The 47,377-nt window shown below is 61.6% G+C and carries 64 protein-coding genes; 20 read left to right on the forward strand and 44 right to left on the reverse strand.

The genetic code is table 11. The features are described from left to right. Positions 1-339: 339 nt before the first annotated feature. The 40 genes from rpsI to FJ319_05225 form a co-directional block, all read right to left on the reverse strand. Positions 340-735 carry a 30S ribosomal protein S9 gene (gene rpsI, locus FJ319_05030; protein ID MBM3933650.1) on the reverse strand — a complete coding sequence of 132 codons (396 nt, stop codon included), beginning with the start codon at positions 733-735 and terminating at the stop codon, positions 340-342. Between the two features lie 9 nt (positions 736-744). Next, positions 745-1,224, reverse strand: a complete 480-nt coding sequence (rplM, locus tag FJ319_05035) for a 50S ribosomal protein L13 (protein ID MBM3933651.1) — start codon at positions 1,222-1,224, stop codon at positions 745-747. Continuing rightward, positions 1,178-1,987 carry a tRNA pseudouridine(38-40) synthase TruA gene (truA, locus tag FJ319_05040; GenBank protein ID MBM3933652.1) on the reverse strand — a complete coding sequence of 270 codons (810 nt, stop codon included), beginning with the start codon at positions 1,985-1,987 and terminating at the stop codon, positions 1,178-1,180. Before truA ends, rplM begins: the two co-directional genes overlap by 47 nt. A 17-nt stretch (positions 1,988-2,004) precedes the next feature. Then, the gene (locus FJ319_05045) at positions 2,005-2,367 is read right to left on the reverse strand and encodes a 50S ribosomal protein L17 (protein ID MBM3933653.1); all 363 of its coding nucleotides are present in this window, start codon (positions 2,365-2,367) and stop codon (positions 2,005-2,007) included. 55 nt (positions 2,368-2,422) lie between these two features. After that, the gene (locus FJ319_05050; protein MBM3933654.1) at positions 2,423-3,430 is read right to left on the reverse strand and encodes a DNA-directed RNA polymerase subunit alpha; all 1,008 of its coding nucleotides are present in this window, start codon (positions 3,428-3,430) and stop codon (positions 2,423-2,425) included. A 53-nt stretch (positions 3,431-3,483) separates the two neighbouring features. After that, positions 3,484-4,116 carry a 30S ribosomal protein S4 gene (gene rpsD, locus FJ319_05055; GenBank protein MBM3933655.1) on the reverse strand — a complete coding sequence of 211 codons (633 nt, stop codon included), beginning with the start codon at positions 4,114-4,116 and terminating at the stop codon, positions 3,484-3,486. Positions 4,117-4,211: 95 nt separating this feature from the next. Then, positions 4,212-4,925, reverse strand: coding sequence for a hypothetical protein (locus tag FJ319_05060; protein MBM3933656.1), 714 nt, complete (start codon positions 4,923-4,925; stop codon positions 4,212-4,214). 138 nt (positions 4,926-5,063) lie between these two features. Continuing rightward, a complete protein-coding gene (rpsK, locus tag FJ319_05065) occupies positions 5,064-5,450 on the reverse strand; it encodes a 30S ribosomal protein S11 (protein MBM3933657.1) in 387 nt (128 codons plus the stop codon). A gap of 19 nt (positions 5,451-5,469) precedes the next feature. Continuing rightward, positions 5,470-5,850, reverse strand: a complete 381-nt coding sequence (rpsM, locus tag FJ319_05070) for a 30S ribosomal protein S13 (protein MBM3933658.1) — start codon at positions 5,848-5,850, stop codon at positions 5,470-5,472. Positions 5,851-5,879: 29 nt separating this feature from the next. Beyond that, complete coding sequence (gene rpmJ, locus FJ319_05075) at positions 5,880-5,993, reverse strand: 50S ribosomal protein L36 (GenBank protein ID MBM3933659.1); 114 nt, start codon at positions 5,991-5,993, stop codon at positions 5,880-5,882. Positions 5,994-6,072: 79 nt separating this feature from the next. Beyond that, the gene (gene infA / locus FJ319_05080; GenBank protein MBM3933660.1) at positions 6,073-6,291 is read right to left on the reverse strand and encodes a translation initiation factor IF-1; all 219 of its coding nucleotides are present in this window, start codon (positions 6,289-6,291) and stop codon (positions 6,073-6,075) included. A gap of 1 nt (position 6,292) precedes the next feature. Further along, positions 6,293-7,129 (reverse strand): type I methionyl aminopeptidase, encoded by an 837-nt coding sequence (gene map / locus FJ319_05085; GenBank protein MBM3933661.1) that lies wholly within the window; start codon positions 7,127-7,129, stop codon positions 6,293-6,295. 152 nt (positions 7,130-7,281) lie between these two features. Beyond that, a complete protein-coding gene (locus FJ319_05090) occupies positions 7,282-7,926 on the reverse strand; it encodes an adenylate kinase (GenBank protein MBM3933662.1) in 645 nt (214 codons plus the stop codon). Positions 7,927-7,961: 35 nt separating this feature from the next. Then, positions 7,962-9,308: a preprotein translocase subunit SecY gene (gene secY / locus FJ319_05095; protein ID MBM3933663.1), complete on the reverse strand. Its 1,347-nt coding sequence runs from the start codon at positions 9,306-9,308 to the stop codon at positions 7,962-7,964. After that, on the reverse strand, positions 9,308-9,754 hold the full coding sequence (locus FJ319_05100) for a 50S ribosomal protein L15 (protein MBM3933664.1): 447 nt from the start codon (positions 9,752-9,754) through the stop codon (positions 9,308-9,310). The genes secY and FJ319_05100 overlap by 1 nt, the downstream gene beginning before the upstream one ends. 25 nt (positions 9,755-9,779) lie before the next feature. Further along, entirely contained in the window at positions 9,780-9,962 is a 183-nt protein-coding gene (rpmD, locus tag FJ319_05105) for a 50S ribosomal protein L30 (GenBank protein MBM3933665.1), read from the reverse strand. After that, a complete protein-coding gene (locus tag FJ319_05110) occupies positions 9,955-10,560 on the reverse strand; it encodes a 30S ribosomal protein S5 (protein ID MBM3933666.1) in 606 nt (201 codons plus the stop codon). Before FJ319_05110 ends, rpmD begins: the two co-directional genes overlap by 8 nt. Continuing rightward, the gene (locus FJ319_05115; GenBank protein ID MBM3933667.1) at positions 10,560-10,928 is read right to left on the reverse strand and encodes a 50S ribosomal protein L18; all 369 of its coding nucleotides are present in this window, start codon (positions 10,926-10,928) and stop codon (positions 10,560-10,562) included. Before FJ319_05115 ends, FJ319_05110 begins: the two co-directional genes overlap by 1 nt. 2 nt (positions 10,929-10,930) lie before the next feature. Beyond that, positions 10,931-11,476: a 50S ribosomal protein L6 gene (locus tag FJ319_05120; protein ID MBM3933668.1), complete on the reverse strand. Its 546-nt coding sequence runs from the start codon at positions 11,474-11,476 to the stop codon at positions 10,931-10,933. Positions 11,477-11,486: 10 nt separating this feature from the next. Beyond that, entirely contained in the window at positions 11,487-11,891 is a 405-nt protein-coding gene (gene rpsH / locus FJ319_05125) for a 30S ribosomal protein S8 (protein ID MBM3933669.1), read from the reverse strand. A 56-nt stretch (positions 11,892-11,947) separates the two neighbouring features. Then, positions 11,948-12,133 (reverse strand): type Z 30S ribosomal protein S14, encoded by a 186-nt coding sequence (locus FJ319_05130; GenBank protein ID MBM3933670.1) that lies wholly within the window; start codon positions 12,131-12,133, stop codon positions 11,948-11,950. 41 nt (positions 12,134-12,174) lie between these two features. Continuing rightward, positions 12,175-12,987, reverse strand: a complete 813-nt coding sequence (gene rplE, locus FJ319_05135; protein ID MBM3933671.1) for a 50S ribosomal protein L5 — start codon at positions 12,985-12,987, stop codon at positions 12,175-12,177. After that, positions 12,984-13,295, reverse strand: coding sequence for a 50S ribosomal protein L24 (locus tag FJ319_05140; protein MBM3933672.1), 312 nt, complete (start codon positions 13,293-13,295; stop codon positions 12,984-12,986). Before FJ319_05140 ends, rplE begins: the two co-directional genes overlap by 4 nt. 2 nt (positions 13,296-13,297) lie before the next feature. After that, the gene (gene rplN / locus FJ319_05145) at positions 13,298-13,666 is read right to left on the reverse strand and encodes a 50S ribosomal protein L14 (protein MBM3933673.1); all 369 of its coding nucleotides are present in this window, start codon (positions 13,664-13,666) and stop codon (positions 13,298-13,300) included. Positions 13,667-13,693: 27 nt separating this feature from the next. After that, positions 13,694-14,038, reverse strand: a complete 345-nt coding sequence (rpsQ, locus tag FJ319_05150; GenBank protein MBM3933674.1) for a 30S ribosomal protein S17 — start codon at positions 14,036-14,038, stop codon at positions 13,694-13,696. Then, entirely contained in the window at positions 14,035-14,238 is a 204-nt protein-coding gene (locus FJ319_05155) for a 50S ribosomal protein L29 (GenBank protein MBM3933675.1), read from the reverse strand. The genes rpsQ and FJ319_05155 overlap by 4 nt, the downstream gene beginning before the upstream one ends. A 79-nt stretch (positions 14,239-14,317) precedes the next feature. Further along, positions 14,318-14,728, reverse strand: coding sequence for a 50S ribosomal protein L16 (gene rplP, locus FJ319_05160; GenBank protein ID MBM3933676.1), 411 nt, complete (start codon positions 14,726-14,728; stop codon positions 14,318-14,320). Continuing rightward, on the reverse strand, positions 14,706-15,440 hold the full coding sequence (gene rpsC / locus FJ319_05165) for a 30S ribosomal protein S3 (protein MBM3933677.1): 735 nt from the start codon (positions 15,438-15,440) through the stop codon (positions 14,706-14,708). The genes rplP and rpsC overlap by 23 nt, the downstream gene beginning before the upstream one ends. 1 nt (position 15,441) lies before the next feature. Next, positions 15,442-15,780 (reverse strand): 50S ribosomal protein L22, encoded by a 339-nt coding sequence (locus FJ319_05170; GenBank protein ID MBM3933678.1) that lies wholly within the window; start codon positions 15,778-15,780, stop codon positions 15,442-15,444. A gap of 23 nt (positions 15,781-15,803) precedes the next feature. Continuing rightward, positions 15,804-16,088, reverse strand: coding sequence for a 30S ribosomal protein S19 (gene rpsS / locus FJ319_05175; protein MBM3933679.1), 285 nt, complete (start codon positions 16,086-16,088; stop codon positions 15,804-15,806). Positions 16,089-16,112: 24 nt separating this feature from the next. Further along, positions 16,113-16,952 (reverse strand): 50S ribosomal protein L2, encoded by an 840-nt coding sequence (gene rplB / locus FJ319_05180; GenBank protein MBM3933680.1) that lies wholly within the window; start codon positions 16,950-16,952, stop codon positions 16,113-16,115. Continuing rightward, a complete protein-coding gene (locus FJ319_05185; GenBank protein ID MBM3933681.1) occupies positions 16,953-17,237 on the reverse strand; it encodes a 50S ribosomal protein L23 in 285 nt (94 codons plus the stop codon). It abuts the gene before it with no gap. Positions 17,238-17,243: 6 nt separating this feature from the next. Further along, positions 17,244-17,918: a 50S ribosomal protein L4 gene (gene rplD / locus FJ319_05190; protein MBM3933682.1), complete on the reverse strand. Its 675-nt coding sequence runs from the start codon at positions 17,916-17,918 to the stop codon at positions 17,244-17,246. A gap of 6 nt (positions 17,919-17,924) precedes the next feature. After that, positions 17,925-18,566: a 50S ribosomal protein L3 gene (locus FJ319_05195; GenBank protein MBM3933683.1), complete on the reverse strand. Its 642-nt coding sequence runs from the start codon at positions 18,564-18,566 to the stop codon at positions 17,925-17,927. 11 nt (positions 18,567-18,577) lie between these two features. After that, positions 18,578-18,889, reverse strand: coding sequence for a 30S ribosomal protein S10 (gene rpsJ / locus FJ319_05200; GenBank protein ID MBM3933684.1), 312 nt, complete (start codon positions 18,887-18,889; stop codon positions 18,578-18,580). Between the two features lie 29 nt (positions 18,890-18,918). Continuing rightward, the gene (gene fusA, locus FJ319_05205; GenBank protein ID MBM3933685.1) at positions 18,919-20,988 is read right to left on the reverse strand and encodes an elongation factor G; all 2,070 of its coding nucleotides are present in this window, start codon (positions 20,986-20,988) and stop codon (positions 18,919-18,921) included. Positions 20,989-21,051: 63 nt separating this feature from the next. Next, a complete protein-coding gene (gene rpsG / locus FJ319_05210; GenBank protein ID MBM3933686.1) occupies positions 21,052-21,522 on the reverse strand; it encodes a 30S ribosomal protein S7 in 471 nt (156 codons plus the stop codon). Between the two features lie 106 nt (positions 21,523-21,628). Further along, on the reverse strand, positions 21,629-22,054 hold the full coding sequence (locus tag FJ319_05215; protein ID MBM3933687.1) for a 30S ribosomal protein S12: 426 nt from the start codon (positions 22,052-22,054) through the stop codon (positions 21,629-21,631). Between the two features lie 438 nt (positions 22,055-22,492). Continuing rightward, on the reverse strand, positions 22,493-22,840 hold the full coding sequence (locus FJ319_05220) for a PGF-pre-PGF domain-containing protein (GenBank protein ID MBM3933688.1): 348 nt from the start codon (positions 22,838-22,840) through the stop codon (positions 22,493-22,495). Between the two features lie 6 nt (positions 22,841-22,846). Then, positions 22,847-23,230, reverse strand: a complete 384-nt coding sequence (locus tag FJ319_05225) for a hypothetical protein (GenBank protein MBM3933689.1) — start codon at positions 23,228-23,230, stop codon at positions 22,847-22,849. 71 nt (positions 23,231-23,301) lie between these two features. Here FJ319_05225 and FJ319_05230 point away from each other — a divergent pair, with 71 nt between their 5' ends. Together FJ319_05230 and FJ319_05235 are read left to right on the forward strand one after the other, a co-directional pair. Next, a complete protein-coding gene (locus tag FJ319_05230; GenBank protein MBM3933690.1) occupies positions 23,302-23,676 on the forward strand; it encodes a hypothetical protein in 375 nt (124 codons plus the stop codon). Between the two features lie 117 nt (positions 23,677-23,793). Then, positions 23,794-24,699 (forward strand): aldo/keto reductase, encoded by a 906-nt coding sequence (locus FJ319_05235; GenBank protein ID MBM3933691.1) that lies wholly within the window; start codon positions 23,794-23,796, stop codon positions 24,697-24,699. Positions 24,700-24,705: 6 nt separating this feature from the next. Here FJ319_05235 and FJ319_05240 read toward each other — a convergent pair whose 3' ends face one another. Next, positions 24,706-26,787, reverse strand: coding sequence for a hypothetical protein (locus FJ319_05240; protein MBM3933692.1), 2,082 nt, complete (start codon positions 26,785-26,787; stop codon positions 24,706-24,708). Between the two features lie 173 nt (positions 26,788-26,960). Here FJ319_05240 and FJ319_05245 point away from each other — a divergent pair, with 173 nt between their 5' ends. Both FJ319_05245 and FJ319_05250 read left to right on the forward strand, forming a co-directional pair. Next, on the forward strand, positions 26,961-27,728 hold the full coding sequence (locus FJ319_05245) for a phosphocholine cytidylyltransferase family protein (GenBank protein MBM3933693.1): 768 nt from the start codon (positions 26,961-26,963) through the stop codon (positions 27,726-27,728). 27 nt (positions 27,729-27,755) lie between these two features. Beyond that, positions 27,756-28,826: a cobalamin-independent methionine synthase II family protein gene (locus FJ319_05250; GenBank protein MBM3933694.1), complete on the forward strand. Its 1,071-nt coding sequence runs from the start codon at positions 27,756-27,758 to the stop codon at positions 28,824-28,826. A 5-nt stretch (positions 28,827-28,831) separates the two neighbouring features. Here FJ319_05250 and FJ319_05255 read toward each other — a convergent pair whose 3' ends face one another. Further along, positions 28,832-29,044 (reverse strand): hypothetical protein, encoded by a 213-nt coding sequence (locus FJ319_05255; GenBank protein MBM3933695.1) that lies wholly within the window; start codon positions 29,042-29,044, stop codon positions 28,832-28,834. Positions 29,045-29,294: 250 nt separating this feature from the next. Between FJ319_05255 and FJ319_05260 the strand changes: the two genes are divergently transcribed. The 6 genes from FJ319_05260 to FJ319_05285 all read left to right on the forward strand — a co-directional run bounded on the left by FJ319_05260 (position 29,295) and on the right by FJ319_05285 (position 37,223). After that, the gene (locus FJ319_05260; protein MBM3933696.1) at positions 29,295-32,117 is read left to right on the forward strand and encodes an ABC transporter permease; all 2,823 of its coding nucleotides are present in this window, start codon (positions 29,295-29,297) and stop codon (positions 32,115-32,117) included. Further along, positions 31,705-32,265, forward strand: a complete 561-nt coding sequence (locus tag FJ319_05265) for an ABC transporter permease (GenBank protein MBM3933697.1) — start codon at positions 31,705-31,707, stop codon at positions 32,263-32,265. Before FJ319_05260 ends, FJ319_05265 begins: the two co-directional genes overlap by 413 nt. Positions 32,266-32,323: 58 nt before the next feature. Then, positions 32,324-33,421: a DNA-protecting protein DprA gene (dprA, locus tag FJ319_05270; GenBank protein ID MBM3933698.1), complete on the forward strand. Its 1,098-nt coding sequence runs from the start codon at positions 32,324-32,326 to the stop codon at positions 33,419-33,421. Between the two features lie 58 nt (positions 33,422-33,479). After that, positions 33,480-35,636 (forward strand): type I DNA topoisomerase, encoded by a 2,157-nt coding sequence (gene topA / locus FJ319_05275; GenBank protein ID MBM3933699.1) that lies wholly within the window; start codon positions 33,480-33,482, stop codon positions 35,634-35,636. A 30-nt stretch (positions 35,637-35,666) separates the two neighbouring features. Continuing rightward, positions 35,667-36,092, forward strand: a complete 426-nt coding sequence (locus FJ319_05280) for a VOC family protein (GenBank protein MBM3933700.1) — start codon at positions 35,667-35,669, stop codon at positions 36,090-36,092. 102 nt (positions 36,093-36,194) lie between these two features. Further along, positions 36,195-37,223, forward strand: a complete 1,029-nt coding sequence (locus FJ319_05285; protein MBM3933701.1) for a tyrosine recombinase XerC — start codon at positions 36,195-36,197, stop codon at positions 37,221-37,223. Positions 37,224-37,548: 325 nt separating this feature from the next. On the opposite strand, the gene FJ319_05290 is transcribed toward FJ319_05285, so the two are convergent. Next, a complete protein-coding gene (locus FJ319_05290; protein MBM3933702.1) occupies positions 37,549-38,499 on the reverse strand; it encodes a Gfo/Idh/MocA family oxidoreductase in 951 nt (316 codons plus the stop codon). A gap of 377 nt (positions 38,500-38,876) precedes the next feature. Between FJ319_05290 and FJ319_05295 the strand changes: the two genes are divergently transcribed. Together FJ319_05295 and FJ319_05300 are read left to right on the forward strand one after the other, a co-directional pair. Then, positions 38,877-39,413, forward strand: coding sequence for a hypothetical protein (locus FJ319_05295; GenBank protein MBM3933703.1), 537 nt, complete (start codon positions 38,877-38,879; stop codon positions 39,411-39,413). A 22-nt stretch (positions 39,414-39,435) separates the two neighbouring features. Beyond that, positions 39,436-40,005, forward strand: a complete 570-nt coding sequence (locus FJ319_05300; GenBank protein MBM3933704.1) for a DoxX family membrane protein — start codon at positions 39,436-39,438, stop codon at positions 40,003-40,005. Between the two features lie 154 nt (positions 40,006-40,159). Here the strand turns inward: FJ319_05300 and FJ319_05305 are convergent, their stop codons facing one another. After that, positions 40,160-40,354 carry a helix-turn-helix transcriptional regulator gene (locus FJ319_05305; protein ID MBM3933705.1) on the reverse strand — a complete coding sequence of 65 codons (195 nt, stop codon included), beginning with the start codon at positions 40,352-40,354 and terminating at the stop codon, positions 40,160-40,162. Positions 40,355-40,595: 241 nt separating this feature from the next. Here FJ319_05305 and aroQ point away from each other — a divergent pair, with 241 nt between their 5' ends. The 8 genes from aroQ (at position 40,596) to FJ319_05345 (ending at position 46,914) form a co-directional block, all read left to right on the forward strand. After that, complete coding sequence (gene aroQ, locus FJ319_05310) at positions 40,596-41,039, forward strand: type II 3-dehydroquinate dehydratase (GenBank protein MBM3933706.1); 444 nt, start codon at positions 40,596-40,598, stop codon at positions 41,037-41,039. Positions 41,040-41,147: 108 nt separating this feature from the next. After that, a complete protein-coding gene (locus FJ319_05315; GenBank protein MBM3933707.1) occupies positions 41,148-42,224 on the forward strand; it encodes an aminopeptidase P family protein in 1,077 nt (358 codons plus the stop codon). Between the two features lie 28 nt (positions 42,225-42,252). Beyond that, on the forward strand, positions 42,253-42,816 hold the full coding sequence (gene efp / locus FJ319_05320; GenBank protein MBM3933708.1) for an elongation factor P: 564 nt from the start codon (positions 42,253-42,255) through the stop codon (positions 42,814-42,816). 1 nt (position 42,817) lies between these two features. Beyond that, on the forward strand, positions 42,818-44,023 hold the full coding sequence (xseA, locus tag FJ319_05325; GenBank protein MBM3933709.1) for an exodeoxyribonuclease VII large subunit: 1,206 nt from the start codon (positions 42,818-42,820) through the stop codon (positions 44,021-44,023). 27 nt (positions 44,024-44,050) lie between these two features. Next, positions 44,051-44,293, forward strand: coding sequence for an exodeoxyribonuclease VII small subunit (xseB, locus tag FJ319_05330; protein MBM3933710.1), 243 nt, complete (start codon positions 44,051-44,053; stop codon positions 44,291-44,293). Beyond that, entirely contained in the window at positions 44,293-44,973 is a 681-nt protein-coding gene (locus FJ319_05335; protein MBM3933711.1) for a PHP domain-containing protein, read from the forward strand. Before xseB ends, FJ319_05335 begins: the two co-directional genes overlap by 1 nt. Positions 44,974-45,111: 138 nt before the next feature. Next, positions 45,112-46,101, forward strand: coding sequence for a rhomboid family intramembrane serine protease (locus tag FJ319_05340; GenBank protein ID MBM3933712.1), 990 nt, complete (start codon positions 45,112-45,114; stop codon positions 46,099-46,101). Positions 46,102-46,119: 18 nt separating this feature from the next. After that, entirely contained in the window at positions 46,120-46,914 is a 795-nt protein-coding gene (locus tag FJ319_05345; protein MBM3933713.1) for a hypothetical protein, read from the forward strand. Positions 46,915-47,377: the final 463 nt, after the last annotated feature.

Genomic DNA, 47,377 nt, shown 5'->3' on the forward strand with positions numbered 1-47,377 from the left:
CGGACTATGTGACCCTGTACTTCGAAGACGGGACGGACAACCTCTACCACCCTGGCAACAAGTCCAAGAAGTACCGCAGCGTCAGCTTCATAGACCCTGCCTACTGGAACGCTGTAATGGGCCAGTAAGACCGGTTAACGGTGGAATATAACAGGGGCCGCGACTCGCGAGTCGCGGCCCCTGTTGCTTTCCTACGCCAGCGGCACCACGGCAGAGGACCAGAAAAAGGGAACGCTATTGTCCCGGTTTTGTGGGTCCCTGGATAAGAGAAAGGCCCCTTGCACTTTGGTCAAGGGGCCTCAAAATCAGATCAACAAGCAACTGCCTGCTAAGGCCACATCATCGCTTGCTGTACTGCTTGGCCTTGCGGGCGCGCTTCAGACCGTACTTCTTGCTCTCCTTCTCACGAGAATCGCGGGTGATGAAGCCCGCCTTCTTGAGAGATGCGCGGAGGTTGGGGTCTGCCGTCTCGAGAGCGCGGGCGATGCCGTGCCGCAGGGCCCCGGCCTGGCTGACGACGCCGCCGCCGTCTACCTTGGCAACGACCCTGAACTGCCCGACCGTGTCTGTGACTTTGAAAGGGGATGTAATCACGGTCTGCCACTGCTCCCAGGGGAAGGCCTCTTCAAACGGCTTGCCGTTCACAACGATGGGGCCGCGCTCCATATATACCCTAACGCGGGCTACAGCTGTCTTGCGCCGGCCGGTCCCATAATAGTAGCTCTGCTGGTTCACCTGGGCCTCCTAGGATGCCGAAGCCGTGGCAGGCGTCTCGGACGGCTGCGCGGCCTTGTTTGATGCGTTGACCTGGGCGGCGTGCGGGTGCTCGCTGCCGGTGTAGATCTTGACACGTGAGAGCATGTTCTTCCCGACTGCGTTCTTGGGAAGCATTCCCTTGATGGAGTGCTTAAGTACGCGAGCAGGGTACTTGGTATGCAGCTCGGCCAGTGTCTGCGTCTTCAGACCGCCGTGGAAGCCGCTGTGCCGGTAGTAGACCTTCTTGTCCAGCTTGGCGCCGGTGACCTGTATCTTCTCCGCGTTGATCACCACCACGAAGTCGCCGGTGTTCAGGTACGGCACATAGCTTGGCTTGTTCTTGCCCGTGAGCAGCGTTGCGATCTCGGTCGAGAGCCGTCCGAGGTTCTTGCCTGACGCATCCACAACGTGCCACGCAGCCTTAACGTCCGAGACCCGTGTCCAGTGCGGATGTATGTTCGTTGCCATCTGTCTCACCAACCTTTAAGCGGAAATCGTCGTAATTTACCCTGATTAGACAGAGGCCTTCCGGAGGAAGCGCTCGCGCCACGCAATCTACCGGCGTCCTGTCTATCATCGCTTTTAACTGGACCGGGGTGATTTTCCCCAGTCCCACATCCACCAGCGCGCCGGCCATACGGCGCACCTGGTGCGGCAGGAAGGCGTTCCCTTCGACCTCAAAGGTCAGCAGGGGAGGCTGCGTAACCACGCCGGCCTCAAACACTTCCCTGACGGTGCTTGCGTCCCTGCGCGCCAAAGGGGCCGCAAAACCTGCAAAGTCGTGCACACCTTCGAACATCGCCGCCCCAGTCCGCATAGCCCCCACATCCAGCCGGGCTGATACGTGATGCGTGATTCGCCTGAGGAGGGGCGATCTGGCCGCAGCGCAGTATATCACATACCTGTACCTGCGGCTTCGGGCATGCCGCCGCGGATCGAAATCATCCGGAGCGGCGCCCACCCATTTCACTGATATGTCGGCTGGCAGGTAGTGATTAAGCGCCTTTTGGAACGTCGCCAGCCCATGCCGCGACGAGGTGTCGAACGCTACGACCTGGCCCAGGGCGTGTACCCCGGCGTCAGTTCTCCCCGCCCCTTTAACTCTTACAAATTCCCCGGTGAGGTTGTTAATTGCCCTCTCGAGTTGCTGTTGGACCGAGGGGGCTTTCGCCTGGTGCTGGAAACCGCTGTAGGCGGTGCCGTCGTACTCGACTACCAGCGCGAGCCTCATCTCATTAGCCTTGATTTCTACTTGCCTTCCGGCACCAGCTCAAGAATGGCCATCGGCGCGGCATCGCCCTTGCGCGGCTCGGTCTTCATGATGCGGGTGTACCCACCCGGCCGCGTCTTGTAGCGCGGGCCGATCACTTCGAACAGCTTCGTCACTACCTTCTCGTCGGTGATGACCGCAGCGACCATGCGGCGATCGTGCAGCGTGCCACCCTTGCTGCGGGTTATGAGCTTCTCCGCCATGCGGCGGATCTCTTTGGCCTTGGGCTCGGTGGTCTGTATTGACTCGTGCTGAATGAGGGAGGCTACCCCCAGCTTCAGTATTGCAATTCTTTCGTTGGTTGGGCGTCCCAGCTTTCGCCCTGAAAGACCGTGTCTCACGTCTAGTCTCCTGGTTCTACGCCTTGGTTGTCTCTGCGCCGAGCTCCGCCGCGTCTTATTTCTCTTCCTGCTGGTTCTCCGGGTCTATCTCCGCGGGCAGCAGGTTCATCTCGCGCAGCCTGTCATAGAGTTCGTTCAGTGACTTCTCGCCGAAGTTCCTGATCTGGAGGAGCGCTGACCGCTTCATCTCCAGCACCTGCCCCACCTTGTCTATACCTGCGCGCTTCAGGCAGTTCAGAGTCCTGGACGAAAGGTCAAGCCTCTCCACAGGGACGTTGTACTGCTCCGGTGAGATCTTGAGGCGAATGGGTGTGCCCTCTTCGCTGCTTTCGGACGCCTTCTGCGCATTCGCGAACAGGAAGAACTGGTCGACCAGAATCTTACCGGCCTGGCGCAGAGCGTCCACGGGCGCGATCGATCCGTCGGTCCAGATTTCAAGCGTCAGCCGCTCGAAATCAGTGCGATGGCCCACGCGCACCGGCTCAACCTTGTAGTTGACCTTGCGAACGGGGCTGAAGATAGCATCCACCGGCAGGACGCCAATCGGCAGGCCGTCGCCGCGCGAGGCCTCGGAATAGCCTTTGCCGCGCTCTACGTTGAACTCAACGGAGAGATTTGCATCGTCCGAGTCCAGCGTTGCCAGATGAAGCTCCGGGTTAACGATCTCGAACTCGGAGGAGGCCATGATGTCCCCGGCGCTGACCTCGCCTTGCCCCGCAACTTCAAGGCGGAGCTTGCCCCTCCGGTCCACTTCGGACTTCAGGCGAATGCCCTTAACGTTCAGGAGAAAATCGGAGACCTGCTCCTTGACGTGGGGAATGGTGGCGTACTCGTGAAGGACGCTGTCTATCTTCACCCAGGTGATAGCGGTTCCGGGGAGCGAGCTGAACAGCACGCGCCTCAGCGGGGCGCCCAACGTGTTGCCGTAGCCCTGGGGAAGGGGCTCCGCGACAAATTTCCCATACCGGTCGTCGGCATCGACGACCTTGATCTGGGAAACAGGATCGCGTCCCTGTTCCTCGGCCGAAGCATCCTTAAAGGCAAAAGACTGGAAATTTACCATATCGTTAGGAACTCCTGTCAGTCAAAGCCGCGGAGTTGGAGATAAGTTCAAGACTACCGGTTATAGGACTCTACGATCAGGCGCGGCTCAATGCCGGTGTCGTTCTCCGAAACGTCCGGGAGGGAAAGCACTTCACCCTTGAGTGCCGCGGCATCTATCTTGAGCCAGCGGGGAACGGAATGCTTTGCCGTGCCGTCCGTCAACTGCTGGATAAACGCCGGAACGACGCCTTCTTCCACTTCCGCCCAGGCGATAACGTCGCCGGGCCGGACCAGGTAGGACGGGATATCCACCCTGCGACCGTTTACGGTGAAGTGGCCGTGGTTTACCAGCTCCCTCGCCTGCTTGCGGGAGTCCGCGAATGAAAGGCGATAGATGGTGTTGTCCAGCCGTCGCTCCAGGATCTGCAGGAGAATCTCGCCGGTGATACCCGTGTTCTCCCTGGCGTTCTCAAAGTACCGGCGGAACTGCCGCTCAAGAATGCCGTAGGTGAACTTTGCCTTCTGCTTCTCGCGGAGCTGGACGGCCCAGTCGGACGTCCGCCTTCGCTTGGGCTGGTGAGGGCCGGGGGTGCGCTTGCGGCGCTCTACAGCGCACTTGGGCGTGTAGCACCGGGTGCCCTTCAGGAAGAGCTTCTCGCCTATTCGGCGGCACTGACGGCAGGATGGATCAATGTATCGTGCCATATGAGCCTGTTTACAGGACCTCCTCAAAACTCCGGACAGCGGATTCACCGCTTTACGCGCGCTGGCTCGAATGCTCAGGCGCTCTGCTCTCCCGTTTACGTAGAGAGCATTTCGTAATCAAACCCCTCTTTACGCACCCTCAGGTCGTAGTAAACCAGGCTGAGCCCGATCCCGACGACAGGAGGCGCCAACGCAGCGTTCGCCGCCGCCACCACCAGCTCAACCGGCAACGGAAACCCGCCGCCGACGGCGTCTACTCCAACAATCGCCATTGCGGCCATCACCGGAAGCATCAGAACGATGCCTACGCCGATTGCCGCCGCCAGCAGGACAAGTGATGCGGCAAGCAGCCTGAATGCGTTCCCACCGACAAGATGCACGCTGCGCCCGATGGCTGCCGGCGCGGGCAACCCTTCGATGGTCGCTGCCTGGACCGCCGTGACCATGTGTACCGCCAGGACCACAAAGGTCGGAAACAGTACAGCAGCGACAGCGACGGTTGCAGGGAGGGACATCGACGTGCCACCGGCCCTATCGGCCACCAGCAGCGCGCCCTGCACCCCCATCCACAGCAACCAGAATGCCAGAGCCACAAGGACCAGCGGCACCGAATGCCTTACTGCCCGCCGGTAGCTCCAACCGACACTAATGTTGTTAATTGAGTAGCTCTGCCCTACGGCCACCGTCATCGCGGCAAGCGCGAAGACCAGAGCTGCTATCATCCCAAAATTCGCTGCCGCCCCGATTACCGGCCCCCAACCCACGGTGGCGCTCACCACCGTCTGGATGGCTGTAGCCGGGACGAGCACAACGGCGGAAATCCCGAGGAAGGCCCCAAATGACCTGCCATACAGCCTGAACGACTCGTTCAAGATGGCGCTTAGACCCATCGGTCTGACAGCCGTCTTCCCGGCCTCGGCTCCGCCTTCATAGATGCTCAAACCGGTCTAGACGCGGCGGCGCTTGCGGGGCCTGCAGCCGTTGTGCGGCACCGGCGTAAGGTCGCGGATGCTGGTCACGTGGATACCGGATGCCTGGAGCGAGCGGATGGCCGACTCGCGCCCGGCGCCCGGGCCCCTGACGAAGACCTCGACCTGCCGGAGACCCTGCTCCATGCCCTTCTTGGCCGTGGCCTCGGCGGCGCGCTGCGCAGCGAACGCCGTGGACTTCCTGGAGCCCTTGAACCCTACACCGCCGGCACTGCCCCATGCGAGCACATTGCCCTGCGGGTCGGTGAGTGTGATCATTGTGTTGTTAAATGTGGACTGCACGTACGCGCGTCCAACCGGAATCGACTTGCGCTCTTTGCGTCGCGTCCTGGGTGCCCTTGGCATCGTTCGCCTCTTTCAAAAACTACTTGCGAGTTACCTGCTTCTTGCCCGCTACAGGTATGCGGCGGCCGCGCTTGGCCCTGGCGTTCGTCTTGGTCCTCTGCCCACGAACGGGCAGCCCGCGGCGGTGGCGAATACCCCTGTATGCGCCGACCTCGATAAGGCGGCGGATATTCAGGTTGACCTCCCTGCGAAGATCGCCCTCTACCTTCTTGCCGTGGTCGACGATGTCCCTGATGCGGGTGAGCTCAGTCTCCGTCAGGTCCTTGACCCTCGGGTTGTTCTGGATCCCCGCCTTGGAGAGAATATCCAGGGCCTGGTACTCGCCAATGCCGTAGATACTCTGCAAGGCCACATGGACACGCTTGCCGTCAGGTATGTTAACGCCGGATACAATCGCCATTATTTACTCCCAAAGGAAAGCCGGTGAGGCTAACCCTGCCTCTGCTTGTGCTTCAGATTCGTGCAAATAATCATGACGCGGCCGTGCCTCCGGATAACCCGGCACTTGGCGCAACGCGTCTTTACCGAAGCCGAAATCTTCATCGTCATTCTCCATCGGTACCAGTTTCAATAAGCCGGCCTGCGTTCAGGCCCAACTTGTGCGGCAACCCTCGGTATCGGCCTATCGGAATCTATAAGTAATCCTGCCACGGCTGAGGTCGTAAGGCGAGAGCTCAACGAGAACCCTGTCGCCGGGCAGCACCCTTATGTAGTTCATTCGAATCTTGCCAGAGACGTAAGCCAACACTTCGTGGCCATTCGCCAGCTCTACCTTGAAGGTCGCGTCTCGCAGGGACTCCGTTACCCTGCCCTCTACTTCTATCGCTTCCTTCTTTGACATATCACTCCCTGCCGACGACACCCTGCAGGGCCGTCAGCACTTCGACTCCATTCTCTGTAATGGCGACCGTGTCCTCAAAGTGCGCCGAGATGGTCCCGTCGGCGGTCACCACCGTCCAGCCGTCCTTGAGAACTTTTGTCTGCCAACCGCCTATGTTAAGCATCGGCTCGATAGCGAGGACCATCCCGACCTTCAGCAGCGGCCCCCGTCCGGCAATGCCGTAGTTGGGGACCTGCGGGTCCTCGTGCAGGGCGCGGCCGATCCCATGCCCGACGTACTCCCTGACTACTCCGTACCCGCGTGTCTCTGCGTATTCCTGTACCGCGGCGGCGATATCCCCGATGCGGTTCCCGGGCTGCACCTGCGCGATCCCCGCCAGGAGCGAGTCTCTCGTCACGTCCATCAGGCGCTGCGCTTCGGGCGAGACTTTCCCGACCCCTACAGTTACAGCGCTGTCCGAGTGGAACCCACCGACCACGGCGCCGAAGTCCAGGCTGACGACGTCGCCTTCCTTCAGCACCCTGCCGGACGGGATCCCGTGAACGATCTCTTCATTGAAAGATACACAGATCGTGGCAGGAAAACCCCTGTACCCTTTGAACGAGGGTACGGCCCCCATTCGCCGGATCTCTTTCTCCGCGATCTGGTCGAGCTCACGTGACGTGACGCCCGGTCTGACCGCCTGGAGCACCTTCGCCTTCGTTTGGGCGACGACCTTGCCGGCCGCCCGCATCAACTCTATCTCTTTTGGAGACTTTAGCGTGATGCCGTCCGGCTTGGATGCCCCGATTCGTGCTGCGTAATTAATGACACTCTCCCGGACCTGGCCCTTTGACATGAACACGTGCAAAGGCGCCTTCAAAAAAGGCACCGCTATCGATCATAGCACACGCTATCTTCAAAGTCGCGTCTAACTTGCCCGGTACCGCAGCCGGAAACAAAAGTATACATCCTCGGCGCAGGAATGCAACATCTTTGCCGCCGGGGATGTTATCTCTTGACTGCCCCGATGAGGTCCTGTCCGACCTCTTCGATAGACCTTTCGCCGTTGATCTCCCGCAGAACCCCGGCCTTCTTGTAGTACGCCACAAGAGGCGCCGTGTCCTGGAGGTACACCACTTTAATCCGGTGCTTTACCGCCTCGGGCTTATCGTCCTCGCGCTGGTAAAGCTCACCACCGCAGGCATCGCACACTCCCGCCTTCTTAGGCGGGGCCGTGTTAACGTTATAGACTGCCTGACAGGACCTGCATACCCTGCGACCGGACAGGCGACGAACGAGTTCGTCTTCGCTCACCTTTATGTAAAGCACCCGGTTAATCCCGCCCTTGCCCTTGAGTGCCGCATCGAGCGCCTGCGCCTGGGGGAGAGTCCGCGGAAAGCCGTCCAGCAGAAAACCGCCGTTCTTCGCGTTCTTCTCAATCCAGTCCATCACCATCTTGATGGTGACCTCATCCGGGACCAGAGCGCCTTTGTCCATGTAGGACTTCGCGAGCTGGCCCAGTTCAGTGTTCTTTGCCCGATGCTCGCGAAACAGGTCGCCGGAGGCAACCTTCGGAATCTTCAGATGCTCGGCGATTCTTGACGCCTGGGTGCCTTTTCCCGCGCCCGGGGGTCCAACAAGGATGACTTTCAACTGTCCTGTCTCTAATTGGTGTTTGGCTACGGGAACTACTTGATGAACCCTTCGTAGTTCCTCATCAAAAGCTGAGCCTCAAGCTGCCGCATCGTGTCCAGCGCAACTCCCACCATAATGAGCAGGCTCGTGCTGCTCAAGGTGAGCGCGCGAATGTCGGTAATAAGCGTCACAAAGAACGGCATCACCGCGATGATTCCCAGGAACAGCGCGCCTCCCCAGGTGATGCGGAGAATGACCTTATTGAGATAGTCCTGCGTGGGCTCGCCAGGCCGAATGCCCGGTATGAAGCCGCCGTTGCGCTGGAGCGTCTCCGCCAGGTTCTGCTGCTGGAAGATGATTAGCGTGTAGAAGAAGGTAAAGACCACCACCAGGATAAAGACGGCGATCCAGTACACCCCGCCTTGAGGATCGAAGGTGGTCGTAAAGAAGCCCGCCAGCCTCTCGAAGATCGACGGGTTGGCTTCCCCGGGAGCGGCCCTGAAGTAGCTTGCGACCGTCACCGGGAGGATGATGATCGAGAAGGCGAAGATCAGAGGGATCATGCCGGCGGAGTTGACCTTCAATGGGAGGAACGTCGCGCCGCTCTGCCTCTGCATCCTGCCGCCGCGGAAAATGCTGCGCCCGTACTGGACGGGGATGCGCCTGACCGCCTCGGTAAACCATACAATCACAAAGATGAGTGCGAAACCGAACACCGCGAGCATAATGAGACCGCGAGTTTGGCCCGGCTCGAGGAAGCTCTGGCCGATGAGCTGGGGGAACTGCGCGACGATGCCACCGAAGATGATGATCGAGACGCCGTTGCCGAGGCCGCGCTCCGTAATGAGCTCGCCCAGCCATACCAGGAACATTGTGCCCGCAACCAGGGAGGCCATAATCGCCGCCGTCTGCAGGTTAAGTCCGAAGTCCACGCCGGGGAGAACGTTTGACTGCCGCAGGATTGTGAGCTGGCCCCACCCCTGGAACAGCGCGACAGGAACGGCCAGGTAGTGCGTGATCTGGTTTATCCGCTGGCGACCGTATTCGCCCTCCTGGGATATCGCCTTTAGCCTGGGAACAATCGGTATCATAATCTGCACCACGATAGACGCAGTAATATAGGGATAAACGCCAAGCGCGGCGATGCTCAGATTAGAGAGAGCGCCGCCGCTGAACAGGTCCAGGAAGCCCAGTAGCGCCTGCTGCTCAAAGGCCTGGTTGAGCGCCTGAACGTCCACTCCGGGCACAGGAACGTGCGCAACGAAGCGGAAGACCACGAGCATCGCGAGCGTGAACAAAATCTTCGCCCTGAGGTCGGGTATGCGCCACGCGGCCAATACCGACTGCAGGAGCTGCGGCTTTGTTATATCTGACCTGGCAGCCTGGCTCTGGCGTACCACTAGCTGATCTCCCTGACGCTGCCGCCGGCAGCTTCAATCTTCTGTCGTGCGGACCCGGTGAATTTCTGGGCCTCCACCACCAGAGGAACGCTCAACTCCCCACGGCCCAGGACCTTCACCGGCTTTTTGGCATCCTTCAGGATGCCGGCTTCAGCCAGGATCTTCGCGGTAACCTCGACATTGGCGGCAAACCCGCCAAGCTGGTCCACGTTAATCTCGCTGTACTCCACGCGAAACTTGTTTGTAAAGCCGCGCAGGCGGGGCATTGCCTTGATTATGGGGAGCTGGCCGCCCTCGAAGCCGGGCCTCATCTGCCCACCGCTCCGGGCCTTCTGTCCCTTCATGCCGCGGCCGGAGTAGCTGCCGCTACCGCTGCCGTCGCCGCGACCTACGCGCTTTCGGTCTTTCTTTGCGCCCTCTGCGGGCTTGAGATCGTGCAATCGCATCTTGTGTTATTCCAGGGTAGATTGTCTACTCGATCGGCTTGATGTTGACCAGGTGAGCGACCTTTGAGATCGCTCCGCGGATGGCCGGGGTGTCCTCGTGCTCCACCGTCTGGTGAAGCTTTCGAAGGCCCAGGCTCTCCACAGTCCTTCTCTGACCGGCATCGTAGCCGGTCGCGCTTTTGACGTACGTTACAGCGATCTTAGCCATTCTGAGCTGCCACCTGTTGCTGTTGCTGCTGAGGGGGCTGGGCCTGGGGCGGCCTCGGCTTCCTCTGCCCCTGCTTGGGCTGGCGTCGCACCGGCGGGTTCTCCACGAGCTGCCTGCGCTTCGCGAGCACCTCCTGGGGGTCCTTGAGCATCGCCAGCCCGTTGAAAGCGGCCTTGACCGCGTTGACCGGGTTGGTGCTGCCGCGGGCCTTGGTAAGAATGTCCTTCACACCGGCAAGCTCAACCACCGCGCGGACCGCGCCGCCGGCGATAACGCCGGTGCCCGGGCCGGCCGGCTTGAGCATTACCTGGGAGGCGTCCGCGTAAGCTACGACCTCATGCGGAATTGTGCTGCCCTTGAGCGGCACGCGTATCATGTTCTTCTTTGCCTCGACCACGCCCTTGCGCACGGCATCGGGTACGGCGTCTGCCTTGCCCATGCCTACGCCAACGTGGCCGGCGCCGTCGCCGATGACCACCACAGCGCTGAAGCTAAGGTGGCGACCGCCCTTCACAACCTTGGCGACGCGGGAAATCTTCACTACACGCTCTGAGAGGGCCAGTGCCTCCGGATTGATTCTCTCTTGCTGGGTCACCATTAGAAGGAAAGACCTCCCTTGCGCGCCGCGTCCGCGACGGCCTTGATACGGCCATGGTACAGGTACCCGCCGCGGTCGAACACCACCGCCGACACGCCCTGGGCCTTCGCCCTCACGGCGACCAGCTTGCCCACCATCTCAGAGACCTTGACCTTCTTCTGGCCATCGGCCTTGGACTTGACGTCGCCTTCCATGCTGGAAGCTGCTGCCAGCGTCACACCCTTCGTATCGTCGATGACCTGGGCATAGATGTGGTTCAGGCTTCGGAAGACCGCGAGCCTTGGCCTATCGGCCGTGCCCTTTACTTTGCGGCGCACCCTCTGGTGGCGTGCCACCCGTCGCGCCGTGCTGGAACCTTCCCTGGACATTGCTACGCAGCCCTCCTGGCGCTCTTGCCCGGCTTCAGCCGGACCTGCTCGCCAACATATCGGATGCCCTTGCCTGTGTAGGCATTGGGCGGCTTAACTCCACGTATCTTCGCGGCCAGCTGGCCGACTACCTGCCTGTCGATGCCCTTCACGTGCACCTTGGTAGTGCCCTCAACCTCGAGGGTAACGCCGGCGACCGGTTGGACATCAACGGTGTGGCTGTACATCAGGCTCAGGCTGACGCCCTTGCCGGATGGCTGCACTCGATAGCCGACGCCGACAAGCTCCAGCGACTTGGTGTAACCCTGGCTCGCGCCGGTCACCATGTTGGCTATCAGTGCGCGTGTCAGTCCGTGCACCGCCTTGTGGCCTCGCTCATCGGACGGCCGCTGCACTTTGATGGATGCCTTGTCGGCCGTGATCTTCATCTCGGGGTTGAATGACTGGGTGAGAGTGCCCTTCGGCCCCTTCACGGTCACTTCACTGCCCTTCACTGTGGCCTCAACACCCTTTGGGAGTGCGATGGCCAGATTACCTATCCTGGACATTATCGGCTCCTTACCAAACGTAGCAGAGCAGCTCTCCGCCGACGCCTTCGCGCCACGCGGACTTGCCCGTCATCACGCCCTTGGACGTGGAGAGTACGGCTACACCCATGCCGCCGTAGTACCTGGGAATCTCGCCCTTGCGCACGTACACCCGCAGGCCGGGGCGGCTGACCCTTTTGATACCTGTGATTGCGGACTCTTCTTTGCCGCGATAGTGGAGGTACACTTTGATGGCGCCCTGGACGTTCTGGCCCTGGCTCACCTCGAAGTCCTCGATAAAGCCCTCTTCCTTGAGGATCTTGGCCAAAGACGAGTTCATATTGGACGCAGGCACCGTGACCGATTCGTGGCGCACGGCCACGGCGTTACGAATGCGCGTCAGCATATCTGCGATGGGGTCTGTAGCTACTGCCATTGCGTCTCCCTGATCCGCCTGTCACTGTTCGCCGGGCCACGGCCCGGCAGGATTCATTACCAGCTGGCCTTGCGCACTCCAGGAAGCATCCCGGTGAGCGCCATTTCCCTGAAGCATATGCGGCAGAGGCCGGCGTGCCTGATGTAGGCGCGAGGCCTGCCACACCGGTTGCAGCGGTTATGGTACCTTACGGCGAACCGCTGTGGCTTCTTCCACCGTGCTATCTTGGATTCCTTAGCCAAAGTGCGTGCTCCCTGCTAACTTCTCTTGATTGTCAAAATTACTACGCGGCGCGCTTCCCGGAGCCCACGGACTTCTCGAAAGGCATTCCCAGAAGCTCCATGAGCCTGAAGCCTTCGCGGTCCGACGCGGCTGTAGTTACGATCACGATCTGAAGGCCGCGCATCCTGTCGATCGAGTTGTACTCGATCTCCGGGAACATAACCTGCTCCTTGAGTCCGAGGGCGTAATTGCCGCGCCCGTCGAAGGCGTTCCGCGGGACGCCGCGGAAGTCGCGGATTCTCGGCAGCGCGGAGCTGACGAGCCTGTCGTAAAACTCGTACATCCTGCGACCGCGGAGGGTAACGGTGATGCCCATGGGCATCCCCTGCCTGATCTTGAAGGTCGCGATTGACTTGCGGGCGCGAGTCGTTATCGGCTTCTGCCCGGTGATAGTGGTGATGTCCTTCGTCGCAGCCTCAACGGCCTTGGCGTTCGTGATTGCTTCCGCGCCGATGCCAACGTTCACGATGATCTTCTCAAGCCTGGGAATCTGCATCGTGCTGGAGTAGCCGAATTCCTTGAAGAGGGTTGCGGCTACCTCGTCCTTGTACCTGACCGCCAGCCTGGCGGGAGGAAGAGGACCCTTGCGCTCGGGAATGGGCGCCGATTCAGGCTTGGCAGCCCTGGGGGTCTTTGCGCCACCCTTGGCCTGCTCACCCTTCTGCTGGCCCTTCGCGGGGGCCTCTGACTTGGCAGCCTCAGCCTTGGGAGAGTCGGCAGCAGCCTCAGAACGCTTTGCAGCGCCGCCCTTGGCGCCGTCGGACTTTGGAGCCTTCTTGCTCTTGGTGTTATCTGCGTTCTGTTCAGTAGTCACTCGATCACTTCCTTGCACTGTTTGCAGACCCTGGCCTTGGTGCCGTCCGCAAGCTTGCGATGACCAACCCTGGTCGGCTTGCTGCAGTGTGTGCAAACAAGCATAACGTTGGCGGCCAGGAGGGGCATCTCCTTCTGGATGATGCCGGCCTGGCGGACCGTGGCAGACGCCTTGGCGTGCCGGGAAACCATGTTAACGCCCTCAACGAGCACCTTGCCGTGCTTCGGAAGGACCTGCTGCACCTTGCCCTGCTTGCCGCGATCTCGTCCGCGCAGCACCAGGACGGTATCTTCTTTCCTGACGTTCATGTTTACAGGACCTCCGGAGCGAGGGAGACGATCCTCATGAAGTTCTTGTCGCGCAGCTCCCTGGCCACCGGCCCGAAGATGCGCGTGCCGCGAGGCATCAGCTCATCGTTGATGAGCACAGCGGCGTTGTCATCGAACTTGATGTAGGACCCGTCCGGCCTGCGGTATTCCTTGGTGGTCCTCACAATGACGGCCTTCACCACGTCGCCCTCCTTGACGGCGGCGGCGGGCACGGCCTCGCGGACGGAGGCAACGATCACGTCACCAAGGGTGGCGTACACGCGGCCTGAGCCGCCCGGCACGCCGATACACCTGATGACCTTTGCGCCGGAATTATCGGCGACCTTCAATCGGCTATACTGCTGAATCACTTTCGTAGCTCCTGGTGCGCCGTGCCGTTAGGCCTTGGCGGCGCCTTCCGGCGTGGTAGTCGTTGCCTCGACCGGCTGCTCTTGGGGCACTCCGAGCTCGTCCGGCTGTATCTCCGCGATATCGCCCGCGGTCACAACCTCGACGACGCTCCAGCGCTTCGTCTTGGAGAGCGGCCGGGTCTCGCGAATGCGGACGACGTCGCCTGTCTTGGATATCTTGGCCTCATCGTGCGCCTTGAACCGCGTCCTGCGCCGGACGGCCTTCTTGTAGACCGGGTGGACCCTGCGCCACTCGACCTCTACAACGACCGTCTTCTCCATCTTGTCGCTGACGACTGTGCCGACCCTGACTTTGCGTCTTTCAAAGCTCATCTTGCGGTCCTCGCCAGCTCCCTTTCTCGGATCACGGTGTTGATGCGCGCAATCCTCTTGCGGATCTTGCTGATTTCGTGCACGTTGGCCAGCTGCATGGTGGCGGCGCGGAAGCGCAGGTTCATCTGATCCTTGCGCGACTCCACCAGCTCCGTGGCCAGATCGGCATCACCCAATGCTCTGATATCGTCGATTTCCATCTGTATCTCTTCCTCCTCCCCCTGAGGGAGAGGCCTTCGGGGCCTGTGCCGGCCCCGGCATGGTGAGGTCTAGTAAATGCTACTCGTGCGCCGAGACTACCCGGCAGTCCATTGGTAGCTTGTTTGAAGCCAGTTTCAGGGCCTCGCGGGCATCGCTCTCAGGAATGCCGGACACCTCGAACAGCATCCTGCCCGGTAGGACTACTGCAACCCAGTGGTCAACGGCGCCTTTACCGCCGCCCATGCGTGTTTCGGCAGGGCGAGCGGAGACGGACTTGTCCGGAAAGATCCTGATCCAGATCTTGCCGCCCTTGCGGGCGTAGCGGGTGATGACGCGGCGGGCCGCCTCAATCTGCCTGGAGGAAACCCAGGCAGACTCCGTGGCCTTGAGTCCAAACGCACCGAAGTTCATCCCGCTTCCGGCTACCGCGATGCCCTTGCGGCGCCCGCGGTGCTTATTGCGGTATTTAACTCTCTTTGGCTGCAGCATTTGCTGTACCCTCTTGCTCGGTCTTCGCAGGAGCGGAGGTCGCATCGAGCGCCGCGGTGACAGCGTCCACCTGCTTGCGCTGCGGCAGGACCTCTCCCTTGAAAATCCATACTTTCACGCCGATGCGACCGAAACCGGTATGCGCCTCGGCGATCGCGAAATCGATGTCTGCGCGGAGGGTGTGCAGAGGAACCCTGCCCTCCATGGCCTTCTCAGTGCGCGCAATCTCCCCGCCACCGAGGCGGCCGCCCGCGACGACCTTGATGCCCTTCGCCCCGGACTGCATAGTCCTCGTTACGGCCTGCTTGATGGCCCTGCGGAACGCCACGCGCCGCTCGAGCTGGTCTGCGATGTTCCTGGCCACCAGGTAAGCATCCAACTCGGCCTGGCGGATATCCTGAATGTTCAGGCGGATACGCCGGCTGGTGAGCTTTTCGAGCTCCTTGCGCAGCTCTTCAACCTTTTGGCCGCCGCGGCCGATCACGATGCCCGGGCGGGCCGTGTGGATGGTAATCACCACATCGTTCGAGCCCCGCTCGATATCGACCCTGGAAATGCCGGCGTCGTCCTTGTTGGACGTTACGGCCTTCCGGATGGCCATGTCTTCTTTGACAAGCCCGCGGTACTCTTTCTGCTTGTCAGCGAACCACTTGGCCTTCCAATCGGAAGTGATCCCGAGCCGGAACCCTACTGGATGAGTCTTATTTCCCAAGCTACTTGGCCTCCTGGTCAACCACGACCGTGACGTGGCTATTCCTGCGGTGAATTCGGGTGCCGCGGCCGCGGGCGCGAGCACGGAAGCGCACCGTGCGGGGGCCTTCGTTGGCATAGATCTCCACGATCTTCAGGTCTGCCGTCCGAGTGACCATTTCGTTCTCGGCGTTCGCCGTCGCGGACTTCACAACCTTGGCGATCTGGGCGGCGGCGGGAGAGGGGTTGAACGCCAGAATGTTCATGGCGTCCTGGACCTTCTTGCCCCTGACCATGTCGATGATCAGCCCCATCTTGCGGGCCGAAATACCTGTGTTTTTAGCTGTCGCTGTTGCAGCCACTGTCCCTGACCTCTGCCACTTTCCTAGGACGGCGAAGTGGTCTTCTCTGATTTCGAGGAATGCCCGCGGAACGTCCTGGTGGGGGCGAACTCGCCGAGGCGATGGCCAACCATGTTCTCCGTGATGAACAGGGGAACATGGCGGCGGCCGTCATGAATAGCTATCGTAAGGCCAAGCATATCGGGGACGATCATAGATGCCCGGGACCAGGTGCGGATCACAGCCTTGCTGTTCGCGCGCCGGGTGCTCTCCACCTTCTTGGCGAGATTTGCGTCTACGTATGGCCCCTTCTTAACTGACCTGGACATGTAAGTCTCTAGCCTCCAGCTATTCTACCGATTGTGAGTTCTGCGGCTCAATATGTACTTGCTCGTGGACTTGTTCCGGCGCGTCTTCTTGCCGAGAGTAGGCTTGCCCCACGGGCTCTTCGGGCTTGACATGCCTATGGGTGAGCGGCCCTCACCACCGCCGTGCGGGTGAGCATTAGGCGCCATGGCCACACCGCGTACCGACGGCCGGATACCCAGGTGGCGCTTGCGGCCGGCCTTGCCGAGCTTGATGTTCTTGTGGTCCACCGCGCCTACCTGGCCGACGGTGGCGTTGCAGTCCGCCAGGACCCGGCGTACCTCGCCGGAGGGAAGGCGGAGGAGAGCGTAGCCGCCCTCTTTCGCCAGCACCTGGACGCCTGCGCCAGCGCTGCGAGCGAGTTGAGCGCCCTTGCCGGGCTTCAGCTCCACGCTGTGAACGATCGTGCCGGTGGGGATTGCCCTGAGCGGCAACGTGTTACCTGTCTTGATGTCCGCGCCCTCGCCGGTCTCAATCTTGTCGCCGACATTCATGCCGACAGCAGCAACAATGTACCGCCAATCGCCATCGACATACTTGATAAGAGCGAGCCTGGCAGACCGGTTCGGGTCGTACTCGATCGCGTCCACCTGCCCGACTACGCCCGGCTTGTCGCGCCGGTAGTCGACAATGCGGACCTGCCTCTTGTGGCCGCCGCCGCGATGGCGCACAGTCACCCGCCCGGTGTCCGTCGCCCTGCCCGCCCGCTTGGCGTTATTGGCGATGAGCGACTTCTTCTTGGGCTTCGACCGGGTCAGCTCCTCAAACGTCTGGAGGACCGCGCCGCGGCGTCCCGGAGATGTTGGCTTGAATGTCTTTAGTGGCATTTACACACCCTCGAACAGCGTGATCTTATCGCCCTGCTTCAGGGTGACGATCGCCTTTTTCCAAGACTTCGCGTAGCGGATCTTCGGGCCGAACCGCTTGGCCTTGCCGCGCATCGTCACGGTGTTGACCTTGACGACCTTTACGTTGAAGGCCTTCTCCACGGCGGACTCAATATCCAGCTTGGTCGCATGAGAGGCGACCTCAAAGGCATACCGGCCCTGCTCCTGGAGAAGAGTGGACTTCTCAGTAATGATCGGCCTCTTCAGAATCTCAAAGCTCTGCATATGTTCCTATGCCTGTGCGTCCGCAGCGGCGGACTTTTTCTTGCCGCGCACCAGCGGGCCGCCCCATAGCGACTCCACCTTGCGGACAGCGTCAACCGTCATGACAAGCTTCTCGTGCTTCATCAGGTCCAGCGAGTTAAGCTGGGCGGCCGGCAGAAGCTTCACGCCCGCAATATTGTGGGCGGAGCGGATTACCTGTTCGCTGGCACCGTCCCCGACGAAGAGCGTCCTGGAAGACGCGACGCCCAGGGCGCCCAGCACCTTGGCGACCTCTTTGGTCTTGGGCTGCTCGATGGCGAGCGCCTCAACGACGACCAGGTTGCCTTCCTTGACCTTATCGGACAGAGTCATCGTTAAGGCAGCGCGCCTTACCCTCTTGGGAGTGTACTGGCGGTAGCTCCGAGGCGTGGGTCCGAAGACCACTCCGCCGTGCCTCCACTGGGGAGCGCGGATGGAGCCCTGGCGGGCGCCGCCGGTATGCTTCTGCGGGCGCGGCTTCTTGCCGCCGCCGGATACTTCCACCCGGTTCTTGGTCTTGTGCGTCCCCTGGCGTGCGTTGGCCTGGTAGCCGACGATTACCTGGTGAACGAGGTAGGCGTTCATCGGGACCGCGAAAACGTCGTCGCGGACCTCGATCGTCCCTACTTCATTGCCTTCGATATTCTTCAGATTGATTTCCACGCCTGCCTACCCCTTCTTCCGGGTCTTGCGGATGGACTTCCTGATCCTGACGATGCTATTGGTCGCACCAGGAACGCCGCCCCTGACGAAGAGCAGGTTGCGCTCGTTGTCCACGCTGATGACGTACATGTTCTTTACAGTGTGCTTGGAGTCACCCATGTGGCCGGCCATGCGAAGGCCCTTGATGACGTGGCCGGGCCACGTGCCGGAGCCGATCGAACCCGGATGGCGCTGGCGGTCGGACTGACCGTGCGTCCGCGGGCCGCCGTGGAAGCCGTGCCTGCGAACGACGCCCTGGTAGCCGCGGCCCTTGATAAGGCCGATGGCGTCCACCTGGTCGCCCGCCTCGAAGATGTCGACCTTGATCTCCTGCCCAACCTGGTACTGCGACGGGTCTTCCGTGCGCAGCTCGCCAAGGTGGCGGAAGTTCTTGCCGACGGGCTTGAGGTGGCCCTTGGCCGGCTTGCTCAGCTTCTTGGCCTCGTCGAAGCCAATCTGTACCGCCCCGTACCCATCCTTGTCAGGAGTCTTTACCTGGGTGACGGTGCACGGCCCAATCTGGATAGCGGTGACCGCCACAACGGCCCCGTCTTCCAGGAACATCTGGGTCATTCCGATTTTCTTGCCGATCAGTTCTGTTACAGGCATGTTCTTTGCTTCTACAGCTTGATTGAGATATCAACGCCCGCGGGGACGTTGAGCCTGGTCAACGAGTCGATCGTCTTCGACGTCGGGTCCAGGATGTCTATGAGCCGGTTGTGGGTCCTGAGCTCGAAGTGCTCCCGGGAGTCCTTGTCGATGTGCGGCGAGCGGATAACGCAGAACCGCTTGATCGTCGTGGGGAGGGGCACTGGACCCGCAACCCGCGCGCCGGTCCTCTCGGCGGCCTCAACGATGTGGGCCGCGGACAGGTCCAGGATTCTGTGATCGAACGCCTTCAGGATGATGCGGATCTTCTGCTTATTGACCATTTTCCACCATTAGTAGACTGACGACGCCACTATGCCGTCTTCGCGGCGATCACGGAGGCAGGCGCCTCTTCGTAGCTTTCGAACTCCATCGTGTAAGAGGCCCGGCCCTGGGTCAGCGACCGGATCGTGTTCGCATAGCCGAACGCCTCGCCGAGGGGCACGTTGGCGCGAACGACCTGGGTGTCGCCCAGACCCTCGATACCGCGGATGTTGGCGCGCCTGCGGCTAAGGTCGCCGAGAATGTCACCCAGGAAGTCCCCGGGCGTGGTAACCTCGAGCTTCATCACCGGCTCCAGGATCACAGGCTTGGCCTTTGAAAGGGCCGCCTTCGCGCCTATCTGCGCCGCAGCGCGGAATGCCATTTCAGACGAGTCAACGTCGTGGTAGCTGCCGTCAACCAGGCGGAACAGCACGTCCACGACAGGGTAGCCACCGAGCGGGCCGGCGGTAAGAGCATCGACGACGCCCTTCTGCACGGCCGGGAAGAACTCTTTGGGAACGGAGCCGCCCTTGACGGCCTCGACGAACTTGTAGCCCTCGCCGCGAGGCAGGGGCTCGACCTCAAGCCACACGTGGCCGTACTGGCCGTGACCGCCGGACTGCTTGACCAGCCGGCCCTCGGCCCTCGCCGCCTGGCGAATGGCCTCGCGGTACGCGACCCTGGGCCGGCCGACGTTGGCCTCAACCTTGAACTCGCGCTTCATGCGGTCGACAATGATCTCCAGGTGAAGCTCACCCATGCCGGACATGACAGTCTGGCCGGTCTCATCGTCGTAGCGGATCTTGAGCGTCGGGTCCTCGGACGCCAGCTTGTTCAGCGCCTCGCCGAGCTTCTCCTGGTCCACCCTGCTCTTCGGCTCGATGGCCACGGAGATGACGGGCTCAGGGAAATTGATAGACTCGAGCTGGATGATTGAATTCTCGTCGCACAGCGTGTCGCCGGTGCCGGTATCCTTCGCGCCCACGCAGGCCGCGATCTGGCCCGTGCCGATCTCGCTGATATCCTCGCGCCGGTCGGCGTGCATCTTGACCAGGCGGCCAAGGCGCTCGCGCTTGCCGGTCGTGGCGTTGTAGACGGAGGAGCCGGACTTGATAGTGCCGGAGTACACACGAATGTAAACGAGGCGACCGATGAACGGATCGGAGACGACCTTGAAAGCAAGGGCGGAGAAAGGCTCGCTGTCGGCGGCCTTTCGCACCAGGTCCGCTCCGGAGCGAGGGTCCTTGCCCTCGGCAGCGGGAACGTCGAGCGGAGACGGCAGGTAAGAAACCACTGCGTCAAGTATTGCCTGCACCCCGCGATGGCGCAGCGCGCTGCCGCACATTACCGGGACGATCTTGTTGTGGCAGACTGCCTTGCGGAGAGCAGCTTTCAGCTCGTCCTCAGAGATCTGCTCACCTTCAAGGAACTTCACTATCAGAGCATCGTCCGTCTCCGCAATCTTCTCAATCATGCGATCGCGGTACAACTTGATCTGCGCCTTCATATCCTCCGGGACCTGGGTCTCAATGGGAGGAGTGGGGTTGTCGTCAATGAATAGCCATGCCTTCTGCTCTATCAGGTCCACATATCCTTCGAACTTGTCTTCGGAGCCGATGGGTAGCTGAATGGCTACCGGGTTGGCGCGGAGCCTGTGGATGATGCTGTCGATGGCCTTCTGGTAGTTGGCGCCCACCCTGTCCATCTTGTTGATGAAACAGATCCTTGGGACCTTGTACTTGTCGGCCTGGCGCCACACAGTCTCGGACTGGGGCTGCACGCCAGCGACTGCGTCGAAGATAACGACGCCGCCGTCGAGGACGCGGAGGGACCGCTCCACCTCGGCCGTGAAGTCCACGTGGCCCGGGGTGTCGATAACGTTGATGTCGTAGCCCTTCCACTCGGCGTTCGTCGCGGCGGACATAATCGTGATGCCGCGCTCGCGCTCCTGCGCCATGAAGTCGGTCGTCGTGGTGCCCTCATCAACGTTGCCCACCTTGTGGATGCGGCCCGTGAAGAACAGCACGCGCTCTGTGACGGTCGTCTTGCCGGCGTCGATATGCGCGATAAAGCCGATGTTTCGTATCCTGCTAAGCTTCGTTGTCGTGTTAGTGGTCATGTTCCTACTTCAACTTACAAGGGCAGCATCGGACCCGGACGGGCTGTCGCCCCGCATCCTCTCCTACCACCGATAGTGCACGAACGCGCGGTTGGCCTCTGCCATCCTGTGCACATCTTCCTTCCGCTTCACAGCCTCGCCCTGCCCCCTGGAGGCGTCCATCAGCTCGGCAGCCAGGCGCTCCGCCATGGGCTTGCCCTTGCGGGACTTCGCCGCGTTGATGATCCACCTGTAGGAGAGGGCCATCTGCCTCTCCGGGCGCACTTCCCTGGGAACCTGGTAAGTCGCGCCGCCTACGCGGCGGGACCGTACCTCGAGCGCGGGCATGGCGTTTCTGATCGCCTGCCGGAATACCTCGATGCCGGGCCGGTGTGCCTGCTTCTCAACCTCGTTGAGGGCCCCGTACACGATCCGCTGGGCCGTGGTGCGCTTGCCGTCCTGCATCACCCTGTTGATGAATCTGGTCAGCTCAACGCTTCCGAACTTCGGATCAGCGAGTACTTCCCTGCGCTCTGCTCTTCTACGCCTTGCCATGCTTTCCTCAGTGTCCCACACCGGAAGCTTCCTTCCGGCAGATTAAATAACAAAATTCGTCGCCGTCGTTCCTGGAATAAGGGTCCGAATCCGTGAGGGGAGGGCCTTACTCTTGCTTCGCCTGCGGCTTCTTGCTGCCGTACTTGCTGCGGCCCTGCTTGCGCTCGTTTACACCGGCGGTGTCCAGAGCGCCGCGAACGATGTGGTAGCGGACTCCGGGGAGGTCAGGCACCCTGCCCCCGCGGATCAAGACAACGGAGTGCTCCTGGAGGTTGTGTCCTTCGCCGGGAATGTACGCCGTCACTTCCATGCCGTTGGTGAGGCGCACCCTGGCGACCTTGCGGAGAGCGGAGTTCGGCTTCTTCGGGGTCTGCGTCCTTACGATAGTGCAGACGCCTCGCTTCTGCGGGGAGCCCGTGTCTCTTCGGGTCCTGTTTTTCAGTGAGTTGAAAGCGAAGCGGAGCGCAGGGGACTTTTGCCGCCTGCTCTTGGAGCCCCGTCCCTTTCGTACCAGCTGATTTACCGTTGGCATGACACTTCCTTCTTCAATTTCACATCGTGCCGGCGGCGCCTTTTCGCAAGGCGCAATTTATCTTTCATGTCCCGAAGGACACAAAGAGAGATTATACAAAGTTCCTACCTGCATGTCAACCGTGCAGGGGGGCCATAAATCGGCGTTCCCCAGTCATCAGGCCAAGCGGACACGCCTCGCCCGGAACGGCTATACGATGCGACGCCCGCTCGCCCTTCTCCCATATCGCAGAACAAGTGTCCCGACTGCCACTAGCCCTGAGCCGGCGGCCATCAAAGCTGTCGGCGTCCAACCGAACGCCCACCATCCCCCCGTCTGAGGAGGCGCTATCTGCGCCTGAGGCGCCACGGTAAAGGACGCGATCTGCCGGTCCAGCCGCACCTGGTGGTCCCCGGGCGGCCTGACAGTCTCAAAGCTAATGATGACGCTCTGTCCGGGCTAAACGTCCACGTTCTGCGTTGATTCGATCTCGCTGTCGATCCAGAGTGTCGCGGAGTACGTCCCCGCGGCCTGCCCGGTGTTGCTGACGCGCGCCGACACCGTGACCCGCTCGCCGATCAGCGGCGCCGAAGGGGCCACCGCCAGGTCAGTCACTTCGAATGTCTGCTCTTGGATCTCCCTGGACCCCGTAACGGCAAACGTTGAGAACCCGGGCACCACTACCGTGTAGTAGACCCTCTCCTGGTCCTCTCGAATGCGCTTTGACGGGTACGGTGTCGACGTGCGCTTTTGCTCGTCGAACCTGTTCAGTTCGACTGACCACTTGTGGACCTGGTTGGAATCCAGCCAGGTCTATTCTACGAAGAACATTGCGGCCGCTGCATTCACGTCAGCCGGCTGGGCGTTCTGCAGGTTGATGCTGAAAAAAGAGCTTGCGACTTTGCCTGCCGGAAGGTCAGGCAGCGCGGCCGGCTTCACACTGAGGCTATCCACTAGCACTTTCAAGTCGGGGGTGGACCGGTTGAACCGCGCCAGCACCCTGTCGATCGGCGCTGGGCTTCCCACAAGCGCGGACCATTGCCCCTGGAGCGCGGCCGTCGAGTATAGCGTCGTGTCGGCAGTCAGGGCCTGTGCCTGCGGCCTGTCCAGCGCCGGCAGCACGGTTGGCCGTATCCAGGTGGCCAGGTGCATCGAAGGCACGCTCGGCAGCTTGTCCAGCAGCGTCGGCAGCGGCATCTCCCAGAGCTTCTGGGGAGTAATCTCGGGCAGCCGCTACAATGAGGCTATCCTCTTCCAGAAGCTCTACGATGTTAATGGCCTTCGATGTGGTGATGTTCTCCATCACGGCGCCGGCTTTCACCGGCTCCATTTCAGCCCACACCGGCGCGGACGCCGCTGAGAACATTGCCTCTACGATCGCGGCGGCCTTGTCCATGGTGACGGTTTCTAACACGCGGACCGCTTCCCCGAACGAGAGGGACTCCATAATCTTGACCGCATCCGCGACTGTTGCGGCCTGCACTCTTTCCGCAGGGTCCGACGGAGCGGGCGCCTGGGCGCGTGCGACGGGACCCGTAGATACGGCAGGGAGAAGCGCCGCGCCGACCGCCAATGTCTTCAAGATTCTCAAACTCGCGCCTCTTGCGAACGAACGGCCGGTGGATACCACCGAAATATGGTAGCCAACCCGGGACGCTCTTACAATACGGCAGCTTTTCGTCGACCGCCGCGCGGGGTGTTGCCTGCCCCCACTCCGACAGCTATCGTTGTGGCAAATGGCGATTTGAAACGGAGGGCGAATGGAGAAGAGAGTCCTGGGAAAGACCGGCCTCGAAGTCAGCCTCCTCGGAATCGGACTGTTCGAGATCGGCCTCCTCGACAGGCGCGATGGGGTGCGGCAGGTCACCGGCCTCCTTAATGCGGCCCTGGACATGGGAATCAATTTCCTGGACACCGGCGAATGCTATTACAGCTCAGAGGATCTGATCGGCAAAGCGGTGTCCGGCAGGCGGCGCGAGTTTGTCCTCGCCACAAAGTTCGGCCACGCGGTGGAGAGTGTCGATAGTCCGGAATGGTCGAAGGTCACCCTCGCGGCGAGCCTCGACCGCAGCCTGAGGCGGTTGCAGACCGACCACGTGGACATCATCCAGCTCCACTCCTGCACGAAGGATATCCTTGAGGCAGGAGAGGTTATCGAAGCGCTCTTTCGCGCCAGGGAGGCCGGCAAGGCGAGGTATATCGGATATAGCGGCGACAATGACGCCGCGCTATGGGCCGCCCGGAGCGGCGCGTTCGACACTCTCCAGACCAGCTTCAACCTCGTGGACCAGCTCGCCAGGAAAGAGCTTCTGGGTATCGCCGAGGCGAACCACCTCGGCATAATCATCAAACGGCCTATCGGAAACACTGTCTGGGGCGCGGCCGCGAGGCCTGGCCTTTCCCGCGGTAACTACTACGAGCGGGCGGTAGCTATGTCCGCCCTCGGGCCCCTGCCCGACGCCCCGGAGGATGCCGTGGAAATGGCACTTGGGTTCATCTTCTCGCATCCCCAGGTTGACACCGCTATAGTGGGCACTACAAGCTTGAAGCATCTCAAGGCAAACGTGGAGACTATCGAGAAGAGGCTTCCGATTTCCCCCTCGACAGTAGCGGAATTGCGCCGGCGATTTGACATCCTTGGGAAGGACTGGCCGCAGCAGAAATAGGCGTGATTACCTTCTCCGCGTCTCACCCGATTCCGGCACCCATCCTCGAGCCTGCGCCGGGTCTTCCGGCCGCCGCTGCAGGTCTTCGAACGACATCTGGGCGCCACCCGGAGCTCGAGGCGCCCGATGGGCCTGCCGGGCAGTCCTGTGAGAAGTGGCCACCTCCGCCGACGCACGCGGCCTCACGGGCATTACCGGCCTGGCGATAACAAACGGCGGCAGCGGGGGCTGAGAGCCGGCGGGCTTCGCCGGAGATGCCGTCGCCCGCGGGGCGGGTACCACCGCACTCGGCGGCTTTGCTATCCACGTCGACACGTTCGGCCGCATGGGAGGGTTGTATATTCCGCGCGAAGGAGGGGGCGCCTTCTCCTCGCGAACGTACGGGTCAGCTCCGCAGCTCAGGTTAACGCGCAGGCGCTCGATCAGGTGCTCAACATCGTTCTTGTCGCGGTTGTACTTGTGCAGCGAAGACCGGAGCACCTCCAGGCTGGCCTCCGTCTCGGGCAGCACCACAAGCCGCACGCCCATCTTCTGCAGCCTGTCCGCTTCCTGCTTCCAGTCCACCTTGGCGATGATGTCCACCGTCGGCTTGATCCCCTGCACCTTCTTGACAGTGCGGACCGTCGCCTCCGGGTCGCTGATAGTGATTATGACGAGCCTCGCGAAACGGACATTGGCGGCCATGAGAACGTTCTCGTTGGTGCTTACACCGTACACGCCGTAGTGGCCCCTCGCGCGCCACCTGTCTATCACGCCAGGGTCGATATCTATCACGGCCAACGGCACCTTTTGCTGCTCCAGGGCCTGTGCGACCGCCGAGCCTACCCTGCCCAGCCCGCAAACGACAACATGGTTGTGCATCAGTGGGTCGATATCGGCCTCGTCATCGGCCCGCGACTTGTATGGGCGCAGCCACTTGTAACGCTTCCCCAGCCGGGCCACGCCCCAGTCCCCTGCCGCCATCACGCCGGGTGTAAGCGCCATCGTGAGCACCGTGATCGTCACGGCGAACGACACGAAGTTAGAGTCCACAAGCCCAAGGGCGGCGGCCGCACCGCATATGATGAAGCTAAACTCTCCCACCTGGAACATTCCTATGCCCGTCAGGATGGATGTCACAGGCAGGTAACCGAACCACAGCATAAAGACTGTGGTGAAGACCACCTTTAGCACCGAAGACAGCACTATGACCCAAACGACAAGCATCCAGTTGTCCAGGATGTATGAGGGGTCCGTCAGCATGCCGAGCGAAACGAAGAACAGAGCGGCAAACGTGTCCTTGAGCGGCAGTACCTCGGAAAGGGCGCGGTGCCCGAAATCCGACTCAGCGAGGATCATGCCCGCGAGAAACGCTCCCATGGCAGCGGAGAGTCCCGTCATTGATGTCACTGCGGCAGTGCCGAATATTACCGCGACTACCGCCAGAAGGAACAACTCCCTGGAACCGAGCAGGGTGATGCGTTTGAGGACCCATGGGATGACTTTGCCGCCCAGGATCCAGGTAACGGCCAGCATCGCCCCCGCCTGCAACAGGCCCAACCCCACGTTTTGCACCACCGAGCCCGCCTCGCCGTCCAGGACCGGTATGAGTGCGACCATCGGAATGAATGCAACGTCCTGCAGTACGTGGAGACCGGTCATCAGCCTGCCGTGCACTGTCCTCAGCTCGTTGCGGTCAGCGAGCACCTTCAGCACAACCATCGTGCTGCTCAGCGAGACGATCATCCCCATGATCACCGCTTCCTTGGGGAGCCACCCGGCAAGAAGGGCGAAGGGAAAGAACCCCGCCATAGTCAGGATGATCTGGGCCGTACCCCCGAGCACCACCGCCTTGCCTGCTTTGCGAAGCTCCCTGAGGGAAACTTCCGCGCCCACGGCGAACATCAGCAGGACGACGCCAAACTCGGCGAGAGTGTGCACTATGTCCTGGTCGTGCACCAGTTTTAACACATAGGGGCCGATCACAACGCCGGCGACCAGGTAACCGAAAATCACCGGGAGCCGCAAAAAACGGGCGATGGTGGCGCCGGCAAAGGCGCCCACCATGATTATGATTATCTCTACAAAAAGCGTGCCGTCTGCATGCATAGTAGATGAATGCTAAACAGAGTCTTAGATTCTTACAAGGAGAATTTGAGCCCCGTTTGCGAGGAACAAATCGCTGCGCCCGGCTTGACACCCGCACCCATCCCGTTAGAATTGTCCATGGTTACACGCCAGCCGTAGTGGTACCCAGGGTGCTACCCCCAAGGAGATGTGACTTGAAAGTAATCCTTATAGGCGCGGGGCGCGGTCGGAGGCTCATGCCGCTCACGGCGTCGGAGCCGAAAAGCTTCACTAGCGTCACGGGCAGGCGGATCCTCGACTGGTCGATGGACGCGTTCATAGAGAACGGGCTGAGCAACTTTGTCTTCATTGGCGGGTACCTTATCGACGTTGTGCGCAAGGCATACCCGTCCTTTACGTTCGTAGAGAACAGGGACTGGGCCAATAACAACATACTGTTCTCGCTGATGTGCGCCCGTGACCAAATGTCGGATGGATTCTACGCAACCTACACAGACACGCTCTATCTCGGCAACGCCGTAAAGGCGCTAAAGGAGTCCCCGCACGATATCACCGTCGTTATGGACACGAGGTGGCGCGAGCGGTACAGGTTCCGGAGCCAGCACCCCGAGTCCGACGGTGAGAAGATGATTGCTAACGGCGACAAGGTCCTAAGGATGTCTCGCAAGATCCCTTCAGAAGAGGCTTCTGGGGAGTACACCGGGGTCATCAAGATGACGCCCAGGGGGGCGGCCCAATTCGTGGACTGCTTCGACAAGCTGCTCAGGGAACTTGGCCAGGACAGGATCATCGCCGAGAACCGCACTTTCAAGATGGCGTATGTGATCCACCAGATGGACCGCATGATAGACGCAGGAATAGACATCCACTGCGTCCGCATTCCCGGGGACTACCATGAGATAGATACACTGGAAGACCACGCACTGGCCACGAAGGACTGGGACAGCCGCTTCGCGAAATGATAGACCAACCGATCAAACGAGAGGACCATGCCCACCAAGCTCTTCCCCACCACCGTGGTCGGCTCCATGCCGCGGCCGCAGTACATCAAGGACCTCGTTGAGGCGCAGGCCGCCTCCGGCCAGAGCCTCGGCGCGGACTTCCAGCGCATGATGGACTCCGCCGTCCCGTATGTAGCCCAGATGCAGGAGATGGCTGGAATAGACATCATCTCCGACGGCGAATGGCGGCGGAAATCGTACATTGGCGTCATCGCAGACATATGCTCAGGCTTTGAGCTCTCGATCAGGGAGGTGAACGGCCAGCGCCAATCGTGGCACATAGTCACGGGGGAGATCAGGCCAAACAACCCGGGGCAGATCGCGCGGGAGGCGAGATTTCTGAGGGAGCATACGTCAAGGGACGTCAAAGTTGCGCTCCCCTCCCCTTACCTGCTGGGACAGCGGATGTGGGACCCGGAGCTTTCCCGGGGGGCGTACCCTTCGCGTCGCGACTTCACTGAGGCGCTGGTGCCTGTGCTTCGCGATGAGCTGATTGCCCTGCGCAATGAAGGCGTGGCGATAGCGCAGTTCGACGACCCTCAGCTCTGCCTGTTCGTGGACCCCGCGGCGCGGGCCGACTACGCGGACCCCGATGCGGAGATGATGTACTGCGTGGATATGCTTAACCGGATTGTCGACGGCGTGGACGGCATCAAGCTGGCGCTGCACCTCTGCCGCCGCAACAAGGGGCGCAGCGGATGGCTGGGACAGGGAGGCTACGTGGCGATATTGCCCGCCTTGAAGGAGCTTGAGCTCCACATGCTGATGATGGAGTTCGCCATGCCGGCAGCCGGCGACAAAAAGGTGCTGGCCGATCTCCCCGAGAGGTTCGAGATCGGCCTTGGCTGCATCGACTGCCGCAGCCAGCACATAGACACGCCGGAGGAGATCGTCGCGCGGGTGAAGCAGGCGCTCGAATACGTCGCGCCTCACCGCATCACCCTGCACCCCGATTGCGGCTTCGCCCCCGGCAGCGCGGCTGACATCCCTATAGACGAGGCCTACCTCAAGCTCAAGAACGAGGCGATCGCCGCGCAGATGCTGCGGGACTCGGTTTGATAGAACTACCCGGCTTCCTGCATCAGGAACGCGCGTTGCGCCCGTGCCTTCATTCGCTCGTACTCGTCCGCGTGGGCGTCGCCTCCCGGGTCATCAGAGACCCCACTCGCCGCGTACCTTGTCGCTGTAAAGCCGCACTGGAAACAGTGTTTCTGGTCATCCTCGTCCAGGTACATGTCACCGGTACTACACCTCGGACAGGACTTGAGCCACATCATACCCCCGCCCCCTCCCCTGCCTCTTGCCGACGTCTGCGCGGTGCGCTGGTGTCGATTAAAGCAATATTACCGGCCCGCAGAACGTCGTCCATCGGCAATTGCCATAACACCGCATAAGCCCTATTGACGATGCTTTCCGGGACCAACAGCCACGGAGGGGCACCGTCCCCTTGGACTATGCGCTGGTAACACGCGCCGCGCTGTTGGTACAGTTCATATCAGCCGGGCCTCGCCTTCTCTGGAGGGGCATATGCAGAAACTTTTCGGCATTCCCATGGGTGACCTGCTCGTGGCGCTCGCCGCGCTGTTTGCGATTGCCACGGCCGTCACCGTCTTTGTGGCGGTCCGGAACCGGGTTGCCCTCCGCATGGCCCTCCGCAACGTGCCGCGCCGCCGCGCCCAGTCCGTCCTCATCGTCCTCGGGCTAATGCTCGCGACGGCGCTTTTCGCCGCTTCCTTCACCACCGGCGACACGCTCACCCACTCGATCCGCGTCCAGGTGGTCCGCGACCTTGGCAACGTGGATATCCTTGTCAACTCGCGTGCTACGGAGGTGAGCGGCCGCCCGGCCTATTTCGACATGGCCTACTTCGATACCGTGCGCAACGCGCTATCCGGCGACCCGAACGTGGACGGCGTTGCGCCGTTGATCAGGGAGAGCTTGCCCGTTGTCGCTCCGTCCACAAGGCAGAGCGAGCCATCCGTGGCCGTGCTGGGCGTGGACCCGCAATGGATGGCTGGATTCGACCCGGTCGTGGACACGGACGGGAGACCCCTCCGCGTTGACGATCTGGCCCTCGAAGAGGCCTTCGTCAGCGCACGGCTTGCCGAAGTGCTGGAAATATCGCCGGGCGACACTATTGAGGTCTACGCCGGGCAGGTCGCGATTCCCATCAAGGTCGCAGGCGTTTACGAGAGGGGCGGCAACCCCGCGGGGCCACTGTCGATCATTGTGCCGCTCAGCACAATGCAGTCCGTCCCCGGGCTGGCCGGACGGATAACCGACGTCGTCATTTCCAACACCGGTGACTCCGTGTCCGGCGCGGGCAGGTCGGATGCCGTGGAAGCCAGGCTCAAGCCCGTCCTGGAGGGCAGCGATCTCAGAATCGTCAAGCGCAAGCAGATGGCCCTGGAGAACGCGGAGGCGAACGGCAGCGAGATCACAACGGTCTTCTTCGTATTCGCTCAGTTCTCCGTCGCCGCTGGTATCCTGCTGATATTCCTGATATTCGTGATGCTCGCCGCCGAGCGGAAGAAGGAGCTGGGCATGGCCCGCGCCGTGGGCACCCAGCGCGGACATGTGATCCGCATGTTCACGTTTGAGGGCGCGGCGTACTCGCTCATGGCGGCCGCAATCGGCAGCGCGCTGGGGGTGCTGGTCGGCCTCGGGATGGTGCGGATCATGGGTATCGCCTTTGCAGACGAGAACTTCCAGTTCGCATTCTCGTTTAACTGGCGCAGTGTGATCATCGCCTACACACTCGGTATGGGCCTGACGTTCGGCGTGGTCCTGCTCTCCTCGTGGCGGGTCAGCCGCCTGAATATAGTGCGCGCGGTTAGAGACCTGCCCGAGCCGCCGCAGGGACGCAAAACGCTGGTGGGTACCATACTGGCAATGCTCGTCCCCATTGCCGGAGCGGCGTTCATCTACTATGGCCTCGAGTCCGAAGGGATGGGCGCGTTCATGCTCGGGGTATCCCTGGTCATAATCGGCCTCGCCCTGATCGCCCGGCGCTTCGGGTTGAGTGACCGCATCGCCTTCACCGTGGCGGGGCTCGGAGTCCTTGCCTGGTGGCTGCTGCCGCTCGATGCCGTGCGCGAACTCGTCCCGGACCTCAACCAGGGTATCGAGATGTTCTTTCTGTCCGGCCTGATGGTCGTAATCGGCGCGGTCTGGACGGTGATATACAACTCGGACATCATTCTGAACGTGACGATGGCCCTGTTCGGCCGCTTAAGGACTCTTTCTCCGGTGATGAAAGCAGCTGTTTCGTACCCGATGCAGGACAGGCTCCGCACCGGCATGACGCTCGCAATGTTCTCGCTGGTAGTGTTCACGCTGACCGTTATGGGATTTGTCATCGCCTCGAATAGCGCCGTCTATGCGGACCCGCTCAAGCTCTCCGGCGGCTACGCCGTTCGCACGGTAACGAACGCCGCCAACCCGGTGAGCGATATGCGCTCCGAGCTCGGCGGCGTCGATGGCCTTGACCTTTCCGGGGTTGGAGCGATAGGCAGCCTGAGCGGCGCAACGGCGCCCATGAAGCAGGACGGAACCGACAAAAAGATGGTGGACGACTGGTTCGTCCGCGGAGTCGATCAGGGATATGCGGAGAGCGTCACGTTCGGCTTCCTCCTCATGGACAGCGAGTTCTCGACTCCGCGCGAAGTGTGGCAAGCGCTGATGAGCCGGCCCAATACCGCGATCGTGGACGACTTCATGGTGCGTGCGCGAACGGACTTCAGCGTCGGCGAGTCCGGCCCAGACCTGCAGCTGGAGGGGTTCTACAGGGAGGACAGGACTCTGCCGGAAACCTACCTGCTCGTCCGTGACCCGCGTACGGGAACCGAGACGAGGCTCCGGGTGCTGGCTGTGGCTTGCCCAGGACTCATGGTACTCCGCGCCTGTGACCGTGTCCCAGGCCACGCTGGAGTCAGTGATGGGCGGCCCTGTGCCGGCGCGCCAGCACGTGTTCAGGCTCGCAGAAGGGACGGACCCGGAGCGGTTCGCCCGGGCTATCGAAGCCGGCCTGATCGAGAACGGCGTGCAGGCCATATCTGTCCCGCAAGAAGTCAGGGAGGACGCCGGATCTTCAAGAATGATGGACACGTTGCTCCAGGGGTTCATGGGGCTGGGCCTCATTGTCGGAATTGCGGCGCTGGGGGTAATCGCCGCCCGCTCCGTTGTGGAGCGCCGCCAGCAAATCGGCGTCCTGCGCGCCATAGGCTTTCAGAAGGGCATGGTGCAGCTTACGTTCCTGCTGGAGGCATCGTTTGTCGCGCTCATGGGCGTGGCCATGGGCGTAACCCTGGGAGTGCTGCTGGCGTTCAACATGATCAGCGAGCTATCTAAGGAAATCGCAGGCCTTACGTTTCAGATGCCCTGGAGCACCATCGCTGTACTAGTGGTGATCACCTTCGGAGCGTCGCTGCTGACCACGTTTCTTCCGGCGCGCCAGGCGGCCAGGGTGTACCCAGCCGAGGCACTCCGGTCCGAATAACGGCGCCGTCCCCTTTTCCCGGTCCCCCCTTGCGCTCAATGCTAGAATAGCTTTCGGCATGGAAGAAAAAGAACTAAAGTACTGGATCTCTTTCAATCGCATACCGCACATCGGCCGCGTCCGGGTCAGGCTGCTGGAGAGCCACTTCGGATCGCTGTCCGATGCGTGGCGCGCCGGAATTGCTGAGCTGAAGCGCGCGGGTCTCGACGAGCGGTCAGCGCAGTCGATCGTTTCGGAACGGGACGGCATCAAACCGGACGACGAGGTTGGGCTGCTCACCCGGAACGGCATTAAGGCCTACACCTGGCACGACAGGGAGTACCCTCCCCGCCTCAAAGAGATCGAGGACCTGCCGCCGGTACTCTATGTCCGGGGCGAAATGACCACGCAGGACGAACGGTCAATTGCAATCGTGGGGACGCGGAAGGCGACGCCCTACGGCCGGCAGGTGGCGCACCAGCTCTCTTTCGACCTTGCGCAGGCCGGCATGACAATAGTGAGCGGCCTGGCGCTCGGCATCGACGGCGTTGCGCATCGAGCGGCTATCGAAGCCGGCAAGCGGACAATCGCCGTGGTGGCGAGCGGTCTGGACATCGTCTACCCCAGAGAGCATACGCGACTAGCCTCGGAGGTCGCGCAGCACGGCGCCGTGGTCTCCGAGCACCCGGTGGGCACACAGCCGAAGGCGGAGTACTTCCCGCGCCGGAACCGCATCATAAGTGGCATGACACTCGGCACGGTGGTTGTGGAGGCGGGCGAGGAGAGCGGCGCCCTTATCACCGCGCGGCACGCAATAGACCAGAATCGAGAGGTTTTCGCAGTCCCCGGCAGTATCATGTCCCTGAACAGCAAGGGCGCGAACAGGATTATCCAGCGGTCGGAGGCCAAGCTGGTCTGCGACTACAAGGACGTCCTGGATGAGCTCAACCTGAGCGGCAACAGCGGCAAGCAGCTGCAATTGGCGATGGAGGCCTTCTTCCCAGCCAGCGACCAGGAGTCGCAGATCATGTACTATCTAACACATGAGCCCATTCACATCGACGAGATTATCAGGGGCTCAGGACTTAACATATCGACCGTCAGCAGCGTCCTTGCTATGATGGAGCTACGCGGCATGGTCCGCCAGGTTGGCGGAATGAACTACGTCCGCGTTTAATCCCCAACTCGTAACTCGGAACTCGTAACTCGTAATTCGCCTTCACGCGTGAGGAACAATGGCTAAAGACCTAGTGATCGTTGAATCGCCGGCCAAGGCGAAGACCATCGGCCGGTTTCTTGGCAGCAAGTACGTCGCCAAGGCGTCCATGGGACACGTTCGCGATATACCCCGCAGCACGATGGGTGTTGCCGTCGATGACCTCAGCTTCACACCGACATACGAAGTGATGGCGGAGAAGCAAAAGGTCGTGGCCGAACTGGCGAAGGCGTCGAAGGAAGCGGAGACCGTTTACCTTGCGACCGACCCGGACCGAGAGGGCGAGGCCATATCCTGGCATCTGGTGAAGGCCGCGAAGATAGACGAAGCGAAAATCAAGCGCGTAGTTTTCCACGAGATTACCGCCGGCGCGGTCAAGGAAGCCTTCGATCACCCGCGCGCCATCGACCTCAACCTGGTGAACGCCCAGCAGGCCCGCCGCATCCTGGACCGTCTTGTGGGTTACGAGCTGAGCCCGGTGCTCTGGCGCAAAGTCCGCCGTGGGCTGTCAGCCGGGCGCGTGCAGTCAGTGGCGCTCCGGCTCGTCGTCGACCGCGAGCGAGAGATCATGGCCTTCACGGCCGAAGAGTACTGGAGCATCGAGGCGGAGCTGACGAAACGCCCGAAGAGCTCTCCCGAAGCAATCCCCTTCATGGCGGAGCTGCGGGGCCTGAAGGGCACGGACGAAAAGATCAAGATAGGCAACCAGGCTGAAGCCACCCGGATTCTGGCGGACATTGAAGGCGCTATGTACGTGGTTTCGGCTGTGACGAAACGCGAGCGCAAGGCCAAGCCCGCCGCGCCTTTTATCACGAGCACGCTCCAGCAGGAGGCGTACCGCAAGCTCCGGTTCGGCGCGCGCAAGACGATGCGGATCGCCCAGCAGCTGTACGAGGGCGTGGACCTGGGCCCCCAGGGCGCAACGGCGCTTATCACCTACATGAGGACGGACTCCACCAACCTGGCGGAGTCCGCCGTCCGGGAAGCGGCCTCGTACATCAGGTGGAAGTACGGCAAGGAGTACATGCCGGACTCCCCCAGGGTCTACGCGAAGAAGGTGAAGGGCGCGCAGGAGGCGCACGAAGCCATTCGCCCCATCTCGATCGGCACCGAGCCGGAGGCCGTCCGGCAATTCCTCAATCGCGACCAGTACCGACTGTACGACCTGATCTGGAAGAGAATGCTCGCCAGCCAGATGTCGGACGCCGTCTTCGATTCAACACGCGTGGACATCGATGCGGCTACAAAGTCGAAGAAGGTGTATGAGTTCCGCGCCACAGGCTCGGTCCTGAAGTTCGCAGGCTTCCGCGCTGTGTACATGGAAGACGCGGATGACGCGGCCAAGAGCGAGGACGACGCGACCGGGACGCTGCCGGAGCTTTCGGCGCGCGACCTCCTTGACATGCTTGGCATCACGCCCGAGCAGCACTTCACGCAGCCGCCGCCGCGTTACACGGAGGCGACCCTAATCAAGGCGCTGGAAGAGGACGGCATCGGACGCCCCAGCACATACGCGCCGACGATCGCGACGGTGGTGGACCGCGACTACGTGCGCAAAGACCAGGGGCGCTACTACCCCACGAAGCTGGGCTTCGCCGTCACTGGGCTTCTGACGCAGCACTTCCCGGACATCATCGAAGTGGGCTTCACGGCGCGGGTTGAAGAAGAGCTGGACGAGATTGCCCGCGGCGAGCGCCAGTGGAAGCCGGTGCTCAAGGACTTCTACAAGCCCTTCAACAAAAAGGTCTCCGAGGCCATGGAGAACGCCAAGCGCGTCCCCAGCTCCGAGATCGACGAAGAGTCCAGCGAGGTCTGCGACGTGTGCGGCCGCCCAATGGTCATCAAGAGCGGGCGGTTCGGCCGCTTCCTCTCGTGCTCCGGTTTCCCGGACTGCAAGAACTCCGCGCCTCTGCTACAGCGCATCGGCGTGGACTGCCCGGAGTGCGGCAACGGACAGATGGTGGAGCGCAAGAAGAAGGGCAAGGACGGCAAAAAGTTCTACGGCTGCTCCAACTACCCGACGTGCACATTCACCGTGAACCAGCGCCCGCTGCCGCAACCCTGCCCGGACTGCGGCAAGCTGCTGGTCGCCTCCGGAAAGACCAATGCCCGCTGCACGGCGTGCGCCTACAAGGGTCCTATCCCCGAGGACGAGCTGGTTGAGATGGCGTCGTAGGAAGGTACTGCCGACATGGCGATCAAGAGAATGGACCATGTTACCGTCGTCGTTACCGACCTGCCGGTCGCCATTAGCTTCTTCACGGCACTCGGCATGACGTTGGAAGGCGAGGCATCGGTTGAAGGCAAATGGGTGGACCGCCTGTGCGGCCTCAGTGGCGTCCAGGCCGACATTGCCATGATGAAGACCCCGGACGGCAACGGGCGGATTGAGCTAACGAGGTACCGGAACCCGGCCCTGTCAGGGGCCGGGCCGGAATTCGCCCCGCCGAATACACTTGGAATCCGGCAGATGATGTTCGAGGTCGATGACATCTACGCCACAGTGTCCCTCCTCCGGACTCACGGGGCTGAAATGATCGGCGAAGTGGTCCAATACGATGACCTTTACAGGCTCTGCTACATGCGAGGCCCGGCGGGAATCATCGTCGCACTGGCCGAAAGCCTCTCATAAATCGTTCGTCCTGTGCAGAAGCCACCGTCTCAAATTGGTGGTCGGTCGAACGTCACCTGATTTCCCCTTCCCTCGCGCACTCTGCGATCGCATAATGTCCCCATGCAAGAACATGAATGGCGCACCCTCATAGCCGCCTACTCAGACCACCTCAAGGCCGAGAAGGGACTGTCGCCGTACACGGTACGCAACTACGACACGGATATCGAGCCCCTGCACCAGTTCATGCTCAAGCGCAAGATCGAAAGCCTCAAGTCTCTGGACCGTTACTTGCTGCGCGGCTACCTGGCATGGTTGATAGAGCTCGGCTACGCAAAGGCCAGCATCGTCCGCAAGCTCAGCGCCCTGCGCACCTTTCTGGCATGGCTGCTCAGGGAGGGCATCATCTCCTCTGACCCACTGCCCGGCAAGCGCATGATGAAGCGCGAGCGGCGGCTCCCACGGTTCCTCTCCCAGGAGGATGCGGCAAAGCTAGTCGACTCGCCGGTCACATCCGAGAAGCTGGGCATGCGCGACCACGCCCTGCTCGAGTTGGTCTACGCCGGCGGGCTGCGCGTCAGCGAGGCGCAGGGGCTGGACGTGCAGAATGTGAACCTGCACACCAAGGAGATCCGCGTCCGCGGCAAGGGCTCGAAGGAGCGCGTGGTGCTGATAGGCGATTCTGCCCGCGACGCCCTGTACGCCTACCTTCAGCACGAGCGGCCGAGGCTGGTGAATGGGAGGAGCCAGCAGTGGGCAGTGAGCAGTGGGCAGTCGGCCCGATCAGAGACACCGTCGGAGGGAAACGCCGCGGGTGAGCAGTCGGCCAGGGCAAAGAAGAGGAACCCGGCGTTCAGGGACGACCGGGACGCCCTGTTCTTGAACTACGCAGGAGGCCGGTTGAGCCAGCGGAGCATACAGGAGAAGGTTCGCGAATACGCCAAACGCGCCGGCCTTCCCCCGGACGTCCACACGCACACCTTGCGCCACTCCTTCGCCACCCATCTCCTGGACGGCGGCATGGACCTCCGCGTGGTGCAGGAGCTGATGGGACATTCAAGCCCGGCCACGACCCAGATCTACACCCACGTCACCCAGGCGAAGGCCCGCCAGGTCTACCTGGGCGCGCACCCCAGGGCAAAGGCGGAATAGCGCCAGTGCCGGGTCCCATCCTCCCTTCGTGTCGCGAAGCCAGCGGTAACCGTACCCTTCCACCTTCATCTCATACCTCGCCAGCGGCAGGCCCGTCGTAACGCAAGATACGGGCTTCTCCGCTAACCTGCCCACAGGTGATGGCCTCCTCGCTTTTTCCACGCCGGACGAGGCGGCGCTGTGTATCGAGGCGCTGAACGACGGATACGAACGCCGCTGCTCCGCTGCCCGCGAGCTGGCCGTGGAGCATTTCGACGCGCGGAAAGTACTCGCCCGCCTGCTTGAGGCAGCGCTCAATCCCGCTCCAGCGTGATACCGTTCCCGGCTACCCCTCCTTGTCGAAGCGGCCTATCTCCTGGGCGTACTTCTCCGCCCCAAAGACTTCCTTCTTGTTAAGCCAGCGACTTACGTGCGGGTAAATCGCCAGGCTCCGGTCTTCAAGCGGCACCCTCACAGGGGCCTGGTTGCGCCTGGCGGACTCCCGCATGGCAAGCGTAATCTCCAGCACCTTGCGCATATTCCCGCCGCTGCAGCGCAGCTCAATGCCCTTCTCAATGGCGTCCACAATGGACTGTATGTCGTCCATCTGGCGCTTGCCCGGGATCATGCGTCCCTGCGAGTCGCGCTTGCGCTCTGCAGCTATTCCAGGCGCAAAATACCCCGGCGCCTCCTCAAGCTCGTCAAAGCGGTTTGTCTCCTTGCCGGTCTTCGATTTCCATACACGGAACGTGTACCAGTCCGTAAAGAAGAAGCCCTTGGTGCAGATGACCTCGATGCCTTTTTTGCTGCTGGAGTAGTAGTCCACGTAGGCTTCGATTCCGTTCCTGAAACGGATGAGCCCGCCCATGCCCTGGTCATAGTTACTGTAGGGATCGTCGCGCACCCAGCCGGTAAGCCAGTCCACGTCCGAGTCCCACGCGAACATGCGGGTGACGCTGAGGCCCTGGCACCCGCCGCCCGAGATCTCATCCGTCGCCTGATACAGGTGAATGGAGCGCACTTCGCCAAGGTCGAACGGCTGAGGGGTGTGGGAGGCGTCCTGCCCTGCGGGAGGCCGCATCATCGCCCTGGCCTGCCACACCTGCTCGAAGTTGCGGTAGGCATCCCCGGCTGAGAAGTGGATGCCGCGGCTACGGCACTCGTCCACCATCGCATCTGCATCGGAGAGCCTCGCGGCCATGGGCTTCTCACAGAAGATCGCCTTCATTCCGCCGATGCGCGCGCTCTCGATGACCACTTCCGGGTTGGGCTTCACCGGCAGTAAGGCTGACGACATGCATGACGTGCGACTCTCCCGGCGTAGATTTCTCATAACCAGCGTGGTGGTAGGGACGGGAGCCGTGCTCACGCGTTTAGTACCTCCTCTCGTGTTTGGGAAGGTTCCAGTCGCGGAAGCAACATGGTGTGGTAGATTTCACGAATGTGACTTCTGGTGCGACGCTCCATATTTCGTATCTTCGGGCTGCGCCAACCTCTGTAGCGCAGCATGCCCACCAAATGACGAAGCCTACTATGAGATATATTCCGTTTGGCGGACGATACCCCCGACAACAACCTGTAATGAGGACTTGTGGTGCGGGAACATGACATGCAAATGGTGCGGTCTCTGTCCCTGTTGATTGATTAGCCGGAAGTCAAGTGTATGGAGGCCATATGACCAACGAGAGAGTACTCATCAATCCTGTAGATACTTTCGCAACCAACCACAGTCACGGGAAATCGAACCGGCCGATGCCCAAGGCTACAGCGGTGCCCCGCCGTGAATATAGAGAGGTATCTCTAAGTGACGCTAGAACTCGTCTGCCGAGTCTTTCATCTCCAGGCTATGTTCCGGATGGATATGTCCTTTCGAGAGTCAGCATTGGTCCAAGCTCAGCGCAAGTTGTTATGCTCACATACACAAAGCCTGGTTCTGGCACATTGCAGATACAACTAAATCTCCCCATAAAGCCTCAAGGAGTTGATATTAAGAACGGCTACTTCGAGGCGGTTTCGTTTGGTAGAGTGGCAAACGCCTTCATGGTCCGCGGCATATGGGCCAGAGGCTCCAGCGGCCCGGATCTGGAATGGGAAACAGGCAACCATCTCCAGCTTATCTTTGAGCGGGATGGGGAAGTCGGGGTTATATTGGCTTTCCCGGCCACCGAGTGGCCAGAAGACGAAATCCTGAAAGTTGCAGCATCACTTTAGGTACATAACGGAGTGCGCAGTCATGATAATGGGGGTCAGACTCCTGTTAGCAGTTGTGTTCCTTTCTTCTGGCGTGACCAAACTAGTCGCGCCGCGTCAGTTTGCGCGGGACGTACAGCAATATCGTATCTTACCGCCTCGGGCTTCAAAGGGCTTCGGGCTCATGTTGCCATTCGTTGAGATCGCAGTGGCGGTGAGCTTCTTGACGGGCTACTTTACTTCCTGGGCCGAGATGGTCGCAGCCTTCCTAATTGTTTGCTTCATCACGGCAGTCGCGACGGCGATGCGCAAAGGTCTTAACCTATCGTGCAGTTGTTTCGGTTTGCTCTACCGAGAACGCGTAGGCTGGATAACACAGGTAAGAGATTTCTTCCTTCTGTTATTAGTGGCCAGCGTGTACTTCTTTGAAAAGGAGCCTAGGACACTCTTTGGTATGTTTAGAACTTTGGATGAGCCGCTTTCAATTGCAGGAATGGGCCTAAGTCTTGCGGCCGTTGTCTTTGTTGGATATGTTTTTCGCATCTCAGTTAAGGGAACCCGTCGGCGGCTCGAACGCGCGCGCGAGCATGGCTTTTCGTTAGCCTCAGACTAGAGAGACATCCGAAGGGAGTCCCTTCTAGCGCCCTCGGGTGCAAGACAAGGGAGGCGTCCTTGCCAGTGCCACGGTGTTTAATGCTGGGAACACCGTGTTACTCTCAGCGTACTGTTTTCGCATGAATTGACAGCCTTGAACATCCTGCTCTATATCAACGATCCCAGCCTCTACCGCGTAACCCAAGCTTCGCTTTGATGTGCTTCACATGTGTTTCGGCGGTCAATAGGCTGATTCCCAAGTGTAGGGCGACCTGCCTGCCGGTGAGGCCTTGTCGAAGCAGACCAAGAACTTCTTGCTCCCGCGGCGTAAGGTTTTCGTGACCTGGAGAGCGGCCATCCTCGTCCATGATGTAGTCCTTTCGGCCTAGTACTTATATACCAATTACGCTAAACCCCTCGAAATGGTTTCTCTTATACGTCTTTCGTCCCTTCTTCGGCCAATTGGCAAGCTATTTCGTATCTGTGCTGGAATTACCGGCATACGCCGTGTGACCGCCGAGCGGCATTTGCCCTGCGCTGCCTTCCTGCCATACACTACTCGTTGCGTTTATCCGCGTGTCGTCGAAACACGTCGCAACGGGTGCTGCAATGAAAATCCTCGTCATCAACGGCCCGAACCTCAATAACTTGGGCAAGCGCGATCCTGCGCAATACGGCAAGGACACGCTGGCCGACATCGAAAAGCGCATCCGCGACCGGGCGGCCGCCCTCAAGGTGGAGGTCGATTGCTTCCAGTCGAACCACGAGGGTGCGATAATCGACTTCTTGCAGGCGACCGCGCCGTCCGCCTCCGGCATCATCATCAACGCCGGCGGGCTCACGCACTACAGCATTGCCATCCGCGACGCGCTGGCGGACTCCCGCCTGCCGTTCATCGAGGTGCACCTGTCCAACATCCACGCGCGCGAGGAGTTCCGGCGCCATTCGGTTATGGCGTCGATCGCCGTAGGCCAAATAGCCGGCCTTGGGTGGCGCGGGTACGTGTACGCGCTGGAGCACCTGGTGTCGAGATTGACCGAGGCTAAGACCTAGGAAGCGTTCGAGGCGGGCCGGCGTGACGGGACATAGCAACGACCGAGACGCCCCAGCAGGGCGTCTCTACGATGGGACAGAGGCAAGAGGAACCAGCACAACATGTCAATTCCCGCGAGACTCAAGAAGCTTCGCAAGGCCATCCAGGACAAAGAGCTGGACGCCATTCTCATCTCCAGCCAGGAGAACCGGCGCTGGCTCTCCGGCTTCACCGGCTCTGCCGGATACCTGCTCATCACGCAGGGGGCCGCCATCCTGGGCACGGACTTCCGTTACACGGACCAGGCAGCGAAGCAGGCGCCGCAGTTCCGCGTGGACCGCATCACGCGCGGGACCGAGTGGTTCGTCAAGCAGGTGGCCGAGCTGAAGGTGAAGAAGGTGGGCTTCGAAGGCGGGCATATGACATTCGATACCCACGCCGCATTTCTGAAGGCGATCGCCGACGCGCCGGAGTCCGACCGCTGGGAGCTGGTCCCGACGTCCGACATGGTGGACAAGCTGCGGGCCGTAAAGGATAAGGAAGAGCTCAAGCTCCTCACCCGCGCCATCGAGATTTCAGACGAGGCGCTGGTGGAGGTGTCGAAGGGCCTCAAGCCGGGCATCACGGAGGCGGAGGTCGCCTGGGAGCTGGAGAAGGCGATGCGCGCGCGCGGCGCTGAGGGGCTGGCGTTCGACACGATCGTGGGCGCGGGCGTGAACGCAGCGATGGCCCACCACCGCGCGGACGAGACGGTCATCCAGGCCGGCGTGCCGATCGTCATCGACATGGGGGCCAAGTACAAGGGCTACTGCGCCGACCTGACGCGCACCGTCATCATCGGCGAGCCGGACGAGCAGTTCCGAAAGATATACGGGATTGTGCTGAAGGCGCAGGTAGAGGCCGAAGAGCGCGTCCGCACGGGCATGACCGGGGCGGATACGGACAAGATTGCGCGCGATATAATAGCTGATGCCGGCTTCGGCGACTTCTTCGGCCACAGCCTGGGCCACGGCGTGGGGCTGGCCGTCCACGAGTACCCGCGCGTGGGCGCGAAGAGCCCGGACGTGCTGGAGGACGGCATGCTGCTCACGATCGAGCCGGGCATCTACCTCTCGGAGTGGGGCGGCGTGCGCATCGAGGACGTGGTGGTAATGGAGAAGGGCCGCGCCCGCGTAATCAGCAAAGCGCCCAAGATAAGCGTCTAAACAAGGAACGTATTCAGGAGAATCTCAGATGACCATCGGTTTTGGCGATCTCAAGAAGGGCCTGTCCATCGAGATGGATGGCGACCCGTTTGTGATCGTCGATTTTGAGCGGCAGAAGATGCAGCAGCGCGCGCCGGTGACGCGTATAAGGTTCCGCAACCTGCGGACCGGCAAGGTGCTGGACAAGACCTACTCAGGCTTCGACGTGAAGCTGAGCCCGGCCCAGATTGAGCGCCGCAAGGCTTCGTATATCTACGAGGACGGCGGCATCCACTACTTCATGGACTCAGGCACCTTTGAGCAGTTCCCGCTCAACGAGGACCAGATATCGGACGCCCTGCCCTACATGAAGGAGCAGACCGAGGTGGACGTGGTCCTCTTCGGCGGCGACCCGATCAACATTGAGCTTCCGATCACCGTCGACCTCCGCGTCGAGGAGACGGAGCCCGGTTTCAAGGGCGACACGGCCACCGGCGGCAACAAGCCCGCCAGGATGGAGACCGGCCTCATGGTGCCGGTCCCCCTGTTTGTGAACACAGGCGACACGATCAGGATCGACACGCGGACGAATACCTACCTCGCAAGGCTATAGCATGGCCGTCTACTCCGTCGCGCAGGTAACCTCTTACCTGCGCGACCTCCTGGCAATGGACTCCGTCCTACGGGACGTGTGGGTCCGGGGAGAGGTGGGCAACCTCTCCCGGCCAGGCTCGGGCCACTGCTACTTCAATCTCCGCGACTCCGGCACGATGATGCGCTGCGCCATGTTCAAGCGCGCAGGCCCGCAGGGCAGCACTGCGGCGCTCCTCAAGGAGGGGGCCGCCGTCATTGTGCACGGCAAGGTGACGATGTACGAGGCCCGCGGCGAGGTCCAGATCGTTGTGGACATCGTCCAGCCGGAGGGCGTGGGCGAGCTGCAGCTCAAGCTGGAGCAGCTAAAGCTCAAGCTCCAGACGGAAGGGCTCTTCGAGGAGTCCCGCAAGAGGCCGTTCCCCCAGTTCCCACGGCGCATCGGCGTTATCACCTCGCCCAGCGGCGCAGTATGGCACGACATACAGACCGTCATCGGCCGTCGCTACCCCCTCGTCGAGCTCGTCCTCGCGCCCAGCCCCGTCCAGGGCGACGGCTGCTGCCCGGGGGTTGTGGACGCCTTTGAGCGCCTCAACGAGATCGACGACATCGACCTCGTTATCCTCGCGCGCGGAGGCGGGTCGCTGGAAGACCTGTGGGGCTTCAACGAGGAAGAGGTTGCGAGGGCGATCTTTTCCAGCCGCGCGCCCGTCATCAGCGCCATCGGCCACGAGACGGACTACACGATCGCCGACCTGGTGGCGGACCGCCGCGCACCGACGCCGTCCGCGGCAGCGGAGATGGCGGTGCCGAACCGCATCGAGCTTGCGCAGCGCGTCGTAGCCTACCGCAACGCGATGACCGAATACATGACCGAGCGCGTGCAATCCGGCCGGGACGAGATCGACGCGATGGTCCCGCGGATGGAGCGTTTCCTGCCGGACTTCGACGCGCTGCGAATCCAGATCGACGACAGGCTGCGGCTGGCGGCGAAAACGCTCCACCGCGACGTGGCGATGAAGATGGACCGCGTCTACAACACGAAGCTGCGGCTGGAGTCGCTCAGCCCGAAGGACACCCTCCGCCGGGGGTATGCTATAGTACAGAAAGAGCCCGGCAGCGAGGTAGTGAGCGACGCCTCGCAGGTTGCCGCAGGCGACTCCGTGCGGGTTACGGTGGCCGCCGGGGGCTTTGGCGCAACAGTGGCCGCAATTAGCCAGGAAGGGTAAATGGCACGAGCAAGAAAGAGCGTCGACATGCCGGAGAGCACAAACGGCCAGGTGACCTTTGAGTCGGCGCTTGCCGAGCTTGACCAGGTGGTTACCGCCCTGGAGGCGGGGGCGCTGCCGCTCTCGGAGGCTACACGCCTCTACGAGCGAGGCATGAAGCTGGCGCGGATCTGCAACGAGATGCTCGTCGCCGCCGAGCTGCGCATCACGCAGATACAGACGGCATACGGCGAGCAGATGCGGCTTCCTCCGCAGGAGACCGAGGCCTGATGCTCCTGCGCGCCGATTTCCACATGCACTCGCACTTCTCACCGGATTCGGTGCTATCGCCCAGGCGCATGGCGGAGCGGTGCCGGGCCGTGGGCCTAACCTGCGTCGCCGTGACGGACCACAACTCCATCCAGGGCGCGATGGCGATACGCGAGTTCGCAGTCGACATCAAGGTGATCATCGGAGAAGAGGTCACAACGGCGGACGGCGAGGTGACCGGACTGTTCCTGGAGAAGGAGATACCGAAGGGCCTGTCCGCCGTGGAGACGTGCAAGCGCATCAAGGACCAGGGCGGCGTCGTCTCCGTTCCCCACCCGTTCGACCGCTATCGCACCAAGGTCATCTCCCGGAGCGCGCTGGAAGACATCCGCCCGTTCATCGACATCGTCGAGGCCTTTAACGCGCGCAACAACCGGCGCGTGGACAACGAGAAGGCGCGGGCGTTTGCCGTCGAGCACGGGTACCTGATGACAGGCGTCACCGACTCCCACACGGCGATGGAGCTTGGGCGCACGTACACGGAGATGCCGGACTTCGACGGCACGCCGGACGGCTTCAAGGAGGCGCTCCGCGAGGCGCGCATCGTCGGCCGCCCCATGACCCCCCTCATCCACGGCGTCACCACCGTAACCAAGGTCCGCAAGAAGTACTTCATGCGCGGGAAGGTCAGCGGCGTCTGAGCCGCCGCACCGATACTTTCTTGTGCCGTCCACCACGCTGGTGTAACCTAGAGACATCCCTCTCGCCGCAAGGACGCCACGCTGGAAGAGCAACGCCCCATTAACCCCGAATCCGAGCCGCAAGCTCAGTCGAGTTCGATGGCACTCCCATCCATTGTGGACAAGCCCCGGGTCACGTGGGCGCTGCTGGCCATAAACATTGTGGTATGGCTCGGTATGGAGATCTGGGGGGACAGCACAAACGGCGAGACGCTGATCGATTTCGGCGCTATGTTCAGCCCGCTCATCGCCAACGGTGAGTACTGGCGCCTCTTCACCGCGATGTTCCTCCACGTAGGAATGTACCACCTGTTCACCAACGGCCTGGGGCTGTTTATCTTCGGGCCGCTCGTTGAACGCTCTTTTGGTAGCGCACGGTACCTGGCAATTTACGTCCTCGCCGGCCTCTTCGGCAGCGTGCTGAGCTACAACCTGAACGACCTCTCGGTCGGCGCAGGGGCGAGCGGCGCGCTGTTCGGAATAATGGGCGCGTTCGCCGCGTTCTTCGTCATGCAGCGCAAGACCTTCGGCGCAGTGGCCCAGCGCAGCCTGACCGGCATTGCGGTTCTTGCCGTGATCAACTTCGCGTTCGGGCTCTCGACCCCCGGAATCGATAACTGGGCGCACCTGGGCGGCCTGGCCGGCGGCTTCTTCCTGGGCCTTGCGTTCGCGCCGCAGTATGAGGTCGTTAACTCGATCTTCGGCCTACCTATCGCGTTGAAGGACAACAATTCAATAACCCGCCGCTGGTGGGTGCTGCCGGCTGCCGCGATCGTGCTCGCAGGCGGGGGGGCTCTGGGCACGACGAGCGCGCCGGAGACTCCCTTCACGCGCTATTACGTTGCCGAGCGCAACTTCAACCAGGGCGACTACTCGCGGGCCCTCACCGAAGTGAACAGGGCCATGGAGATTAACAGCGACATGCCGGAGGCCCACCTCCTGCGAGGCAAGATCCGCATGGAGACAGGCGACTATATCGGCGCGCAGACGGACCTGGCCAGGGCAGTGGTGCTCGCCCGCGCGCACGGGTTCCGCAGGATGGAGAGCGAGGCGATCCGCCTCCTCCTCGAGGTCCGGGCGCGCAATTAGGGTCTACCAGGAGCTAGCGTGTTACGAATTGGGTGGATGTCTACCGGCCGCGGGGAGGGCTCGCGCGGCTTCCTTGAGTACGTTCAGCGGCACATTGCCGCCGGGGAGCTCGACGCCCGGGTCGAGTTCGTCTTCAGCAACCGGGAGCGCGGCGAGGCAGAAGGCAGCGACCAGTTTTTCCGCATGGTCGAAGGCTTCGGCATACCGCTGGTGACCCTGTCCTTCGAGCGGTACCGCGCCGACCGCGGCGGTGGCTTCAACAAGCACCGCTTGCCCTTCCATCGCGAGGTGATGGCCGCCATCGCCGGGTACGAGGTGGACTTCATCGTCCTGGCCGGTTACATGCTCTTCACCGGCGCTGAGATGCCGCAGAAATACCCCATGCTCAACCTCCACCCCGCCCTGCCCGGCTACCACGCCGGCACCTGGCAAGAGGTGATCTGGAAGCTGATCGAGGAGCGCGCCCGGGTCCACGGGGTGTTCGCCCATGTCGCAACCGAGGTGCTGGACGCCGGGCCCGCCTTGGCCTACTGCAGCTTCCGTATCACCGGCCCGGCGTTCGACCACCTCTGGTCGGAGGTATCGGACCGCTCGGTCCTGGAGCTACAGGTGTTAGGAGAGGAGCAGCCGCTGTTCAAGGCGATCCGCCAGGCCGGACTGAAGCGGGAAAGGCCGTTCCTGCTGGAGTGCCTTCGCCTGATCTCCAGCGAAGGGATCACCATTCGAGAAGGGCACCTCGTGGACCGCGCCGGAAACGAAATCGAGGCCAGGGACATCACGGAGGCAGTGGAGCGCCGGCTTGCTCTTTATTAGGGACATTGCGCGCCAATGGGGCGGGACGGGAGCCCCGATAGAATCGGGCCGGGCAAGCAACCATTTGGTGCCTCGTCCGAGCCCATTCCACGTGCCATTGCACGCCCATGGGGAGTGGCAAGATTTGGGAAGCGCTGAAGGCGCGGGATAACTAAGCCCAGGGTGGAGTGCCGAAGGCTCTGCGAAGGCACGCAGCCCTGGGAAGGGGATTCAGTATTTCACCCAGCCCTGAAGGGGCGAGATAATCTCATGTCGTACCAGAGATTGTTTCGCCCCTTCAGCAACTGTCTTGGAAGTCAATAGAGATTCTGGCTCTTTCAGCGTTTTGTCGTCGGATTTTTTGGACAGTGCTCCGCCTTGCTGCCAATGGGCAGCGCCGGCGCTGCCCATTGGCAGCAAGATATCTCACCAGGAGAGCGTCTGTGGATCAGGCCGCTTTGGCCATGGCCTTGTTCAGGTGCTC

Source organism: SAR202 cluster bacterium, assembly GCA_016872355.1.
GTDB lineage: Bacteria > Chloroflexota > Dehalococcoidia > Lucifugimonadales > VGZY01 > VGZY01.

What these genes read in the sequence shown, in the direction of transcription:
- fusA (MBM3933685.1), bottom strand. Translation starts at nt 20,988, where the DNA reads ATGACCACTAACACGACAACGAAGCTTAGCAGGATACGAAACATCGGC.
- FJ319_05050 (MBM3933654.1), bottom strand. Translation starts at nt 3,430, where the DNA reads ATGGTAAATTTCCAGTCTTTTGCCTTTAAGGATGCTTCGGCCGAGGAA.
- xseB (MBM3933710.1), top strand. Translation starts at nt 44,051, where the DNA reads ATGCCGGAGAGCACAAACGGCCAGGTGACCTTTGAGTCGGCGCTTGCC.
- FJ319_05300 (MBM3933704.1), top strand. Translation starts at nt 39,436, where the DNA reads ATGATAATGGGGGTCAGACTCCTGTTAGCAGTTGTGTTCCTTTCTTCT.
- rpsH (MBM3933669.1), bottom strand. Translation starts at nt 11,891, where the DNA reads ATGGCAGTAGCTACAGACCCCATCGCAGATATGCTGACGCGCATTCGT.
- rpmJ (MBM3933659.1), bottom strand. Translation starts at nt 5,993, where the DNA reads ATGAAGATTTCGGCTTCGGTAAAGACGCGTTGCGCCAAGTGCCGGGTT.
- FJ319_05265 (MBM3933697.1), top strand. Translation starts at nt 31,705, where the DNA reads ATGGGCGGCCCTGTGCCGGCGCGCCAGCACGTGTTCAGGCTCGCAGAA.
- rplP (MBM3933676.1), bottom strand. Translation starts at nt 14,728, where the DNA reads ATGCTGCAGCCAAAGAGAGTTAAATACCGCAATAAGCACCGCGGGCGC.
- rpmD (MBM3933665.1), bottom strand. Translation starts at nt 9,962, where the DNA reads ATGGCTAAGATCGCTGTAACGTACGTCAAAAGCGCGACCGGCTACGAT.
- efp (MBM3933708.1), top strand. Translation starts at nt 42,253, where the DNA reads ATGACCATCGGTTTTGGCGATCTCAAGAAGGGCCTGTCCATCGAGATG.
- FJ319_05285 (MBM3933701.1), top strand. Translation starts at nt 36,195, where the DNA reads ATGCAAGAACATGAATGGCGCACCCTCATAGCCGCCTACTCAGACCAC.
- FJ319_05120 (MBM3933668.1), bottom strand. Translation starts at nt 11,476, where the DNA reads ATGTCCAGGATAGGTAATCTGGCCATCGCACTCCCAAAGGGTGTTGAG.
- xseA (MBM3933709.1), top strand. Translation starts at nt 42,818, where the DNA reads ATGGCCGTCTACTCCGTCGCGCAGGTAACCTCTTACCTGCGCGACCTC.
- rpsJ (MBM3933684.1), bottom strand. Translation starts at nt 18,889, where the DNA reads ATGGTCAATAAGCAGAAGATCCGCATCATCCTGAAGGCGTTCGATCAC.
- topA (MBM3933699.1), top strand. Translation starts at nt 33,480, where the DNA reads ATGGCTAAAGACCTAGTGATCGTTGAATCGCCGGCCAAGGCGAAGACC.
- FJ319_05155 (MBM3933675.1), bottom strand. Translation starts at nt 14,238, where the DNA reads ATGGAAATCGACGATATCAGAGCATTGGGTGATGCCGATCTGGCCACG.
- infA (MBM3933660.1), bottom strand. Translation starts at nt 6,291, where the DNA reads ATGTCAAAGAAGGAAGCGATAGAAGTAGAGGGCAGGGTAACGGAGTCC.
- rpsM (MBM3933658.1), bottom strand. Translation starts at nt 5,850, where the DNA reads ATGGCGATTGTATCCGGCGTTAACATACCTGACGGCAAGCGTGTCCAT.
- FJ319_05110 (MBM3933666.1), bottom strand. Translation starts at nt 10,560, where the DNA reads ATGGTGACCCAGCAAGAGAGAATCAATCCGGAGGCACTGGCCCTCTCA.
- rpsG (MBM3933686.1), bottom strand. Translation starts at nt 21,522, where the DNA reads ATGGCAAGGCGTAGAAGAGCAGAGCGCAGGGAAGTACTCGCTGATCCG.
- FJ319_05100 (MBM3933664.1), bottom strand. Translation starts at nt 9,754, where the DNA reads ATGCGATTGCACGATCTCAAGCCCGCAGAGGGCGCAAAGAAAGACCGA.
- FJ319_05230 (MBM3933690.1), top strand. Translation starts at nt 23,302, where the DNA reads ATGTTAATGGCCTTCGATGTGGTGATGTTCTCCATCACGGCGCCGGCT.
- rplM (MBM3933651.1), bottom strand. Translation starts at nt 1,224, where the DNA reads ATGGCAACGAACATACATCCGCACTGGACACGGGTCTCGGACGTTAAG.
- dprA (MBM3933698.1), top strand. Translation starts at nt 32,324, where the DNA reads ATGGAAGAAAAAGAACTAAAGTACTGGATCTCTTTCAATCGCATACCG.
- FJ319_05115 (MBM3933667.1), bottom strand. Translation starts at nt 10,928, where the DNA reads ATGTCCAGGGAAGGTTCCAGCACGGCGCGACGGGTGGCACGCCACCAG.
- rpsQ (MBM3933674.1), bottom strand. Translation starts at nt 14,038, where the DNA reads ATGAGCTTTGAAAGACGCAAAGTCAGGGTCGGCACAGTCGTCAGCGAC.
- FJ319_05260 (MBM3933696.1), top strand. Translation starts at nt 29,295, where the DNA reads ATGCAGAAACTTTTCGGCATTCCCATGGGTGACCTGCTCGTGGCGCTC.
- FJ319_05290 (MBM3933702.1), bottom strand. Translation starts at nt 38,499, where the DNA reads ATGTCGTCAGCCTTACTGCCGGTGAAGCCCAACCCGGAAGTGGTCATC.
- FJ319_05280 (MBM3933700.1), top strand. Translation starts at nt 35,667, where the DNA reads ATGGACCATGTTACCGTCGTCGTTACCGACCTGCCGGTCGCCATTAGC.
- FJ319_05235 (MBM3933691.1), top strand. Translation starts at nt 23,794, where the DNA reads ATGGAGAAGAGAGTCCTGGGAAAGACCGGCCTCGAAGTCAGCCTCCTC.
- FJ319_05225 (MBM3933689.1), bottom strand. Translation starts at nt 23,230, where the DNA reads ATGCCGCTGCCGACGCTGCTGGACAAGCTGCCGAGCGTGCCTTCGATG.
- FJ319_05305 (MBM3933705.1), bottom strand. Translation starts at nt 40,354, where the DNA reads ATGGACGAGGATGGCCGCTCTCCAGGTCACGAAAACCTTACGCCGCGG.
- truA (MBM3933652.1), bottom strand. Translation starts at nt 1,987, where the DNA reads ATGAGGCTCGCGCTGGTAGTCGAGTACGACGGCACCGCCTACAGCGGT.
- rpsK (MBM3933657.1), bottom strand. Translation starts at nt 5,450, where the DNA reads ATGCCAAGGGCACCCAGGACGCGACGCAAAGAGCGCAAGTCGATTCCG.
- FJ319_05335 (MBM3933711.1), top strand. Translation starts at nt 44,293, where the DNA reads ATGCTCCTGCGCGCCGATTTCCACATGCACTCGCACTTCTCACCGGAT.
- rpsS (MBM3933679.1), bottom strand. Translation starts at nt 16,088, where the DNA reads ATGTCCAGGTCAGTTAAGAAGGGGCCATACGTAGACGCAAATCTCGCC.
- FJ319_05195 (MBM3933683.1), bottom strand. Translation starts at nt 18,566, where the DNA reads ATGCCTGTAACAGAACTGATCGGCAAGAAAATCGGAATGACCCAGATG.
- map (MBM3933661.1), bottom strand. Translation starts at nt 7,129, where the DNA reads ATGTCAAAGGGCCAGGTCCGGGAGAGTGTCATTAATTACGCAGCACGA.
- FJ319_05340 (MBM3933712.1), top strand. Translation starts at nt 45,112, where the DNA reads ATGGCACTCCCATCCATTGTGGACAAGCCCCGGGTCACGTGGGCGCTG.
- FJ319_05250 (MBM3933694.1), top strand. Translation starts at nt 27,756, where the DNA reads ATGCCCACCAAGCTCTTCCCCACCACCGTGGTCGGCTCCATGCCGCGG.
- FJ319_05185 (MBM3933681.1), bottom strand. Translation starts at nt 17,237, where the DNA reads ATGCAGAGCTTTGAGATTCTGAAGAGGCCGATCATTACTGAGAAGTCC.
- FJ319_05295 (MBM3933703.1), top strand. Translation starts at nt 38,877, where the DNA reads ATGACCAACGAGAGAGTACTCATCAATCCTGTAGATACTTTCGCAACC.
- FJ319_05255 (MBM3933695.1), bottom strand. Translation starts at nt 29,044, where the DNA reads ATGATGTGGCTCAAGTCCTGTCCGAGGTGTAGTACCGGTGACATGTAC.
- FJ319_05140 (MBM3933672.1), bottom strand. Translation starts at nt 13,295, where the DNA reads ATGAACGTCAGGAAAGAAGATACCGTCCTGGTGCTGCGCGGACGAGAT.
- rpsD (MBM3933655.1), bottom strand. Translation starts at nt 4,116, where the DNA reads ATGGCACGATACATTGATCCATCCTGCCGTCAGTGCCGCCGAATAGGC.
- aroQ (MBM3933706.1), top strand. Translation starts at nt 40,596, where the DNA reads ATGAAAATCCTCGTCATCAACGGCCCGAACCTCAATAACTTGGGCAAG.
- FJ319_05215 (MBM3933687.1), bottom strand. Translation starts at nt 22,054, where the DNA reads ATGCCAACGGTAAATCAGCTGGTACGAAAGGGACGGGGCTCCAAGAGC.
- FJ319_05240 (MBM3933692.1), bottom strand. Translation starts at nt 26,787, where the DNA reads ATGCATGCAGACGGCACGCTTTTTGTAGAGATAATCATAATCATGGTG.
- rplB (MBM3933680.1), bottom strand. Translation starts at nt 16,952, where the DNA reads ATGCCACTAAAGACATTCAAGCCAACATCTCCGGGACGCCGCGGCGCG.